This window comes from uncultured Gimesia sp. (genome assembly GCF_963972345.1).
Lineage (GTDB): Bacteria > Planctomycetota > Planctomycetia > Planctomycetales > Planctomycetaceae > Gimesia.
In genome coordinates, this window is sequence record NZ_CAXAVM010000020.1 from 1 (window position 1) to 54,044 (window position 54,044).

46 protein-coding genes are annotated in these 54,044 nt (G+C 51.3%); 28 read left to right on the plus strand and 18 right to left on the minus strand.

The annotated features are described in order from the left end of the window. Positions 1-514 precede the first annotated feature (514 nt). A complete protein-coding gene (gene aroE, locus AACZ40_RS05305) occupies positions 515-1,372 on the minus strand; it encodes a shikimate dehydrogenase (protein WP_291173709.1) in 858 nt (285 codons plus the stop codon). A 236-nt stretch (positions 1,373-1,608) separates the two neighbouring features. Between aroE and AACZ40_RS05310 the strand changes: the two genes are divergently transcribed. After that, positions 1,609-2,808: a tetratricopeptide repeat protein gene (locus AACZ40_RS05310; RefSeq protein WP_291173712.1), complete on the plus strand. Its 1,200-nt coding sequence runs from the start codon at positions 1,609-1,611 to the stop codon at positions 2,806-2,808. 21 nt (positions 2,809-2,829) lie between these two features. Here AACZ40_RS05310 and metF read toward each other — a convergent pair whose 3' ends face one another. Beyond that, positions 2,830-3,723, minus strand: a complete 894-nt coding sequence (metF, locus tag AACZ40_RS05315; protein ID WP_291173715.1) for a methylenetetrahydrofolate reductase [NAD(P)H] — start codon at positions 3,721-3,723, stop codon at positions 2,830-2,832. Between the two features lie 552 nt (positions 3,724-4,275). On the opposite strand from metF, the gene ahcY reads away from it, so the two are divergent. The 3 genes from ahcY (at position 4,276) to AACZ40_RS05330 (ending at position 6,820) form a co-directional block, all read left to right on the plus strand. After that, positions 4,276-5,607, plus strand: a complete 1,332-nt coding sequence (ahcY, locus tag AACZ40_RS05320; RefSeq protein ID WP_291173718.1) for an adenosylhomocysteinase — start codon at positions 4,276-4,278, stop codon at positions 5,605-5,607. 194 nt (positions 5,608-5,801) lie between these two features. Further along, positions 5,802-6,509: a TIM barrel protein gene (locus tag AACZ40_RS05325; protein ID WP_339673533.1), complete on the plus strand. Its 708-nt coding sequence runs from the start codon at positions 5,802-5,804 to the stop codon at positions 6,507-6,509. Positions 6,510-6,517: 8 nt separating this feature from the next. After that, complete coding sequence (locus tag AACZ40_RS05330; protein ID WP_339673535.1) at positions 6,518-6,820, plus strand: hypothetical protein; 303 nt, start codon at positions 6,518-6,520, stop codon at positions 6,818-6,820. Positions 6,821-6,904: 84 nt separating this feature from the next. Here AACZ40_RS05330 and AACZ40_RS05335 read toward each other — a convergent pair whose 3' ends face one another. The 3 genes from AACZ40_RS05335 to AACZ40_RS05345 form a co-directional block, all read right to left on the minus strand. Further along, positions 6,905-7,951: a fatty acid desaturase gene (locus AACZ40_RS05335; protein ID WP_291173725.1), complete on the minus strand. Its 1,047-nt coding sequence runs from the start codon at positions 7,949-7,951 to the stop codon at positions 6,905-6,907. Positions 7,952-8,271: 320 nt separating this feature from the next. Beyond that, entirely contained in the window at positions 8,272-9,753 is a 1,482-nt protein-coding gene (locus AACZ40_RS05340; protein ID WP_291173728.1) for a sulfatase-like hydrolase/transferase, read from the minus strand. A gap of 125 nt (positions 9,754-9,878) precedes the next feature. Beyond that, positions 9,879-10,112: a SlyX family protein gene (locus AACZ40_RS05345; protein WP_291173731.1), complete on the minus strand. Its 234-nt coding sequence runs from the start codon at positions 10,110-10,112 to the stop codon at positions 9,879-9,881. 117 nt (positions 10,113-10,229) lie between these two features. Between AACZ40_RS05345 and AACZ40_RS05350 the strand changes: the two genes are divergently transcribed. Next, positions 10,230-11,753: an alpha/beta hydrolase-fold protein gene (locus AACZ40_RS05350; protein ID WP_291173735.1), complete on the plus strand. Its 1,524-nt coding sequence runs from the start codon at positions 10,230-10,232 to the stop codon at positions 11,751-11,753. A 26-nt stretch (positions 11,754-11,779) separates the two neighbouring features. Here the strand turns inward: AACZ40_RS05350 and AACZ40_RS05355 are convergent, their stop codons facing one another. The 7 genes from AACZ40_RS05355 to AACZ40_RS05385 all read right to left on the minus strand — a co-directional run bounded on the left by AACZ40_RS05355 (position 11,780) and on the right by AACZ40_RS05385 (position 21,005). Next, positions 11,780-12,820, minus strand: coding sequence for a ThiF family adenylyltransferase (locus AACZ40_RS05355; RefSeq protein ID WP_291173739.1), 1,041 nt, complete (start codon positions 12,818-12,820; stop codon positions 11,780-11,782). A 174-nt stretch (positions 12,821-12,994) separates the two neighbouring features. Further along, the gene (locus tag AACZ40_RS05360) at positions 12,995-14,164 is read right to left on the minus strand and encodes a hypothetical protein (protein ID WP_291173741.1); all 1,170 of its coding nucleotides are present in this window, start codon (positions 14,162-14,164) and stop codon (positions 12,995-12,997) included. A gap of 277 nt (positions 14,165-14,441) precedes the next feature. Next, positions 14,442-15,158: an FKBP-type peptidyl-prolyl cis-trans isomerase gene (locus tag AACZ40_RS05365; protein ID WP_291173744.1), complete on the minus strand. Its 717-nt coding sequence runs from the start codon at positions 15,156-15,158 to the stop codon at positions 14,442-14,444. 257 nt (positions 15,159-15,415) lie between these two features. Next, entirely contained in the window at positions 15,416-16,648 is a 1,233-nt protein-coding gene (locus AACZ40_RS05370; protein WP_291173747.1) for an LL-diaminopimelate aminotransferase, read from the minus strand. Between the two features lie 246 nt (positions 16,649-16,894). Beyond that, positions 16,895-18,229 carry a hypothetical protein gene (locus AACZ40_RS05375; protein ID WP_291173751.1) on the minus strand — a complete coding sequence of 445 codons (1,335 nt, stop codon included), beginning with the start codon at positions 18,227-18,229 and terminating at the stop codon, positions 16,895-16,897. Positions 18,230-18,325: 96 nt separating this feature from the next. Beyond that, entirely contained in the window at positions 18,326-19,402 is a 1,077-nt protein-coding gene (locus AACZ40_RS05380; protein WP_291173753.1) for a hypothetical protein, read from the minus strand. 379 nt (positions 19,403-19,781) lie between these two features. Continuing rightward, positions 19,782-21,005, minus strand: a complete 1,224-nt coding sequence (locus AACZ40_RS05385; RefSeq protein WP_291173756.1) for a protein-L-isoaspartate(D-aspartate) O-methyltransferase — start codon at positions 21,003-21,005, stop codon at positions 19,782-19,784. A 232-nt stretch (positions 21,006-21,237) separates the two neighbouring features. Here AACZ40_RS05385 and AACZ40_RS05390 point away from each other — a divergent pair, with 232 nt between their 5' ends. The 18 genes from AACZ40_RS05390 (at position 21,238) to AACZ40_RS05475 (ending at position 41,551) form a co-directional block, all read left to right on the plus strand. Further along, positions 21,238-22,032: a HEAT repeat domain-containing protein gene (locus AACZ40_RS05390; RefSeq protein ID WP_291173759.1), complete on the plus strand. Its 795-nt coding sequence runs from the start codon at positions 21,238-21,240 to the stop codon at positions 22,030-22,032. Positions 22,033-22,473: 441 nt separating this feature from the next. Beyond that, positions 22,474-23,073, plus strand: a complete 600-nt coding sequence (locus AACZ40_RS05395) for a prepilin-type N-terminal cleavage/methylation domain-containing protein (protein ID WP_291173761.1) — start codon at positions 22,474-22,476, stop codon at positions 23,071-23,073. Further along, positions 23,054-23,983, plus strand: coding sequence for a prepilin-type N-terminal cleavage/methylation domain-containing protein (locus AACZ40_RS05400; protein ID WP_291173763.1), 930 nt, complete (start codon positions 23,054-23,056; stop codon positions 23,981-23,983). Before AACZ40_RS05395 ends, AACZ40_RS05400 begins: the two co-directional genes overlap by 20 nt. After that, entirely contained in the window at positions 23,967-25,934 is a 1,968-nt protein-coding gene (locus AACZ40_RS05405; protein ID WP_291173765.1) for a hypothetical protein, read from the plus strand. The genes AACZ40_RS05400 and AACZ40_RS05405 overlap by 17 nt, the downstream gene beginning before the upstream one ends. Before the next feature lie 18 nt (positions 25,935-25,952). Next, the gene (locus AACZ40_RS05410; protein WP_291173768.1) at positions 25,953-26,579 is read left to right on the plus strand and encodes a GspH/FimT family pseudopilin; all 627 of its coding nucleotides are present in this window, start codon (positions 25,953-25,955) and stop codon (positions 26,577-26,579) included. Beyond that, complete coding sequence (gene pilM / locus AACZ40_RS05415) at positions 26,560-27,687, plus strand: pilus assembly protein PilM (RefSeq protein WP_291173771.1); 1,128 nt, start codon at positions 26,560-26,562, stop codon at positions 27,685-27,687. The genes AACZ40_RS05410 and pilM overlap by 20 nt, the downstream gene beginning before the upstream one ends. A gap of 47 nt (positions 27,688-27,734) precedes the next feature. Beyond that, complete coding sequence (locus AACZ40_RS05420) at positions 27,735-28,520, plus strand: PilN domain-containing protein (protein ID WP_339673545.1); 786 nt, start codon at positions 27,735-27,737, stop codon at positions 28,518-28,520. Continuing rightward, positions 28,513-29,121, plus strand: a complete 609-nt coding sequence (pilO, locus tag AACZ40_RS05425) for a type 4a pilus biogenesis protein PilO (protein ID WP_291173776.1) — start codon at positions 28,513-28,515, stop codon at positions 29,119-29,121. Before AACZ40_RS05420 ends, pilO begins: the two co-directional genes overlap by 8 nt. A gap of 108 nt (positions 29,122-29,229) precedes the next feature. Further along, on the plus strand, positions 29,230-29,886 hold the full coding sequence (locus AACZ40_RS05430; RefSeq protein WP_291173779.1) for a hypothetical protein: 657 nt from the start codon (positions 29,230-29,232) through the stop codon (positions 29,884-29,886). 59 nt (positions 29,887-29,945) lie between these two features. Continuing rightward, positions 29,946-32,318: a secretin and TonB N-terminal domain-containing protein gene (locus AACZ40_RS05435; RefSeq protein ID WP_291173782.1), complete on the plus strand. Its 2,373-nt coding sequence runs from the start codon at positions 29,946-29,948 to the stop codon at positions 32,316-32,318. A 2-nt stretch (positions 32,319-32,320) separates the two neighbouring features. Next, positions 32,321-33,400: a tetratricopeptide repeat protein gene (locus tag AACZ40_RS05440; RefSeq protein WP_291173785.1), complete on the plus strand. Its 1,080-nt coding sequence runs from the start codon at positions 32,321-32,323 to the stop codon at positions 33,398-33,400. A 210-nt stretch (positions 33,401-33,610) separates the two neighbouring features. Then, on the plus strand, positions 33,611-35,077 hold the full coding sequence (locus AACZ40_RS05445; protein ID WP_291173787.1) for a HAMP domain-containing sensor histidine kinase: 1,467 nt from the start codon (positions 33,611-33,613) through the stop codon (positions 35,075-35,077). Between the two features lie 58 nt (positions 35,078-35,135). Continuing rightward, a complete protein-coding gene (locus AACZ40_RS05450; protein WP_291173789.1) occupies positions 35,136-35,525 on the plus strand; it encodes a response regulator in 390 nt (129 codons plus the stop codon). 38 nt (positions 35,526-35,563) lie between these two features. After that, positions 35,564-37,075 carry a sensor domain-containing diguanylate cyclase gene (locus AACZ40_RS05455; protein WP_291173792.1) on the plus strand — a complete coding sequence of 504 codons (1,512 nt, stop codon included), beginning with the start codon at positions 35,564-35,566 and terminating at the stop codon, positions 37,073-37,075. Positions 37,076-37,085: 10 nt separating this feature from the next. After that, a complete protein-coding gene (locus AACZ40_RS05460; RefSeq protein WP_291173795.1) occupies positions 37,086-37,421 on the plus strand; it encodes an STAS domain-containing protein in 336 nt (111 codons plus the stop codon). Between the two features lie 19 nt (positions 37,422-37,440). Then, positions 37,441-39,189 carry a GspE/PulE family protein gene (locus AACZ40_RS05465; protein ID WP_291173798.1) on the plus strand — a complete coding sequence of 583 codons (1,749 nt, stop codon included), beginning with the start codon at positions 37,441-37,443 and terminating at the stop codon, positions 39,187-39,189. A 58-nt stretch (positions 39,190-39,247) separates the two neighbouring features. Continuing rightward, positions 39,248-40,318, plus strand: coding sequence for a PilT/PilU family type 4a pilus ATPase (locus tag AACZ40_RS05470; protein ID WP_291173801.1), 1,071 nt, complete (start codon positions 39,248-39,250; stop codon positions 40,316-40,318). A gap of 27 nt (positions 40,319-40,345) precedes the next feature. Next, a complete protein-coding gene (locus tag AACZ40_RS05475; RefSeq protein ID WP_291173804.1) occupies positions 40,346-41,551 on the plus strand; it encodes a type II secretion system F family protein in 1,206 nt (401 codons plus the stop codon). Between the two features lie 33 nt (positions 41,552-41,584). Here the strand turns inward: AACZ40_RS05475 and AACZ40_RS05480 are convergent, their stop codons facing one another. Then, positions 41,585-42,916, minus strand: a complete 1,332-nt coding sequence (locus tag AACZ40_RS05480) for an AI-2E family transporter (protein ID WP_291173808.1) — start codon at positions 42,914-42,916, stop codon at positions 41,585-41,587. A gap of 275 nt (positions 42,917-43,191) precedes the next feature. On the opposite strand from AACZ40_RS05480, the gene AACZ40_RS05485 reads away from it, so the two are divergent. The 5 genes from AACZ40_RS05485 to AACZ40_RS05505 all read left to right on the plus strand — a co-directional run bounded on the left by AACZ40_RS05485 (position 43,192) and on the right by AACZ40_RS05505 (position 49,460). Then, positions 43,192-43,767, plus strand: a complete 576-nt coding sequence (locus AACZ40_RS05485; RefSeq protein WP_291173811.1) for a hypothetical protein — start codon at positions 43,192-43,194, stop codon at positions 43,765-43,767. A gap of 40 nt (positions 43,768-43,807) precedes the next feature. Further along, the gene (locus tag AACZ40_RS05490) at positions 43,808-44,845 is read left to right on the plus strand and encodes a DnaA/Hda family protein (RefSeq protein ID WP_291173813.1); all 1,038 of its coding nucleotides are present in this window, start codon (positions 43,808-43,810) and stop codon (positions 44,843-44,845) included. 524 nt (positions 44,846-45,369) lie between these two features. Then, positions 45,370-46,500 carry a DNA polymerase III subunit beta gene (gene dnaN, locus AACZ40_RS05495; protein ID WP_291173816.1) on the plus strand — a complete coding sequence of 377 codons (1,131 nt, stop codon included), beginning with the start codon at positions 45,370-45,372 and terminating at the stop codon, positions 46,498-46,500. A 3-nt stretch (positions 46,501-46,503) separates the two neighbouring features. Next, positions 46,504-46,848, plus strand: a complete 345-nt coding sequence (locus AACZ40_RS05500) for a DUF721 domain-containing protein (protein WP_291173819.1) — start codon at positions 46,504-46,506, stop codon at positions 46,846-46,848. Positions 46,849-46,958: 110 nt separating this feature from the next. Further along, on the plus strand, positions 46,959-49,460 hold the full coding sequence (locus AACZ40_RS05505; RefSeq protein WP_291173823.1) for a DNA gyrase subunit B: 2,502 nt from the start codon (positions 46,959-46,961) through the stop codon (positions 49,458-49,460). 54 nt (positions 49,461-49,514) lie between these two features. On the opposite strand, the gene hpt is transcribed toward AACZ40_RS05505, so the two are convergent. The 5 genes from hpt to AACZ40_RS05530 all read right to left on the minus strand — a co-directional run. Further along, positions 49,515-50,036 (minus strand): hypoxanthine phosphoribosyltransferase, encoded by a 522-nt coding sequence (hpt, locus tag AACZ40_RS05510; RefSeq protein ID WP_291173826.1) that lies wholly within the window; start codon positions 50,034-50,036, stop codon positions 49,515-49,517. Positions 50,037-50,048: 12 nt separating this feature from the next. Continuing rightward, a complete protein-coding gene (locus tag AACZ40_RS05515; RefSeq protein ID WP_291173829.1) occupies positions 50,049-51,122 on the minus strand; it encodes a tRNA pseudouridine(13) synthase TruD in 1,074 nt (357 codons plus the stop codon). Between the two features lie 82 nt (positions 51,123-51,204). Continuing rightward, positions 51,205-52,881 (minus strand): hypothetical protein, encoded by a 1,677-nt coding sequence (locus tag AACZ40_RS05520; RefSeq protein ID WP_291173832.1) that lies wholly within the window; start codon positions 52,879-52,881, stop codon positions 51,205-51,207. A 140-nt stretch (positions 52,882-53,021) separates the two neighbouring features. After that, on the minus strand, positions 53,022-53,639 hold the full coding sequence (locus tag AACZ40_RS05525) for an LUD domain-containing protein (RefSeq protein ID WP_291173833.1): 618 nt from the start codon (positions 53,637-53,639) through the stop codon (positions 53,022-53,024). After that, positions 53,626-54,044 (minus strand): lactate utilisation protein LutB domain-containing protein (locus tag AACZ40_RS05530; protein ID WP_339673556.1); only part of this gene is annotated, 419 nt, incomplete at its 5' end. The genes AACZ40_RS05525 and AACZ40_RS05530, both read right to left, overlap by 14 nt.

The window sequence follows — 54,044 nt, forward strand, 5'->3', positions numbered from 1 at the left end:
GGCAAAGCGGAGCGAGCAGGAGGTCGCAGCTGCCACATACCATCCAGAATAGGGATTCCTATACCCATTCGGCACGGCCGGACAAGCCGGTCCGTGGCACACGAAAACCTCTCTATTAGTTGCAATATCCCCTATCGGATCAGACGTGCGGGTGCCACCGTCGGCTTGCCCGACGGTGCTGCTACAAACCCCGAGAAACCTCCCGAAGCGGGTTGCCCCGAACCTGTTTTTGGTTCCTGGAACCTTTATTTTAATCAAGAAATATTTCAACTCAATTAATTTAGTGGGTGACACCGAATGAAATTCGGTGTTGTCAGAGACAACAAGAGGTTGCAGTGTAAACGTTGCCCGTTGATCGGTTTTGCCTTACTCTGCCTGGAGCAGGTAGGAAACACGGCTCTGTTTTGAGCGCGTGAGCTGTGACATCCTGCTCGCTGCGCTCGGCCCGAATTTTATTCGGGCTCACCCGAGGTTTCAGGAGATTCGTTCCGGTTAAAACTCTTGTGAGTTTGATTCACACACCGAACACTTCTTCCAGCGCAGCTCGCATCACTTTGGGATCGGGGTCCACGCCGGTCCAGAGTTGAAAGCCGATCACGCCCTGGTTGACCAGCATGCCCAGGCCGTCGAGTGTGGGGCAGCCGATTTTCGCCGCTTCGCGGAGCAGATGGGTCTCCGGGGGATTGGGGATCACGTCCGAGACGATCATGGTCGGTTTGAGTGAACTGAAATCGAGTGGGAAGACTGCGTCTACATCGGGATACAGGCCGATTGAGGTGGCGTTGATTACGACATCCACGTCATCAGCCAGTGTATAATCGCCGTCCCATAATTCGAAGCGGGTGCGCACTTCGGTTTTTTCATCGAGCAGCTTCACCAGCGCTGCGCCGCGCTCGGCACTGCGATTCACGATGGTGATTTCGGCTGCTCCCGCGAGCGCCGTCTCCACGCCAATCGCCCGGGCCGCGCCGCCGGCTCCGAACATGACGATGTTCTTGCCCTGCGGATCGGTCACTTCTTTTAATGACTGCACGAAGCCTTTGCCATCCGTATTCTCTCCCAGCAGATGATCGTCCTGGCGGACAATACAGTTGACGGCCCCCATCATCGCCGCGGCATCACTTATGCCATCCAGGTATTGGATGACCTCCACTTTATGGGGAATCGTCAGATTCGCGCCGCGGAAGCCCATCGCCCATAACCCTTCGACCGCCTGTTCCAGATTTTCAGGAGCAACCTCAATCGTCAGATACCGCCACTCCAGGCCACAATCTTTAAAAGCGGCCTCGATCATGCACTGGGTCGGGTTCTCTGCCACCGGCTGCCCGAAAACGCACGTCAGTTCCTGTTTGAAATTGAACGGCTTCGTCATGATGTTACAAGTTCCCCTGTTTTGTTGAGTATGAAATCGCTGGCGTTGAACCACGGTGGGCTGATCAGAAAAGGCGCGACTCAGAGAATCCATCATACGCGGGCTCGTTTCAAGTCACAACTTTACCCAATCCCCGGATTCCCTGATTGCAGCGGGTCCGCATCCGGCGTAAACTGAAAACTTGAGTAGCGACTCTCTGAATGACCCCCTGAAACCTGTCTGAAAGATTTCGACGTTTGAAAAAGCGATTGTTCATAACGCTGGCAGTGCTTCTGATTCTGTTGCCTGCCTGCCTCTATTTTTTCGTGGGCTGGAATGTGCGATCGAATGCGCAGGTCGCCCTCAGTCGTGCGCAGCGGTTTCTGGCAGAAGGAAAGCCGGATGCTGCCCTTGAAGAAATCAGCTGGCTGCGCTGGTTCGAACCCGAACAGCGCCGCGCACAACTTCTGGCCGGGGAATGCTATTTCGTGAAGCGGGATTATCCGGCGGCCATCAATTTGCTTTCTCAGATACAGGAAACGTCTCCCGATTACCGCAGGGCCTCGTTTGCGCTGGCGCGCAGCTATGAGAATATTGCCAGGCTGACTGAAGCCGAACGGGTTTTGAAAGCGCACCTGGCTGCCTTTCCCGACTCGCAGGAAGCGGTCACACAGCTGCAGTGGATTTACTTCAATCAGTTTCGTCTGCGGGAGCTGGAAGCACTGCTGGAGCGCAGCCTGGATACCTGTCCGAACCAGTTCCTGCTGCTGTATCATCTGCTGAATACCGAACATAAAAACCCGATCGCGCAGGAATCAATCAAACTGCTGAACCGCATCAACGAGAAAGTACCGGGGCAACCTTCGATCATGCGGGCCCTCGGTTACTGTCACTGGAAACTGGGAGAGATCGACCAGGCAAAAGCCTATCTCGTAGCGGCCCGACAGACGGAGCCTCAAAACCGGGAAACGCTGCTGGTCCTATTGGAATTTTATCTCGAGCTGGGAGAACAGGCAGCGGTCCAGCAGCTGCTGACCGATCTGAAGAACCAGCCAGAGGATTTCCAGGAACAGTTGCGGCACGATGATCGCTGGCTGTGGCTGCTCAGTCAGCAGGAGCAACAGCAGGGGAACACATCTGCCGCCCTGGAATTCATCCGGGAAGCTTCGCGTCTGCAGCCGGGAGAGATCCGGTATCTGCAGCAGGAAGCCATGCTCCTGCAGGCGCTGGGCAAAAAAGCGGAGGCGGCGGAGAAGTTTCAGCGCGCCAAACAGCTGGCTGCCAGTCATCGGGAGCTGTATAAAATTGTCTCCAGCGGTGCACTGGAATCGCCGGACGTACAACTGGCAGAGGAAATCGCCGGTCACCTGGAAATGCTGGGCCAGCAGAAACAGGCGGCTGCCTGGCGAAAGCTGGTGTTTCAGTTTCAGAGCCGATCACCAGTGCCCCGGCGTTGACGCCTGCCGTTCCGCTTCTGCCTACGTCGCAATTTTGTCCTGTGTTTCCGGAAAACCGAGTGCATCGAAAATCCGTTTGCAGGCCTGTGAACGATTCAGGACATAAAAGTGAATCCCGGGTACGCCCACTTCCATCAACTGTTCGCACTGGCGGATCGCATAGTTCACGCCAATCTCAAACTGGGCATCCAGATCATCCTGCACTGCTTCCAGTTGACCCACCAGGTCGGCGGGGAATTCGGAGCTGCACATCGACATGATCCGCTGAATACGGCGGTACTCGGTAATCGGCATAATTCCGGGGATGATCGGCCGATTGATGCCTGCCTGCTGACAGCGTTCGCGAAATTGATAAAAATGTTCATTGTTGAAAAACAGCTGCGTATAAATCGCATCTGCTCCGGCGTCGACTTTCCGTTTGAGGTTTGTCAGATCGAAGGCGGAGTCCGATGCCTCGGGGTGACATTCCGGATAGCCGGCAACGCCGATCCCCATGTCGGGAAAGTGCTGGCGAATCAGACTCACCAGCTCATTGGCATATTTCAGCCCCCCATCAGCGGGAACAAATGTTTCCTGGCCGGCCGGTGGGTCTCCCCGCAAAGCCATGATGTTGGTGATGCCTGCATCGACGGCGTTGTGCAGCCATTCTACCAGTTCCTCCCGGGTCGAATTCACACAGGTGAAGTGAGCGGTCGCCGTATTATGCAGCTGGTCCTGAATCAGCGCACAGAGTTCGATAGTCCGTTTACTGGTGGACCCTCCCGCGCCGTAAGTGCAGGATACAAAAGCGGGTTGATAGCGAACCAGCTCTTCCAGCGTTTTAAACAGCTCTGCATCTCCGCTTTCATTACGGGGAGGAAAGATTTCCACAGAGAGGCCAAAAGTTCCATCCTGGTATAATTCACTGATTCGCATTTTGTTTTCTTGTCTTCAGAGGGTTTAAATTCGCACGCCGGGTTCTAGAATAACTGAGACCCGGGCAAGCATAGTGTATAAATTATGTGTTTTGCAGGTCAACAAACCTGTATTTTCTATTGCCAGCCCGGTTCGTATTGCCTATCTTGCAGTCAGGGTAATCACCTTTGATTTCAGACTCCGACGAGGGCAGTTTATGCTTCCTGAATTACAGGAGGCAACAGCGATCTCCGGCTTTCCCTGACTCAGAGTTGAATGTCTTCAAATGGAAGACACCGTTGAGACAGAGAAGTAACTCTATTTCATTACATAATAGTCGATTATGCTGTTTCTGGTCAGTGTGATTTTTCTCCTCTCAAGTAAAACAGCTATAAAAAATGATTCAAGTTGCCAGTGCTTTGCCAAGCTGCAAATTGAGGTTCGGGAGTGTCGTTTACGTGCTCCGTTGTTGCACTCTCGTGATATTTATCGACCCAAAATTTAAAAATGACACTCCACTAGCTATTTGAATACAGATACTCCCCTTTTCTATTGAATCAACAAGGATTGCGAATGTCGACCGAAACCAACTCACTGCCGTACAAAGTAAAGGACTACAGCGCAGAAGAATTCCAGAAGCTCGCTGCCTGGGGTCGTAAGGAAATTGAACTGGCCGAAACAGAGATGCCCGGCCTGATGTCGTTCCGGAAAAAATATGGCAAAGATCAGCCTCTGAAAGGGGCTCGTATCGCCGGTTGTCTGCACATGACGATCCAGACGGCGGTCCTCATCGAAACATTGACCGCCCTGGGCGCAGAAGTTCGCTGGTCCAGCTGTAATATTTTCTCCACCCAGGATCACGCCGCTGCTGCAATCGCCGCGACCGGCGTACCCGTCTTCGCCTGGAAAGGCATGAATGACGAAGAGTTTGACTGGTGTATCGAGCAGACACTGTTCTGGCCCGATGGTCAGGGTCTGAATATGATTCTCGACGACGGTGGCGACCTGACCGTCATGGTTCACGAGAAGTATCCCGAACTACTGAAAGAAATCAAAGGTCTGACCGAAGAAACCACCACCGGCGTGCATCGCCTGCATCAGATGCACGAACAGGGAAAACTGGGCGTACCTGCGATTAACGTCAATGACTCTGTCACCAAGAGCAAATTCGACAACCTGTATGGCTGTCGCGAATCACTGGCTGATGGCATCAAGCGTGCTACCGACATCATGATCGCCGGTAAAATCGTTGTTGTCTGTGGTTATGGTGATGTGGGTAAAGGTTGTGCCGACGCCATGAAAGGCCTGGGAGCCCGTGTGCTGGTCACCGAAATCGACCCGATCTGTGCACTGCAGGCTGCGATGGAAGGTTTTGAAGTCACTACGATGGAAGACGCTGCCAGCCGCGGCGATATCTTCGTGACAGCCACCGGTTGCTGCGATGTCATCTGCGGCGAACACCTCGACAAGATGAAGAATGAAGCCATCATCTGCAACATCGGCCACTTCGATTCCGAAATTCAGGTTGCCTACCTGAAAAACCGTAAAGATATCGAAAAGATCGAAATCAAACCACAGGTCGACAAATTCGTCTATCCCGATGGCAAAGCGCTGATCGTGCTGGCCGAAGGCCGACTGGTCAACCTCGGTTGTGCAACCGGCCATCCTTCCTTCGTGATGTCCAACAGCTTCAGTAACCAGGTCATCGGCCAGATTGAACTCTGGAACGAATCGGACAAATACGAAATCGGCGTCTACATGCTGCCCAAGCATCTGGATGAAGAAGTCGCCCGTCTGCACCTCGACAAACTGGGTGTGAAACTGTCAAAACTGTCTGACAAGCAGGCGGAATACCTCGGGATTCCCGTCGAAGGTCCTTACAAACCAGAATACTATCGCTACTAAGAGCGAACGTACTCTGAAAACCGTATTTTGCAAAACCCTCCCGATCACGATTCTTCGTGGTCCGGAGGGTTTGTTTTTTGCGCCGGGGAAACTTTGATTGTTTCATCGCGGCGGAGTTTTTATAATCGCGGAACCTGACTGGCGTTATACCAGCTCCTGCAAAAACATTTCTTTGAACAGAGAAAGACTGCTTCATGACTCACACCACTTCACGCCGCGACTTTCTGAAACAGACATCTGCTTTGACCGCCGGGCTCGCCTTTTCCAGCTGGACCGGATCCGCGCTGGCGATGTCTTCGCTGAATCAGAGTCTGTTTAAAATCTCGCTGGCTCAATGGTCTCTGCATCGCGCACTGCGTGGCGGAAAGCTGGATAACCTCGACTTTGCGAAAGTCACCAAAGAAGAGTTTGGCATCGATGCGGTGGAATATGTGAACCAGTTCTTCAAAGATAAAGCCGAAGATGAAAAATACCTGGCGGAAATGAACAAGCGGGCTGCAGATGTCGGCGTGAAAAACGTCTTGATCATGATCGACGGAGAAGGGGCGCTCGGCGATCCTGATGCAAAGAAGCGGACCCAGGCGATTGAAAATCATCACAAGTGGGTGACCGCTGCCAAAACACTCGGCTGTCATTCAATTCGTGTGAATGCCCGCAGCAACGGGAGTTATGAAGAGCAGCAGAAACTGGCCGCCGATGGCCTGCGTCGACTCACCGAATATGCCACGCCGTACGGCATCAACGTACTGGTGGAGAATCATGGCGGCCTCTCGTCCAATGGTGCCTGGCTGGCGGGCGTGATGAAAATGGTCAACCTGCCCGAATGTGGAACGCTGCCGACTTCGGAAATTTCGTACTCGATCGCAAAACCGGCGAAGAATATGATCGTTACCAGGGCGTGAAGGAGCTGATGCCCTACGCCAAAGCCGTCAGTGCCAAAACTCATGATTTCAACAAAGAGGGAGAGGAAATCCATACCGACTACCGGAAGATGATGCAGATCGTCCTCGACGCCGGCTACCACGGATATGTGGGAATTGAATACGAGGGCAAGGAACTCGATGAATACGCGGGCATCAAAGCCAGCAAAAAGCTCTTGCTCAAAGTCCGTGAAGAACTGACTCCGGAAGAGACTGCCGATCCCTGCTGCCCTCAGGAAGGTTACTATGCTCCCCGACGTGGTCTGTTCCGTCGTCGTCTGTTTCGCAGATAAGTCGCGGACGGCATACTACCTGATCCAAAAAAAACGCCCCAGTGTCGGAGTGACAACTGGGGCGTTTTGTGTATCTCGCTTACGTTACGAAGCCCGATGGACCTTGGAGACATCGCGATCTGAAAGAATTTCTCGCGCGACGTCCGTTACAAAGTTATCTGCTCCCAGCCACTTTTCTTTTTTCGGAGCAGGGGCCCCGACATTCATTCCCACACCCGGATTCCATAAGGCGGGCAGGGTGTGTTTGATGGCTGACATATAGGTCGTGAAAACAGGATATTTCGTATCGGGATTGTCCGCCTGGTAATTATCCATCTTTTCCACAAGCTTATTATGTGCAATTTTGGGATGACGATGGTGAGGACCATGCACGAAAATATCAAAGTTAATGTAGGTACAGATGCGGGTAATCAGATTCGATCCGATCACGGTTCGGGTACCCAGCAGGGGATCATAACTCTGCATCCCCAGGTGTTCGGTATATTTACGGAAGGTCTGAATCACACTGGCGATCCAGTGAGGAATCACCCAGGCCATCAGGAATGGAACCCAGACGGAATACCAGGCAACGGCACCCAGAATACCTGCCCAGACGACCGCCATCACCGCGTATTCGATCCGCATCGTCTTCATCACTTTCGGGTTTTTGACCGGAGTCTTTCTGCTGAAGCAGAGGCGGCTGTAAACGAAGGGGGAAGTCACGAATCCAAGGGGAAGTTCCAGCCAGCAGAAAATGCGACGAAACGTCAGGGACGTTGTAGGGTCAGAGTAAGGCCATAATTCCCAGTCACCCGGTTTATTCAGATAAGCGTGATGTCGGATATGGGCTTCGCGGTAGGCAGTGTAAGACACGAACAGCATCGTACCGATCGCACGACCCAGCCAGATACTTACCCAGGGCTTACCACAAATACCCTGATGTGATGTTTCATGGAAACAACTCGACCAGCAGAACATGCTGTACGCGGCCACCAGCGTGCAGCCCACCACAAACGGCCAGGCTGTCGTAGGCCACTGCAGAGCCAGAGCCATGATGGCTGCGGAACCAAACAGGGAATGTAAAAAACGGGGAGTTGTCGACTTTGTTTCGAGATCAGAAATCTCTTTTGCGGTAAAAAGTGTCACCGACATGGCACGTACCTCCTGGTTGTGCTCAAACTTTCAAAACGGATCGTTAAAATACGTATCGGAAAGTTGAGTCCATACACCATCAAGTGAAATGCAACATTTGGCCCAGATCACATTGAGACTCGGTAGCATCTGTCTAAGCTACCCATTCTTCCCGACTCTTTAACCATAAGTCGGAAATGGAGGTGATGCATAATTGAAACATGCAACAACAGAGGCAATTTGCACAAAGAGGGCATCTTCTACAGAATATATCGATTATAGCAGTTACACAGACTAATCGCGAGCATTTTTTGTTCCTGTGGACAAAATGAACCGAAAAATTACTGCTTTTGAGAAGGGAGATAGAGGTAAGACTCGGGAAAGCGCTTTTTCGTCATCAAAATCGTCTTGGATTTGCCGCCATTCCAGATATCCCATTGAGGATCAGCATACCGGGAAAAAAACTGGTCCATGCGCTGTTTGAGTTTCTCTCTGGTCTGTTGGGAACCAGGCTGGTCGATCAGGTTACTGTGCTCCCGTGGATCAGCGACCAGATGATAGAGCTCATTCGGCGATTCGTGGTAGCGTTCGATGTACTTCCAGTCCTTTGTACGTATGGCACGTACATTTTCGAATTCATAAAAGACGACTTCCGTCCAGGGAATTTGTTCTCCTTTGAGAACCGGTGCAAAATTACGACCCGGCGTCGCGGGCCTGGCGGGAATTTGATCCTGGAGCCCCAGATAGTTCAGCAACGTGGGATACACATCATAATTGGCTACCATCATTTCCTGCCGTGCTCCGGAAACGATTTTTCCCGGCTGAGAAAAGATGAGGGGAATCGTCATCGTCCAGTCAAAGGCCGTCAGCGGACGTGTGTGATCGCCCATGCCCCAGTAGCCACTGTGGCCACCTGACAATCCCTGGTCTGCCGTGAAAATCACCAGCGTATTCTCACGCAGGCCCAGGTCTTTGAGCGTCTGCATAATCTGGCCCACGCCGTCATCCACTGCAGATACTTCGGCGGCGTACTTGCGAATAATACCAAGGTCGCCAATCCAGTCGCCGTAATTGAAATTCCAGGGCTGAGCCTTTTCCCGGGGGAACGAAGGAAAGGTCATTGTTTCGTATTCCGCTTTGAACCGGTTGCGGATCGGTTCTTTCATCGCCGAACCTAATCCGTAAGGGCCGTTATAAGCCAAGAACAGAAAGAACGGCTTCTCCTGATTCTGCTTAATAAACCTGATTCCATGTTGAGTCCAGAGATCGGTCAGGTACGTCGGTTCCTTACGAATTTTTTCGTCTTCAATCACTTCCTGATCATAAAAACCGGAGCTGCTTCCATGTGGCTTGGTAATCCAGTAGGAAAAGCCTTCCTGCGGATGCAGGTTATCTCCCAGATGCCATTTTCCCGACAATCCACAGACGTAACCAGCGTCGTGCAACACCTGGGGAAGGGACTGGAATTCTTCGAGGGTGTTAAAGGAATCGGGACCGGTCTGAATCCGGGGCCTGAGATAACAGTGCACCCCGTGCTGGCAGGGCATCAGACCAGTCAGAAATGTGGCCCTGGTGGGCGAACAGACGGCGTTATTCGCAAACGCGTTGGTAAACAGTGTTCCCTCTTTCGCCAGCTGATCGATGTGTGGCGTTTTGATGTCCTTGTTACCGTAACAGCCCAGAGTCCACTCGCCGTGGTTGTCTGTCATGATGATCACAACGTTGGGACGCGCCTGTTCTGCCGCCACTAGTAGATCTGTGAAACTGAAATTCAGTAACAGCATCAGACTAAAACAGCAGGCAACAGAATATAACCGGCACATGATGGCAATCCTCCAGGATATCAATCAAATAGAACAAGGTTGATATCAAGCATGAATCATCGCCATCCGCTTTTCAAGCGGTACTCTTCTCACAGCTGCGTTTTTAGTGAAAAACGGAACACAGTCTAATAATGCGGGGGTTTGTCCTGCACCGGATCCGGTCCCTCGTCTTCTGCTTCCAGAGCTCCCAGACGCGAGTCCAGACGTTTCAGAGTCTTGCTCAATGAATCCACGCTGGTATTCTGCTGCAGCACCGCTTCGTTCAACTGTTCAACATCGTGCTGGAGGTGCATCAATATTGATTCCACCTGAGTCAAACGTGCGACCAGTTCTTCCAGACAGGAAGCCTTCTCAGTCATGGTGAAAATCGCCTTTCAGGGAAGCTGCTTTTCCTATACAGTTTGAGAGTTAAAATACCACCTGGATTTTATTGCCTCGCGTTCGACTTTGAAACAACCTGACAGGTCCGATTCCCCATGAATCCACGATTTCGGTCTTCCCTGCTGTTACTCGCATGTACTTCCGTCATTTTCTGCGGGCAAACTCTCCCATCGGAGGCTGCGGAAAATCGCTTCCAGGTGCGTTTCCTGAAATCAATTCATCCGCAGCCTTTCACGGGCCGTGTTTATCTGATTTTCACCCGATCCGGTCGTGAGCCGCGGCTGGGCCCTTCGTGGTTTCAGCCGGAATCCTTCATTGCCCGTGATGTGACCAACTGGCAGCCAGGCGAAGTTCTCGACTTCCATCCCGAAACCGCGGATTTGCTCTCCTATCCGGATCCACTCGCGGAAATGAACCTGGCCGGGTATCGCGTACAGGCAGTCGCACGGTTTAACCCGACGGATCCCAAAATCGGTACGGCACCGGGCAATGGTTTCAGCCAGGTCATTCAGCTGACCGGCGCTTCCCCTGCACTCAATCCCCCACTCATCATTGATCAACTGGTACCGGAAAAACCGTTTACGGAAACAGCGTGGATCAAGTACTTCCGGATGCGCTCACCATTACTCTCCAAGTTTCATGGTCAGGATACAGGTTTCGAAGCCAGTGTGATTCTGCCACAAAGTTATTATCAGCAACCCAGGCGCACCTATCCGGTCATCTATTCCATTCCCGGCTTTGGCGGCGATCATCAGCGCAGCCTGCCACAGGCACCGATTGCCGAACAGAATGCAGGGGGCGTCGAATTTATCCGTGTGCATCTCAACCCGCAATGTCGCTGGGGACATCATGTCTTTGCCGATTCGGCCAACAATGGACCTGTAGGAAAAGCCTTCACCACGGAATTCTTACCCGAACTGGAAAAAGCATTTCGTGCCATTCCCCATTCGCGGGCCCGCTTTTTAACGGGACACTCTTCCGGGGGCTGGTCCTCTCTCTGGCTGCAGGTCACGTACCCCACCCTCTTTGGCGGCACCTGGAGTACTGCCCCTGATCCGGTTGACTTTCGCGACTTCCAGCAGATCAACATCTACGAACCGGGGAACAATGTCTATCGTGATAAAAACAACCAGCCCCGCCCGATTGCCCGCAGAGGAGGCCAGCCCATTCTCTGGTTTGAACCCTTCGCAAAAATGGAACAGGTGCTGGGGCCGGGCGGACAACTTCGTAGTTTTGAAGCAGTTTTCAGTCCTCGCGGAGCAGATGGTGAACCACTCAAACTCTATGATCGGGAAACCGGAGCGATCAACGCGCAAGTGGCAGAAGCCTGGCAAGCCTATGATATTCGTCTGATTCTGGAATCAAACTGGAAACAGCTGGCGCCGGAACTCGCGGGAAAAATTCATGTCTTTATGGGAGAGCAGGATACCTTCTACCTGAATGGCGCTACCCGGTTGCTCAAACAGGCTCTGGAACAACTCGATGCGGACGCTGTCGTGGAAATTCACCAGGGCAGAGACCATTCGAATCTGTTAACCCGTGATCTGATGCTGCGCATCCGCGCGGAAATGGTTCAGGCTTTTCTCAAGTATCAGGCGGAAATCCAGCCGGCAGAATAACATCGCTTCAGCGGAAGGAACTCCTTTTAACTGCCGATGTAGCGGGCATAGATGGTCTTGGCGACCGAGGGATCATCGGTGCCCTTGATGATGGCCCTGCCATCACGGAACAGGCTGATTTCGTAATCGGGGTTTTTCAGATTCAGCCGCAGCAGGTAAGGGTTCACATCCACGCTGCCCGAGTTCTGAAGTTTGACAGCCAGCTCTTCAAACACAATTTTCCCTTTGTCCGCAGGAGAAACCTGGACGGCATTGCGTCCGCAAAGTCGCGTGGTACGGGAACCCTGTTCTCCATTCAGCCAGATCCGTTCTCCCTGGTGGCAGGCTTTGCAGCCACTTTTCTCCCGCAGTTCGGCGACGCTCATCTGCCGTAACGTTCCTTCCCAGACATCCACCACCGTCAACACGGGTTTGATCTGCTCCACCTGACCGGAAAGCAGCTTGATGGCATCGACGGCTTCCAGCGAGGCAATCACATTGACGGTCGGACCCAGAATTCCTGCGGTATCACAGGTCTCGGTACTGCCTGGTTCAGGCGCAGAATCAATCAGGCACCGCAGACACGCCGTCTTGCCGGGCAGGATGGTCATTGTCTGGCCGGTACTGCCGATGCAGCCACAGTAAATCCAGGGAATGCCCAGCTCCAGCGAGACATCATTGATCAGGTAACGGACTTCAAAATTATCCGTTCCATCCAGCATCAGATCGACATTTTCTGCCAATCCCAGAATGTTGGTATGATCGATGTCCTCCACCACCGCTTCAATTTGTACTTCGCTGTTGATTTTTTTGAGCTTTTCAACAGCCGCGATTGCTTTGGGAAGTTTTGCGGCGACGTCGCTTTCATCAAACAGCACCTGTCGCTGCAGATTACTGATTTCGACGAAATCCCGGTCCACGATTTTCAGATGACCGACGCCCGCTCTGACCAGCGTTTCTGCCAGCACGGTCCCCAGCGCGCCACAACCACATAACAGCACACTGCTCTGCATTAATCGTGTCTGGCCTGCTTCACCGAGTTCTGAAAAAAGCACCTGTCGACTGTAACGTTCTAATTCGGGTTTCATTGCCTGTCTGTCCATCTGGTTCGTGTGAATCTGGTTCACCACTATTTTAGCAGGCCGACAGACGGAATACAGGTATCCGGACTCAGATCGAACAAGAACCCGTGCAGGCAGCAAAAAAGGCCTCGCCGCTCCCCGCAGCAAGACCTTTATCAGTTTCAGGAATCCCGTTCCGATTCAGTCCAGGCTGATTTCCTGCAGGACTGAGACAAACTGTGGCTTGATCAGCCGATGCGTCGTATCAGTCCAGCCTTCGGAACTGACTTTCAACGTGATCTTCGGCTTGATCCAGGTCGCCACCTGGCTTGTTTTGACAAAGGGCTTTTTCTGTTTCAATTGGGGCAGACGATTCTGCCATTCCAGTCGAATCTCTTCGGGAAGCTCGCTGCCTCGGATATAACCGGCATACACCAGCTGCTTATTGTAAGACGAAGCGATCAGTACGGCATCAATGGTTCCATTGGGCAATGCCGAGTAACCCACCAGCAGGCAATCAAATTCCATTCTCGGAGCGGTCACGGGTTCTGCTACAGGCTCGGGCTTAGGTTCTTCCTGGGGTGCCGCTACGGCGGCCGCAGCAGCAGCTTTGGCGGCGGCTGCTTTTTTCGCTGCTGCTGCTGACTTTTCTTCTTCCGTTCCCCCGGCGAAGTCATTTAACGCGTCTTCCATATTGTTCGCGCCATCTTCGCCCTCTGCAGATTTGGCCTGATCAACGACGGAAGCCAGCAGATTCACGTTTGCTGTTTTTTTGACGCCCCAGTCTTTGAACAGGGAATTAAATTCGAATCCGCCGACGATCGCGAATGCACCGACGACCAGGGTCAACCCCCAGACTGCCAGATCCAGTTTCCAGACCCCTTTGGGAAAACGGTGTATCGCGGGTCGCCAGATTTTGAACGGTGTCATCACGATACTCAGGATGCTGAAATCCGCCGAGCGGGAAACCGCATTTAAATAAGCGATAAAGTGACCAATTAAAAACATCATCAGACCGACGGTCGCCTGTGTGATCGTCCAGAGACAGAGCTGTCCCGGATCTTCGCAGTAGAAGCGTCCGCCGATACTCAAACCGATGGCAGCGATTGTCCCTGCTCCTGCCACCCAGCCCCAGGCGGGAATCAATTCCCAGATATTCTCAGGCTGTGGTGCTGGTTGCAAAGACTGCCCCTGCACATCGGATTGACCGACGCATTTCCCCAGCTTGGGGTAGTAACCGCATTGGGGACACCACGAAGAGAGTCCCCAGGGTTCAAAGGTGCCACATTCGGAGCAGGTCGGCTGCGTCTGTGACTGTGACTGCTGGAACTGTTGCAGAAGCTGGTCTGTATCTTGTCTTGTATCTGGCATGGCTCAATGACTTTTTGAAGCAGGCGGAGTATGGAGTACGTAGATCAGCACAATTTGTGCGCGACTCCGAACCTTAGCTTACAAAACATCACATCAACACATTTTGAATTCAATAAAACATGGCAGAGGAATGAAAAACTGCACACCCGACTCCAGACAATCCCTGCAACCCCTACAGGCAGACTGATAACGGAACGTAAAAAAATAAGCCGACGCACTTGAATGTACGTCGGCTTAATATTCGCATTGGATCGATCAATCAATCGACCGGGTCAGATCAGTTGACCTTGAGCAGTTCGATATCGAAGATCAGGACTTCGTTGGGTCCGATGTCCGGTCCTGAACCACGCTCTCCGTAGGCCAGATCGCTGGGAATAAACAGCTGCCATTTATCCCCTTCTTTCATCAGCTGCAGGGCTTCTGTCCAGCCACTGATGACACCACTGACGGGGAAAGTCGCTGGCTGATTTCGTTTGTAAGAGCTGTCGAATTCGGTGCCATCGATCAGAGTACCACGATAATGAGTGGTGACGCTGTCTTTTTCGGTGGGAGTTTTTCCCTTACCTGACTTGATGACCTTATACTGCAGACCGCTCTTGGTGGTCTTCACACCTTCTTTTTTGGCATTGGCTTCCAGAAACTTTTTGCCCTTGGTCACGTTTTCAGCCTGGGCCTTTTTCATCTTGGCTTCCTGCTGATCACGCAGTTCTTTCTGGAAGGCTAACAGAGTATCGCGGATTTCTTCCTCTGTCATCTGGGGTTTCTGCTTGGTCATCGCATCCACAATGCCCTTCGCCAGAATTTGAGGATCCAGTTCCAGCTGATCACGCATCAGGTTCTGTCCCAGGTTAAAGCCAATTCCGTAACTGACTTTCTGCTTCTGGTCTTTGAGCGCTGATTTACCGGAATCTGCTTTTTCGTTTTGTGCATTCGCGGAGGCAGAGAAACCCAGGAAAGCGACACTTAAACAGGCAGCGAGATGCCATTTAGACATAAGAAAAACCTTTCGGTGAACAATAAAAACAAGTTTAACGGGAGAGACCATACGAGTCGGCGAGATTCGGCTGGCTGAGTTCGCCCCCGAATTAGCGGGTGATGTATTGCATGGCGTCCTCTTGCGCAGAGGATCTTTGACAATATCAAAGTCTCGATTATATGAGAGTCTCAAGGGAAGTGTCTACAATAAAGCCCCCTTCTCCTTAAAAACAGGGGTTTCTCCTGCTGCTCTCCCGGTAAAACTCACCAGCGGGCTCAGCCGACCACTTTCTGAAAACGGGTGACCGCTTCGTTGATATTATCTCTGGTGTTGAAAGCACTTAACCGGAAATAGCCTTCCCCGGAAGCACCAAAACCACTGCCGGGAGTCCCCACCAGGTGCGCTTTCTGCAGCAGTTCGTCGAAAAATTGCCAGCTGGTTGATTCGCCGGGAGTTTTCAACCAGACATAGGGAGCATTCACGCCGCCATAGACAGAGATTCCCACCGATTCCAGACCCTCACGTAACAGGCGTGCATTTTCCAGGTAGAAGGAAATCAGCCCCTGGATCTGCTGTTTACCCTGTTCCGAATAAACGGCTTCTGCGCCTTTCTGGATGATATAGGAAACGCCGTTGAATTTCGTGCAATGACGGCGGTTCCAGAGTGGGTGAATTTCAGCCGGCTCTCCCTTGGAAGTGGTTCCCTTCAGTTGCTTTGGAACGACAGTGAAAGCACAACGGGTTCCGGTGAAACCGGCGTTTTTGCTGAAGCTGCGAAATTCGATTGCCACATCTTTCGCACCTTCGATTTCATAGATGGAGTGCGGAATCTCCGGATCCGTAATGAATGCTTCGTAAGCCGCATCAAACAGAATGATGGAACCATTGGCCCGGGCATAATCAACCCACTGCTTCAACGTTTCTTTTGTCGCCACGGTTCCCGTGGGATTATTGGGATAACACAGATAAATCAAATCGACCGGTGATTCGGGCAGGGGAGCCACAAAATTGTTTTCGGCTGTCACCGGGAGATAGGTCAGTCCCTCGTAGCGGCCACTTTCATCAGCTGCTCCTGTGCGACCTGTCATCACGTTCGTATCAACATAGACGGGATAAACCGGATCGGTCACGGCGACTTTGTTATTCGCTCCGAAGATATCCAGAATGTTTCCCGTATCACACTTGGAACCATCTGAGACAAAGATTTCGTCTGCTGAGATATCGACTCCCCGCGACTGGAAATCATTCCGGGCAATGGCTTCCCGCAGAAATCCATAGCCCTGCTCAGGGCCATAGCCGCGAAAGCTGCCTGCTTCACCCATCTCATCGACGGCGGCATGCATGGCCTCACGAATGGCTGTCGGCAGTGGCTCGGTCACATCTCCGATGCCCAGTTTGATGACGGGGGCCTGCGGGTTTTCTTCGCAGAATTTATTGACGCGACGTCCGATTTCCGGAAACAGGTAACCCGCTTTGAGCTTGAGATAGTGATCGTTAATAAAAGCCATTTCATGCCTCGAATCTTGATAAATGCTGAACTTAAGACGGTGTCCCGTTTTACTGTAGCGTCTCCAGGGTCATTTGGACCGAGTATCATCGAAAGTAAGACACTCTGGTTAAATGTGCTGCGCTCGAGTGGGAGTATGACAGCCTGGAATTCGTTTCCATTTCAGACAGCCGTTGTATTTTGAATCTTCACGAATTGCAACCGACGCACACGGGAGAGACCCCTTTTCATTAAAAAGGTTCTCCAGCTACTGCAGCGGAAACGGGCGGGGAGAGGCATTCAGCAGAAACTCCTCAGACAGATGCTCGATCTGGGATAAGCCGTTATATTCTCTGATTTTACGCTCACCTGACCAGCGGTCTGCGGCACTTTCATACCGCAGTCTGACTCGTGGTTCTGTTTCATTCTGAGGTTGCCCCTGATCGACTGCTTTGCCGACCGCGATTGCCACACCCAGTTGAAACCGGGCCTGCGGATACAGGGGTGCTCCCAGGTCGGCCAGTGACCAGCGTTCGACGCGCATACGACACCAGCGACTCAGTGGTTGCGGAGCATCCACATAAGGTTGCAGGTCAGGGGGGAGATCCCATTTTGCTTCTTCGTCAATTAGAAATACTACGCGATCATGATGGCTGGCGTATAAACCCCAACTGGGCCAGTGATCGAAATAACCCGTGGGTTCCAGCAGGGGAGCCAGCATTACCAGCCAGATCAGCGTCTGCACGGCTCGTTCCAGGCCGCGATCAGTCGGCGTTGACTGACGATCTTCAACCGGTCTGTCGACAGGCGCCACAGACTTCGGATTCTGAAACCAGGTATGAAACAGAATCAGATCCTGCAGGATGAAATACACGTTCCAGATGAGGACGCCCTGGTAATGATTCAACCCCAGGGGCCCGATGGCGAGCATCAGGGTCAGATGCATGCCGACGGCCGCCCACAGGGCAACTTGTCTTGTGCGGCGGAAGAACAGTCCGAATGTAATCAGGAATTCGCCAAGGGGAAATGAAGCCGCGATCCAGCTCAAAGTCTGTTTCGACCAGTAGGCAGTTGAGATACCGACCGCAGAGAACAGCCCCTCTGCCAGCTGTCGCCCTAAAGTCTGAACAAAGCTGGCATCACATTTGGAGAGTGCCGAATAAAAATAAATGCTGAGGACAAACAGACGAAATAAGGGAATCGCACGAGGCGGTTTAAGCACCGTCAGGATCAGCAGGCCCAGGGCAAACTGATAAGCCCAGGGCTGCAGACGATGTTGATCGAAGACGACTTCCAGCAGAAATGCCAGCAGCAACAGACAGCCACATACCATCTGATAGCGCGGGAAATATTCCCTCTCCGACTTCTTCAGCAGTGACGCGGCCGACAACACCAGGAGACTGACCAGGCTCAGACACATCAGGGCCAGTGAGAACCAGTCGACAGCCGACGGAATCTCACAGACCCAGGCAAAAAGCGGAACCTGTGGGAATAGCGTCTGCGGCGTCCAGAGTTTCCAGGTCAGGCTCAACAGTACCAGCGCGAACAGCGCCATGGTCAACTTGAGAATTCGCAGTTGTAATTTCAGCGGCTCGTGGAACATGGATTGAATCACCGTTTTTGATTCAGATTATACCGCACGTCCAGACGTTTCGCTGCGTACTGATCAATCAACTGTCCGGAATTGCGAAACTTCAGATCAATCCAGCTCTGTGAAGACGGTTCCCTGCGCCGCTTGATCTTCAGCAACCAGCTCGACTGCTGTACCGGGGGAATTTGCCGTTTTGCGCAGAACGGCCATCGCCACGACGGGATATTTACCGAAGGAACTGGCGGCAGAAGTAATCGTGCCAACTTCCTGAGGCGTTTCCTCACCAGCGACCACAACTTTTGTACCAGCAGGAGGAACCCAGGATCCTTCCAGCCCGATCGAGCGAATTTCTTTATTGACGTGTCCTAAAGAGTCGATCCGCGCAATCGGTTCCTGACCGAGATAGCAGCCTTTTTTAAATGAAATCGCCTGTGCATTCCGGCCGGCTTCCTGGGCCAGATTTTCATCGGACAGATCAACGCCATAGATGGGATACTGTGATTCGATCCGGAGTGCATCGAATGCATCATGGCCAGCGGGTACAGCGCCTGCTTCAATCAGGCTGTTCCAGAAATCTGTGATTTTGACATACTGCAGACAGCAGAGATACCCCGGTTGATCAAACCAGTCGACGCGACGCACCGTCAGTCGGGCATCACTGTTGGGCACTCTTAATTGTTGAAACACTTCCAGCGAATCCACGTCGAGATCAAGCTGTTTGAGAATGTCTGTCGCACGCGGCCCTGTCAGATACAGGCTGCCATACTCCTGCGTCCGAACCAAGAGATGGGCGTCTTCCATGATAATATAACGGTCCAGATGTTGAGTAATTTCTTCACTCTGACCGGGTGCCGTATCAATCCAGATCGAATCTCCATGATGAAACGCATTGATCTGCCCCAGGATGCGGCTCTGGACATTTGTCACAAAGGCTTCACATCCCTGATCTGGCTGCAGACCTTTAATATCATTCGTACAAAAATTGTGCAGAAATTTCAGTCGGTCAACACCTGTTAACTCGATCTGCTCTCGATCACTCAAATCAAAGACTGCCGCGGATTCCCGCGCTGCTCGATATTCTTTTTCACGAGAACCGAAATGAGAGGCACGTGGATATAAGTCTTCCGGATGATCAAACACGGCACCGGAAGATTGCTGGTGAACTTGAAACTGACGTAAAGACATTCGTTTTCCAAATGGATCGCTAAATAAGGTAGGGTGTTGGATTTCTCAGCAAAGGCAGGATGATCACATTCCCATAAAAGACATCTTCACTAATAAAATAAGAACGATATTAGTGTACCCGGAGAAAGAAATACTCCCCCCTTTATAAGGTGACTTCATTAGTGATTACAACTTGATTGAAATCAAAAAAAAGCATTTTGTATTCTTACACGTGAGAGATGTGAATTATAACACTATTTTAGAATAAGCGAGTAATTTTCCAAGGTCTGAAAGATGAACTTTCAACAAGATTCGGGGGCTTAAAGAAAATCCTCGGGCTTATGGAAAGTCACTTTCACGATAACCCGCCTCCCCGCACCATTTTTTCAACCAGTTAAAATCAGTTGACCTTTTCAATCTTCAGATCATCCACGTTGAGAATACCTGTTCCGCCATTCAACCCCAGTTGAATGACGGCTTCCCGTGTCTGGGGAGGCACGGTAATGGTTTTCTTTTCCTGGTGCCAGCCACGACTGCCGATCCAGGGCCCCAGATAGGCCTGACCGATATTGCGGCGGATGTCATCATAAAAATGAATGATAAAGCCCGGTTTCTGAAAGGACTGTTTTCCCTGGGCCGTGTTCAGATAACTCAGCTTCAGACTGATTTCCAATGAATCCACATGCGATCCATCAATGGCCATTCCCTGCAGGATCTGTGAAAGCCGTTCGGGAGTCTCGTTTTCGAATTTCAGATAGGAAGTTCCTTCCGGTGCCTGCGAGGTCATCCGGCTTACCCTGCGCTGATAATGCCAGTTATCCACTTTCTGATCGTTGTTGGCATCCACTTCAAAGCCACCATTAATGATTTCCGGCTTGAGCGGATCCGGTTTGACTTCCCGTTTCTCTTCTGAGCGACCTGTCATGGGAACAAAGAGTGTGGGAATCAGACGTTTGTGTTTGAGCTTGCCCTGTTCTTTCTGGAACAGGTGGAAGACCTGCTGATAACGTTCCCCCAGGGGAATCAACAGCATCCCGCCTTCTTTCAACTGATCGATTAAAGGTTGAGGAACTTTTTCCGGCGAACAGGTCACAATGATTTTGTCAAACGGCGCTTGTTCCGGCCAGCCCAGATAGCCGTCACCAATTCGAGTGTGCACATTGTCGTAATCCAGTTTTTTCAAACGAGTGGCGGCCTGCTTCCCCAGTCCTTCCACGATCTCGATGGTATAAACGTCTTTCACCAGCGCCGAAAGTACGGCTGCCTGATATCCACTGCCGGTTCCAATCTCCAGCACTTTGTCATCTGGTTGCGGATCGATGGTTTCCGTCATATAAGCGACGACATAAGGTGGCGAAATGGTCTGCTTATAGCCAATCGGTAATGCCAGATCCTGATAGGCCAGGTGTTTCAGGTTGGGACTGACAAACTCATGCCGGGGAACCTGCCGCATCGAGGAGAGGACGCGAGGATTCTTGATCCCTTCTCCCTCGATATAACGGGTCACCATGTCATTGCGCTGATTTCGAAAATAAGCACTGCCTTGTGAAAAAGCCGTGGCAGGAGTCACAATAAATGAGGAACCGGCGATCACGCACGCGGTCAGAAATAAAAGCTGCCTCATGAGAAACCTCGATGCAGTCTGTGATGGAATAATGGATCGATTTGAACAGGAATCAACAGGAATTATAGCACTTTGAGGGGACTTACGTTAATGGCGATTTCCGGTTATCAATCCGGTTTCAGCAGATTGGAGCCGGATTCTTCAATTCCTATCCCCATAGATCGATGAATACGCTATGATCCGGGTCTAACAGGATTTAGGAAAATTATTTCAGCGGATGGATTCCAGTCAGATGCAAGAGTTTCGTATTGTATTCGCCATGAGCCTGGTATTGTGTGTCTTTTCTCTGGAGGGCTGTGGTGACTCCACTCCTGCTGAGAGTCCACCACCGGTCCCGGCTGAAAATAAGCAACCGGAATCGCAGCCTGAAAAAACCGTGCAGACGGAGCAGGCGACCGTTGAGCCCGTCGATCCCCAGGCAGAAGTCAAAGCCGTTTTTGAAACACTGTTATCGATTCGCGCGGAACCGGACCCTGATGAATGGATGCAGGCTGATAAAAAGCTGAGCGCATTTGGCAAGTCAGCCGTCCCGACGTTAAAAGAAGTCATGTCTCATCCCGACCCGGGTGCCCGGGAACTTGCCAGCATGTATCTGGCCAGCCTGGGGCCGGAAGCCAAAGAAGCGGCTCCCGTTCTCGAGACAGCGCTGCAGGATCAATCACCGTTTACGCAGGTCAACGCGGCTTCCACACTCACGCATTTTCCAGAATATCGCGAGAAGGCCATTCCCGTATTAATCAGTCTGGCAGAACACCCCGACTCGAATACGCGGCTCACCGCCATTTATGCGCTGGGTAATCTGGATTCCCAGTCAGCTGAGCAGTTGAACGCCATCAAAGCGGCCCTCAATGATTCTGACACGGATGTTCAATTAGCGGCGATCAAAGTACTCGGCCAGATGGGGGAACCTGCCAGACAATCTCTCACGGAATTGCAGACGCTCATCGATGATACCGATACGAGTGAGACTCTGCGCGAAGCGGCGCTCTCTTCAAAATCTCAAATCGAGCAGAGTCAGAAAAAATAATTCGCTCCTGCCAGCGTCGCGGGACTGCTCTTTCAGCCTGCCGGTAAGGCTCATTCCATTCAGGCTATAACGATATTGCCGATTGAGAGACCGTTCTCACTGCACGCGCATTCCGAAATATATCGGAGAACCGCAATTTCCCAAGTTCTTGCCCAATTCTGTTTGACTAACAAATTGCGTGAACTACTTTTACTGGCAGAGAGGGGCAACTGACCCGCTCAACGAACACAAACAACGATTTCCTCCGCTTCTTTTTGGAGCGAGGATCTACAGCGCGGCAAGGAAAGCTGGGAGCTTTGAGGGGACCTTGCCGCGCTTTTTTTGTCTTGAAACCATCTGACTTGATGGTGCTGGAACTCAGATCACGTGTGATGCTTCTGATTCCGTCAATCGCATGATAACAGATCAGCACCCTCAAGCGGTATTATTTTGGAAGAGCTCATGGCAACCAGAAAACGATGGTTGCAGCGATCCCGCCGCACCGGATTTACTCTGCTTGAATCTCTGGTCTCTGTGACGATCACAGCGATTGCCGGGACCGCTCTGTTCTCAGCCATTGGCGCTTCGCTGGGCACCAGTTATTCGGCCATGAATCACAATATCGCAACCGGTCTCGCTGACCAGATGCTGGACGAACTTGCTGCGGTCCGATTTCCGGTTACCAGTGATACCAGGCCCGGGTTTCAAAGTTCCCGCGAATACTTTGATGATCTTGATGACTATGACAACTGGTCCTCAACACCGCCCGAAAACAAACAGGGATATTCGCTGGGCAGGGAACCACTCACGATTCTGGAAAGATACCCGATCTCCCGTCCCGCCATGCTGAGTCCTGATTCCGATTTCCTGAACCGGCTGACCCGCGAAGTTACCGTAGAACGAATCCAACCCGCCAGCGATGGGAGCTGGGAAGTAACTCAGACCCACACCAGTTATCGCCGGGTCACTGTCACCATCAAACTGGTTATGAATGCAAACTCACCAGCGCAGGTAATAACGGAGGCAACAAGAATATTCAGTTATGTTCCACTTTCACCCTGATCACCTGAAGGCTGCATCGCCTGTGTTTTCAGAGGTTCTGTTTGACAAAAAACAGACCGGCGTACGTTGCTGCGCGGTACGAAAAGGGAACTGCCGTCGGGCGTTCACGCTTGTCGAACTGTTGATGTCCATGGCGATCTCTTCCATGCTGATCGTCGCGCTGGCCGGCATTGTCACCGCGACGCAGTCCGCCTGGCAGCATACACGGGGCATCGAAGATTCACAGTCGCAGATCAATGCGACCTTTGATCGCATCAAACTGATGATCTCACAGGCAGGCGTTTATCATATCAGCGGACAACCTCCCCGCGCGGGACTGGCAGTCGTCACCAACTCCTGGAACAGCATTGATATTCCCAACACACTTGTAGTCTGGTCCGGGGGGCGTCAAGGCGGACTCAGCGCGCAGGGAACGATTACCCGGCTGCCTCAACTGAGTGAGATCCTGATCTATACCGTCGACCCGGCTGATGCACATAACCTGATTGAAATCGCATTTCCAGATGCAAATACCACGATCGACTTCAACAGCGCCTCCTTCAATAACACAATCCGTTCTGCCATCAATTCGAGCCAGGCGGAATCAGCGCTGCTGAGCAATCGGGTCAAATGCAGCCAGTATCTCCTCTCCGGAACACCCTGGGGACCTGCCGTTGGCAATGTTTTTTTCAGCCTGGTCAAAACCCCCAGCGATTCCAGTCTGGGCAGCGTCTCTCCGGGAACAGCGGCCTGGATGAATCTTGCCTGGCCACAGGGAACCGCCAGCGCCAGCAGTGGCCTGCGCCAGGTAACCGTGAACTGTGAGGTGCAGTTCGAAACAGCAGAACAGACAGACCTGAATGAAGTCAACTCCACTTCCGCCCTGCCATTTTTTGCATCGGGTACGAGGTACTATGCATACACGCCATAAAGCAGCACGTCTACCAAGCAGGAAGGCGATTGATCAAAATCAATGCCGGCGGTCGGTTGCTGTGCGCGCTTCGCGCGCGGGGATCTCGCTGATCCTGGTGATGTTTGCTTTAAGTATGTCGCTGGTGTTGACCTACTCATTTATCCAGACCCAAAGCGTACTCATCCAGATCAGCGAGAACAGCTCCAGACAGGATCTCGCCAGAAATGCAGCCCGGGCTGGTATCAGGGATGCTTTAAACCGATTGAATTCACTGGCATGGACTGGCGTGAACGATCAGTATCAGCGCGAGTTTCTGTCTGACTCTGATGGAGACTGCACGTACTCGATTTCCTTCGAAACGATCGGCGGATCCATCGGCTCCGTGCTGGAACTCAATGTCCACTCGCTGGGCGCCTGGACTTCAGCCACGAACAGCAACATGCGATCGGAATATCAGATCACCGCAAAAATGCGGCTGGTTCCCAGGCTGACAGGTCGCTCGATTCTGCCTGGCGATTCAGCAACCGCCACGGACCAGATCACAAATCCTGGTGATTACGACCAGATCCGACTATACGCGCTGTTTGCCGAAACCGGCAGCAGTTCACTCATTCTGGATCCCTGCGATCGCATTGATGGCAACATCTGGCTGTATGACAACCTGGTCCTCTACAATGACCCTGCCTGGAGTTCATCTGTCAGGGAGGAATTTCTGGAAGACGTGGGAAATCGGTTTGTAACATTTCCGGCAGGTTCGTCTAACCTCTCAGAAACCACCATTTCTTACCCGCATCCGATTGCAGGATCCGTGACCTATTATGATTACCCTTCCAGCTCAAGCCGAAGTGATTTATCGGACTTGAAACTGCACTGGTCGACATCCAGTAACCGTCTGCGGATTCCCAGTACCAATTTTTCTGCATACTCCAGCTATCGCCTGTATGAGGGAGGACCACTCTACCAGGCCGTTTCGCTGAATTCGTCTTTATATAATGTGACATTGAAGCCGACACCCGATAACCCGCTGGGCATTTTCTACCGGAGTGGCAGCCTCAATGTTTACGACAACGTCGTGATTCAGGGAACACTGGTCGCGACGTCAAAAATAACGTTCCATGGCAAAGGCATCCACGTTACCGCATTCAACTGGAAAGGCTCTGACGGCGGACCACTGGTGCACAGTGCCGATCTCTGGCCGAGACTGCCATCCGTGGTGGCAGGTAATGTGGAATTTATTCGTGAAACACAGACCACCCTCGAAGGAGCCGTCGTCTGTCAGGGTAACGTGGTCGGAGCCGGCGGTTCTGTGGATTACCCGAATGTCTCCAACATCACATACACGGGCACGGCCACCGCAGTTTCTGTGGAACAGCCTTCCAGCATCGTCACACTTCGGGAATACCGGCTACTCGATCTGATCTCGGCGAATGGAAAATATGCGATCTGGCTGGAAACCACGGGAACCGGACAAACCGGCGCGACCGGATCCTGGTATCCGATCACCGGAGTCGACAATGCACGCCAGCAGGTGACCGTGCGCGGCGAGATCGATATCGCCTCACCCACCGGCTATCAGATCAAACGACACAAGCAGGAATTGACACAGATTCGTGGTCCCATTTGCGCTGAAACATTCGATTTTAATCGACTCGATGAATGGGTGCTTTCCAGTTCGTCCTGGTATGACCGTAAAAACAGGTGGGATTATGAAAACGACCTGCGACGTTATTTTGGTTACTCCGAACTCGGATTCAGTGAGTGGCTGGAGAGCCCTTACAACTTTCCCGGCTGGGGGTCGTACTACCAGACCTACGGGCTCAACCTGGAACCGACACTGCATATCCAGCATTTGAAAGATCAGGCCTATCGCTGGGAACCACCGTTATTTCAACCATTTGATGGCAGTAATACAAACCCGGAGTTGTCCGGCTATCGCTGGTCACTGATCGACTGGAAAGAAACTCAATAATTCTGTTAGTGAAATCTGATGCAACACTTTAATCGAAATCATCGGCGGAGCGGCTGGTATTCCTGGAAACGCAGGAGACCCACGGCAAACCTGCGCGCCAACAGAGATGGTTTCACCCTGGTCGAACTGATGATTGTCGTGCTGCTGCTTTCCATTCTGGCAACCGTGTCTCTGATCGCAACTGACAGCAGCGGTTCGCTGGCCCTTGATGCCACCGCACGCATGCTGGCAGCCGATTTGCACCTGGCCCGGAATCATGCCATCAAATTCAACACCGAATACACGGTCGAATTCGATCTGAACGCACAAACTTATGAAATAAAGCACACCGGATCGGGAGATTTACCAGTTCCCAAAAACAACCTGGCCGGATCTGCCGCCGATTCTGACCGCTACCTCAAACAGATCCAGATCGATTCCCTGAATCTGCCCGGGCAGGCGGTGCTCAGACAAATTAACTTGAAAACATCCACTTCCGCGGTCACCGATCTGACCTTCGGCCCGATGGGCGGGACAGGTCCTGTTCGCAATGAAGATACCGTTCTGATGCTAACCACACAAAAAAATGGAAATACGTTTTATATTCTGATCACCGTTTCCTGGGTTACAGGCCAGGCATGGGTTGATGAGATTCAGACTTTATAACACCGACGAGACATTCCCTGAACACGAAACAGAAATCATGATCTCCATTAAACAATCAAAATACAGCCCCATCGGTTTACAGCTGGGACCGAATTCCGCAACCCTCGTGCAACTGACCGGACCGCGCAATAATCGCGTCGTGCATGCGATTGCGCAGGAACAGTTTGACTTCGACGATAAACTGACACTCGACGAACGTGATGCGAAAACCGCGGCCGAACTCCGCCGCATTCTTTCTGATCACCATTTTAAAGGTCGTCGGGTCATCAGCTGTCTGGGATCACAGGAACTGTTCATCCAGAATATTCGATTACCACAGCTGCCGGCAGAAGAACTCACCAAAGTCGTTGCCTGGGAAGCAGATGAAAGACTGCCTTATCCGGTGGCCGACGCGGAAATACGTCATCTGCCCGCAGGTCAGGTCAAACTGGAAGCCAATACGAAACAGGAAGTGATCCTTATGGCCTGCCACAATGGAATCCTGGAGCGTCATCTGAATCTGTTGGAGCAGGCCGGCTTAAACGCGGTTGCCATTGATGTGGAACCTTCGGCCACGCTGCGATGTTTTCATGATGGTGCCCGGGGAGCACATTCCAACTCTGCCAACTGCTACCTGAATTTTGGCGAAGCGGCCACTACGGTTATTTTTGCAGATCAGCAGAATATGCTGTTTCTGAAATATATCATGCAGGGCAGTAATCACCTCGATCGCGCTGTTGCTGATAACCTGGATCTGCCTCTCTCGGAAGCAATTCGCATGCGAAATATTGTCACCAATTCCACTTCGCTGGATGCCAGTGATGAATTACACCGCTCTGTGATTGATTCCATTCGCTCGCTGCTGGAATCGATCAGCACCGAAATTGAAAACTGTCTGCGGTACTACAAAGTGACCTTCCGTGGAAAAAAGCTGAATCAGTTGATCGTCACAGGCAATGAATGCAGTCCCTGGCTGATCGACTTCCTTTCAGAACGATTGAATACCGATTGCGAAATGGGCAATCCCTTTGAAAGCCTGAAACGCTGGCCCACTTCCACATCCATTCTGGAACGACCCGGCAGATGGACCACAGCCTTAGGCCTGGCCATGAAAGAGAAAACCATTTAGAGACCAAAGCAGAACAATACAACAGACATCCAGATTAAATCACTCGGATGCGACATCCCACCATCCGAAAAGAACCCGTTAAGGGCGAGAATATGATACCCGAAATCGATTTTTTACCAGCCAGTTATCGCGAGGTCAGAAGGCGGCATCGAAACCGCATCTGGCGCAGAACGATTGTCATGGTCTTTCTGACTCTGGTCACCTTGAGTACCGTGCGCCAGCGCGAAATTCAACATCAGCTTCAGACGAAAAAAGAAGCTTTGGAAAAACGTGCGCAGTTGATGAATGAACAACTCGAAGATCCAACTCAAATCATGCAGCAGATTCAACAGGCGGAAATTCGCGCAGACCTGCTGGCGGGCCTGCTACTCGACGAATCACCGGCACAGGTGCTGAATATGATCAGTCACGCCTTACCCGAATACGTTTCGCTGAACGAATTCCAGTTCACATTTGAAAAAACCATCGTCAAAGTAGAGGCACGCCCTAAAAAAAGCCCCTCGCAAAAAGAGGAAACCGAACTGCCGGAACTGGTCGACCTGAAACAGCTGCAGACGCTGCACACCCGGCAAAACCTGGTGGTCACTCTGCAGGGAATTTCACCCGATCACCTCTCTATCTCTCGCTACATGTCAAACCTGGATCAGATGGGCGTCTTCAGGGAAATCGACCTGGTTCAATCGAATGAAACCCTGTTCGAAGGACAACCCCTGCGGGTGTTTCGACTCCGAATCGTTGTGAATGCTCCTGGCATGTATGTACCTCAAATTGATTCGCATTATACCGCCGGGCTCGATCGCTGGATCACGGCAGGAGGCTTATTCCATGAATGATAAATTACGTCGTGACAGCTTAGTCACCATCATCGGGCTTTCCATCGTTGTCGCTCTGTTTACTTTTGTCGTTTATTTACCCGGCTTGAAAAGTAAGCAGCAGTTGAACCAGGAAATCGAAACGTATCATCAGAAAATTTCTGCCATTCCAGACAAAGTGAAACAACTGGAGGATTTGCATACGCAACTGGATCAGCGTATCGCCTTTATCGATCGGCTCCGTCAGAGAATTCCCGCCGGTAAAGACTCACATCAGGTTCTGCAACGTATCGCATTGCTGGCAAAAACGGCTTCGCTCACCGTCTCAGAACTGAATCCAGGCGAGCTGGAAGAACATGCCACGTATTTCAGGCAACCCTTTCAATTAAGTATCACGGGTTCCTATTCGGGGCTCCTGCAGTTTTTGAACGATCTGGACAAGGAACAGCGCCTGTTTACCATCAACCAGGTCTCTGTCACTCAGCAAGACGGGGGTTCTGCGGGACTTATCAAGGGAAACATCAACCTGTCGGTTTACGCATTACACGAAAATCAGAGGGATTATTCTGATTTTTCCGAAAATAGGGTTAGTAAGACGTTTCTTTCGGCCGATAAGAGATAAGGGTGCACTCTGATTCAAGTTGCTCTCAGACTGTTCCTCGTGAAAAAACAGTTTAGACCAGTTGATGTAACTTGTGGTCTTTCCGGGATTTAAAGTGGTGATTCACGCGTGAAAACTTTCAGTGAACAACTTATACACGATTTAAAAGTGAGCTGGCAGAAGACGCTTGTATTGAGTCTGCTGCTGGTGGTGGGGATGTATTTCTGGATCCCTCCGCTTTATCGTGCCATTCGAGGGAGCTCGAGTGCGGCAGTTGCTTCAGCCAAAACAGCCGCGAAAGAAATTCCTCCGCGCCCTCCCGTGAAAACAGAAATGAGTTTTGCCCAGAGCGAAACGGTAGAGGATGCACGTCATTCCTGGGAGAAATTTGATTCGTTAATGCAGACGGATCCGCTCGTACAGTCGGTTCAGATGGGAGCGATTCAGAAAAATCCGTTTGAGGTCAACCGCGATCAGTTTTCGCCTCCCATTCTGTTTGCTGAAGAATCCACGGGACCCCTTGAGGATGCAGAGAAAAACAAACCGGAACCAGCGCCGGTACTGCCCGAAGATCTGGTATTGAAAACCACGATCATCGGAAAGACTCGTAGAGCCGCAATTATCAATAATAAATTGTACTACGAAGGCAAATCCTTTGAGCATAACGAGTCGACTTACATTCTGGAGCAGGTCGCTGCACGAAATGTAATTTTGAGCCAGGGTACTTACAGGTTTGAATTAAAAATTCAAAATGACCCTTCCGCCTTTATTAAATATGAACAATAACAGTTCGCATCACTGGCTGCTTTAGACTGATTCGAACGATCATGGATGATGGTCGAAACATGAACAGACAATTTTTTCTACCGGCTTTCTGGGCGACTTTAACAGGGCTGTCACTGCTGCTGATTGCTGCCATGACAAATGTCACAACGCCTCAGTCTCTGTTTATTGCGCCGCAACACTCTGTAAATTCACCACAGAATGTTTCTGAGAACAGGCCCACTGACCCGCCATCGACAGCCGTTTCCGTCCAGCCTGAAACCACCATTACGACAGTCTCTCCCAGTCCTGCTGTACCCAAGCAGAGTCTCACTCAAACTGCAGAATCACACCCACACGTCGAACCGGCAGTCCTGCCGGCGAAAACAGAAACCAGGACTGTTTCGCTTACAAAACAACCTGAAAAACAACCCGCGCGTTCACGACTGCTGGTCGAACCCGGTATCGAAATTTCCTCGATCCCGGACAGCAGTCTCGCAGCGCGCTCCATCAAATTCAACATCGCCAGCGATGACGAACTGGCTGACGCGCGACCGGCTCCCTCAAAAATGGAACTCCGTCTGGCCAGTCTGACAAAGCAGGTCGATCGGCTGACCAACCTGCAGCTGCAGTCACAACAGCAGTCCAACATGGAACTGGCTCAGAATACGGATCGCCTCGAAGAGGCTACGAAACTGCTGCAACAGATGCAGCAGATGAATCAGCTGCGGGATCTGGAACGTAAACTGGACGGCATGCAAAGCAAAGATCCGGGCGCTCCCGCAGAAAAGAAAGCGGAAACGCCCGTCATCGAAGCTCCTGCAGCAGAACCTGCCGACTCGACTAAGAAAAAACCGCTGCTGAAAATCAGCCCCAATCATGATCAAGGCGAAACATTCTCACTTCAGATTCAGGATGCCGAAATCATGCAGGTCCTGGATATGCTGGGAGAACTTTCCGGAATGAATATCCTGACCGGGCAGGGCGTTACAGGCACGATTTCAGCCAACCTGAAAAATGTCACCCCGGCTCAGGCGCTGGATGCCATTCTGCGTTCTCGTGATTTAGCCTTTGAAAAAGAGGGAGAATTCGTATATGTGATGACCCAGGCACAGCTGGAGCAGAAAAAGAAATCCAGCCGCAAAGTCGTCACCAAGCTTTACAGCCCCTTTTATATCAGTGCGAAAGAATTACAGAATCTGATCACGCCGATCCTGACGGAAAATATCGGCATCGTTTCATTGACGTCGCCCAGTGAGGTCGGCATCGCACCGGATCCCACCAGCGCAGGTGGCGACTCCTATGCCCAGACAGACTCGATTCTTGTACGCGATTATCCGGAAATTCTGGAAGAGGTCGATCGTCTGCTGGAAAAGATGGATATTCCTCCGATGCAGGTGGTGATCGAAGCGATGATTCTCAGCGTCACCCTGAACGACGATATGAAATTCGGCGTGAATTTTGCCATGCTGGGCGACAGCAACAAAAGTCTGCTCGTCGATGGAAACGGAAATACGCTCAATAATTCCAGCGGGTTTCCCGGCTCGGGTTCTACGTCAATCGTACCACCTACCGGACAGTTTATTGCTGATCTGGCAGGCCTGAAATACGGCTTCCTGCACGGAGATATCAGCGGTTTTATTGAAGCGCTGGAGGATGTGACGGAGACCAATCTGATCGCGTCACCACAACTGCGGGCATTAAATAAACAGAAAGCCGAGCTGATTATTGGTGACCGTACGAGTTATTCCACAGTCACCCAAAACGGGAACACATCCATTCAGAACGTCAACTTTCTGGACTCGGGGATTGTATTAAACCTGCGGCCATTTATTACTCCCGATGGTCAGATCCGCATGGAAGTGCACCCGGAACGCAGCTCTGCCAGGATCAACCCCAGTACCAATCTACCTGACCTGCAAACTACCGAGGTCACAACCAACGTTATGGTCCGCGATGGACATACCGTTGTCATCGGCGGCCTGATCGAGGAACGTGTCTCAAACACTCGGAACCAGGTTCCGTTCCTTGGCGCAATTCCTGTCATCGGCAATGCGTTTCGGCATCAGCGTGAAATCAACACTCGCAACGAATTAATCGTGTTAATCACACCGCGAATCGTTCGAGAAGAACCCGCGCGGATCGAAGGGGAAATACTGGAACACGAAGGAGCCGAACGCCTCGATAACTTCAAGGAGAGCTTCCTGCCCATCAATCAGGTACGCATCGTGCAGTCACACATTGACCGGGCAAAGAAATACCTGCGAATCGGGAATCTGCCCAAAGCAAAAGAACAGATCAAAATTGCCGTTCGTCTCGACAAAAACAATATCGAAGCCATTCAGCTGAAAAACTACATCGAACAGGCGTTGATCAATCGAAATCGGGAAATGCTCGGGTTACCGCCCGTCTCTGGTCCGGAAGTTCATGCTCCCACTCTGGAAGGAGCCCCCTGAGCATGGTTCGACGTCACTGCAGGCTCTCCCAATATCTTGGAATGATCTGCTGCACAGCGGGGCTGTTGTGTTGTGGCTGTCAGAACGTGCCGGTCTCCAGTCTGGAATTTCTGCCGGAAGTGGGTTCTATCCAGAAAGCGGCAGAACCGCTGGACCAGGAACCTGTTCAAAGCCAGTCCGCTTCGCCTTACAACAGGCAGGCAAACAATCTCGTACAGCAGGCGCTCGAACAATATTCGCAGGGAGAACTGAAACGCGCCAAAGTGCTGCTGGCCTCGGCGCGGGAAATCGATCCCGGACATATCGGCACCTTTGAAATCGAAGCCCAGCTTTCATATGACATGGGAGACCGTGACCAGTTCCTGCAGTCGTTGCGGTCCATTCGGGCAGCCAGTCCTCATGATTCTGAAAAGCAGAGTGCCATCGGAACCTTGTTCTTTCAGGCGGGGCAGACCCAGGAAGGGATCGCCTGTCTGAATCGTGCGATCGAATTAAAACCGCATGACGAAAACTATGCCCTCAAACTGGCCGCCTTTTATGAACAGGCAGGCAGGACGGAGGAAGCTCAAAAAGTCCTGTTGAAAGCACTCCACACGACTCCCGGAAGTCGCCGCTTACCGATTGCCCTGGGGCGGATCTGTGAAGCCAGTCAGCAGTGGAAACAGGCCTGCGTCTATTACACCATGGTCGTCAATCATTTCCCCGACAACCATGTCTGGCGAAAACAGAAGGCACGTTGCCTGTATTATTCGGGTAACTTCACAGCAGCTTTCGATGAGTTCTCCACCTGCCAGAAAAAAGATCCCGAATCGTTGTCACTGGCAGAAATGATTGCGTTTGGCGACGCTGCTTTGCAGATTGGCAACCTGGAAAAAGCACAAACGCTGTTTGATGAAATTTCAGAGAAACATCAGCACCAGTTAATCCATGTAGAAATATTACGCGGATTATGCGCAATAAACCGGGGCCAGAGTACCAGCGCAAAAGACATTATCGCTACAGCCCGTAAAAAATGGCCGACCGACGAGACCCTGCTGGAAGTCGCTGCTTTAATTCCGACAGACCAGCCCTCTGTTCGGTAACCTCGCTATGTGACCGCATTTACACATATTCATGTGCCAATCACATTCTCGATTCCGAAATTGGACAATCGGCAGATTGTAACCTAGATTTAAAAAGTGAGTTACCTCCCTGATGCGCGTGTTGCTATCGGGGAAGTACAACTCGTCTCGGAACTTTTAATGTGAAACACGTTTTTCAGTAGAATCCATTCGACTGAGAAAGAACCGGCTATGAATCTTTCTGGCAAATACTGGTTTCTGATACTGCTCCTGCTGACAGTGAGTTGTGTAGACAACCTGCTGGTCATCAGCCAGACGGTCAACCCGGGCTCTGCTCTGGTAATCGCCTTAACCGCTTCACTGGCGTGCTGGGCCTGGTTGATAAAATGCATCAAAAACGATCAGCAGCAGATCACTGCCTGTCTCAGAAATCCTGATCTCAAGCGCCCCGATTTTCAGCGCAAGAACTTCTATGGAAAAGTTTTCGCAGAAGCGATCCGCAAAATGGAAGACTCCGATTCGGAGTTGACCTCGACCAATCAGGTCAAAACCATGCTCAAAGCCCGGGTGAATTCCCTGCTGAAAAAAGAAGCACTGGTCGAATCGGTCCTCGATAACCTGGAAACCGGCGTTCTGATCTTCGACGCGAAACACGAACTGGAATTTACCAATCAGGCTGCCAGCGCTTTTCTGCTCACCGGAACCGACCAGGACTACGCGAGTTGTGACTCCAGTCTCTCGCTGGGCAAACCCGTCGTTGAAAAAACAGTCATTCCGGCACTGGCAAAACTGCTGGCAAAAACCATCGAACGAAAAGAAGCGACATTTCGCAGACGTACTGAATTCGAATTTACCAGCAACGGTGTCTCTACCCAGTACCGTGCTGTTGCGACAAATCTGAGCGATGAAAATCAGGTCAGCCTGGGAACCGTGGTTGTGGTCGAAAACATCGGCGAAGAAACGGATGAGAAAACACAACATGCAGAATTCGTCTCTTCTGTCGCGCACGAACTGAAAACCCCGATGTCGGGAATCAAAGCTTACATTGAAATGCTGCTCGACGGCGATTGTGAACCGGAGGAAGCAGCAGAGCTTTACGGTTTCATTAACGATCAGATCGATCGCTTGACGCGCCTGGTCAACAGCATGCTGAATCTGGCGCGCATTGAGAGTGGCGTGGTCGAAATTAAAAGACACGACCACGAGTTGAACGACATTCTGAAAACAGCCTCCGATGTGATTTCGCCAACCGCTACGGAAAAGGAGATCAAGTTTACCACCGAATTAAGTGATATGTACCTGCCCGTTCATGTGGACAAAGACATGCTGGGCCAGGCGATTATCAACCTGTTATCGAATGCGGTAAAATATACGCCCCATGGTCATGAAGTGCGACTGCGGAGCCGGATGGAAGATACTTCCGCCGTGATTGAAGTCCGCGATACCGGAATGGGGATTCCGGAGAATTCGCTGCCTCATATCTTCGATCGCTTCTACCGGGTTCCGGAAAATAACCGCTCAGCTGCGGGTACGGGCCTGGGACTGGCACTGGTTCACTTTATCGTGACCAATGTGCACAACGGTTCGATTTCGGTTCAATCCCGGGTCAACGAAGGCACCTGTTTTACTGTGACGATCCCCCTGGGACACAACGAACAGAAACGGAAAAAACAACTGATCCCACCTGTCAATGCCTGAGTAGAATACGCAATTCACATTTCCGCATAAAAAAAGCTGTGAGAAAAGGAGTGAGAAAATGAATCACCTGATTTATATTTGTGATGATGATTCACACATCGTTCGTGCCATCAGCATGAAACTGAGAAAAGCAGGTTTTGATGTGGAATGTTTTCCCGATGGTTTCGCCTGCTGGGAAAAATCCCAGGAACAGGCACCTCACATGATAATCACAGACCTGCAGATGCCTCGCATGAACGGTCTGGAACTGTGTGAGAAAATTCGTCAGTTAGAAACAACCCGATTGATACCAATCACTTTATTGACAGGCAAAGGCTTTGAATTCGACCATGATGAATACATGCAGACCCTGAAAATTACGAACGTAATGGTAAAACCGTTCAGCCCTAAAAAACTGCTGACACAGGTTCAGGAATCACTCAATCTGACCAACGATGTAATTGGTTAAGTCGCTCAAAAAAACATCATTTCCGAAACTCTTATTCCATGCGAAACTATTATACTGCCATCCAGTTCTGGTCATATTCGCTGCTGGTAGTCTGCCTGTGTCCGCTCGCCGTATTCCTCGGTTCCTACATGGCCTGGCCGCTGGGAGTAGCGCCGCTCCTGCTGCTCGCACCACCCACGGTCCTCGCTGCAGTCTCCTCTCCACGGATCTGCTACTGGACGATTACTGCGCTTTCCGTCGGTTCCTGCTTTGCAGAAGTCTTCTTCCGGACGGATATCGTCAAGGGGAATAACAGCTACTCTCTGAGCATGCTGAGCGCTGCCGTTCTGATTGGCCTCGTCTTACTGATCGATCTGTATATGGGTGTCTTAAAAAGAAAACTCTCCCAGATTTACCAGCAGAACGATGAACTGGTTCGTCAACTGTACCAAACCCAGAAAGAAGCGTCCGCAAATCATCTGAACTCGGAAAACGCCGATGAGAAAAAACCGACACAAACTGCAGAATCCAAAGATTCACCCGCCGGCGAACTGGGCGTTAACTATCCGCTACTCCTGCTCACACTGCAGGACATCGGTCGACGTATCTCCACAAATCAATCCAATGAATCCCTGATTCCCACGGTCATCAGTACTGCCAAAGCGTCACTGCAGTGTGAATACTGCCAGGTCTATCTGTGGGACAGTAAATCACGGTCTCTGAAAAATGCGTTGCCTGCCCGTGCCCGGGATCAGCTGAATTATCGTCCCGTTCCTCACAGCGGCGTGGCTGCCTGGGTGATTGAACATCGCCAGATTGTCATGCGGAACGACGCCGAACAGGACTATCGACTCAGACGGATCCTGGAAGAAGATCCGAACATGCCCGATGCCATCGCCCCCCTGACCGTCGGCTCTGATCTGATTGGTCTGCTGGTGATTGATAAAGTGGATGTGGAATCCCCCACCATCGGTCGGCTCCTGTATATTCTTTCCAATATCTATGCACTGGGCATCAAGAATTCCCAGTTGTTTAAACGGATTGAAGAAATGGCCAGCCGCGATGGTCTGACCGGTCTGTTCAACCATGCCACCTTCCAGGAAAAACTGCAAGATCTGGTCAAACAGGCGGATGCCCAGTCAAGTCAGCTCAGTATCATCATGAGCGACATCGACCATTTCAAATCATTCAACGACACTTACGGTCACCAGGCTGGCGACTTTGTATTGAAAGAAGTCGCGCGGATCTGGCAGACCGTCATGCCGGAAAAAACCATTCTCGCCCGCTATGGCGGAGAAGAATTCATCGGCGTCCTGGTGGATCATGAATATTCCCAGGCTCTGCAGATCGCTGAAGATCTGCGCGAAACACTGGAAAACTGTCCGATCCTGTTTGAAGGTCAGCAGTTGCAGGTTACTGCCAGTTTCGGTGTCACCGAATTCAGACATCCGGCAACGACCACGAACGAACTGGTACGGATTGCCGATGAAAATTTATACAAAGCCAAAGAGGGTGGACGAAATCAGGTCATCGGACTCGATCCGAATTCCGCCCGGAAACCCGGTATTTAGATATTAAATCATGCAGATTACAACAGAAATCTTTGGACATGTAATGGTGGCTCATACACCAGACGAACTGACGGATGACACATCCACAGAATTCGTCAACGCGCTGACTGCCGCCATTGATGAGCAACATTATCAGATCGTGCTGCAGATGGATCGCAGCGAAGTCCTGGACAGCGCCGGCCTGGAAGCCCTGCTGGACATTCAGGACCTGGCCCGGGAACAGGGGGGGAACCTCAAGATCAGTGGCCTGGAAGATCCGGGCAAGAAAATTCTGGAAATCACACGGCTGGATCAGAGAATCGATCTGTTCGATTCCGTGATCGACGCCGTCTCCAGTTTTCAATAGAAATTTTGATTAGTTAATTATGAATACCAACTCACTGCTCCAACCGAAAATGCGACTCGGTGATCTGCTCGTCTACAAAGAGTATATCACTCTGGAACAGCTGGAGTCCGCGCTGCACGAGCAGTCACAGGGAGATGGCAGCCAGCTGCTGGGCGAACTGCTGGTCAATAAAGAATATTGTACCGAAGAACAGATTCTGGAATGCCTGGCGCTGGAATATCGGATTCCCTATGTGCAGCTCGACAGCCGCATGTTCGATTCGAAAGTCTTCGATGTTCTGCCCCGCGATTTTGTCGAAAAACATACCGTGCTTCCGCTGTTCAAAGTCAGAAATGTTCTGACCGTCGCTGTTGCGGAGCCGACGAACGTCTTCCTGGTGGATCAACTTCGAGATCTGACCAAAACGGAAATTCAAATCGTTGCGGCAAGTGCCCGCGAGATTCGGAAGATGGTGCAAACCTACATGCCGAATACGAATGTCTTCGTCATCGATGACATTATCGACGATGCGAATGGCACGAATGTCGAGCTGATCGAAGAATCGATCGACGACATCGGCTTTGACGCCGAGTTTGCCGGCCAGAGCCCGATTATCAAACTGGTGAATTACATCATCTACAACGCTGTTCGCGAAGGCGCCAGCGATATTCATATTGAGCCGACCGAACAGCAGTTGCGGGTCCGTTATCGTGTGGATGGCGTGCTGCAGCAGGCGCTGGAACCGCCGGTGCATTTAGCTCCCGCGGTGTCTTCCCGTATCAAAATTATGGCCAGCCTCGACATCAGTGAACGCCGACTTCCCCAGGATGGTCGAATTCACGTCCTGATGGAAGGTCGCCCGATCGACCTGCGTGTCAGTACGTTGCCGATGCCGACCGGCGAAAAAGTGGTGATCCGAATTCTGGATAACCGCAGCGTGAATATTTCACTGGAACAGCTGGGGTTCAGTTCCGAAGTTCTGGAACATTTTACCGAACAGCTCGACAAGCCTAATGGAATTATTCTGGTGACCGGACCCACGGGTAGTGGTAAGAGTACTACACTTTATGCGGCTTTGAATGCCGTCAGTTCGATTGAAAAGAATGTGTGTACGGTCGAAGATCCGATCGAGTACCAGCTCCCGATGATCAATCAGTTTCAGGTCAATGAAAAAATCGGGTTGTCATTTGCTTCGATTCTGCGAAGTCTGCTGCGACAGGATCCCGACGTGATCATGGTCGGCGAAATTCGCGATCAGGAAACCGGCAAAATTGCCATTCAGGCGGCCCTCACAGGCCACCTCGTCTTCAGTACGCTGCACACCAATGACGCCATTTCCGCCGTGACCCGACTGATTAATATGGGCGTTGATGATTACCTCATCGGAGCCGCGTTAAATATGGCGCTGGCCCAGCGATTATGTCGCAAATTATGCCCGAAATGCAAAACACCCTATGAACTGCCTAAAGCCATGCAGCTGGCTGTGGAACGCATCGGCCTGGATGTGGATGAATTTTATCGAGGGAAAGGCTGTAAACGCTGTCGAAATACCGGTTTTTCCGGCCGAATCGGCGTCCATGAAATTCTGACCATCGACGATCCACTGCGGGAAATCATCACCACGAATCCCACCGTGTCCGCAGTCAAGGAATATGCACAGAATCAAGGCATGATTCCGCTACGCTACGATGCACTGCGAAAAGCAAAAGAAGGACTGACCACCATCGAGGAAGCCCTCAAAGTCAGCGATGAAGGCTGGATTCCCCGCAAGTCCGCACTCAAACATTAAACACCGTTTTAATAGCGCGGTGTGAAAAGATAACGAATCTCGAGAAAGAGACTCTTCCATGGAAATGAATGATCTGTTACATGCTGCCGTTGACAGCAATGCGTCTGATATTCTGCTCGCCATTGATGCTGCGCCCATGTTTCGCATTGATGGAGAACTGAGAAAAACTGCGCTTGAGCCCCTCGATCCCGTTACGATCAGCGACCTGTGTGACCAGGTTCTCAATGAACAGCAGAAAGAAATACTCGAACGACAGAAAGATGTCGATTTTGCCATTACCATCCCGCGACTGGGACGTTTCCGGTTCAACATCCATGTCCAGCGAGGTACTTATGCCGCCGCCATTCGCCGGTTTTCAAATGAAGTCTGTACCCTGAGCAGCCTGGATTTACCCCCCGTGGTGGAAGAACTGACACGCTTGAAAACAGGCTTGATCCTGGTGACCGGGCAGACGGGCTCCGGTAAATCGACGACGCTGGCTGCAATGGTCGAAGCCATTAATCAACGGGATGCCAAGCACATTATTACACTGGAAGATCCGATCGAATATCAGTTTCAGCATGGACGATCGCTGATCGAACAGCGCGAAATTGGCGAAGACTGCCCCGGTTTTGCCTCCGGACTGAAGCACGTGCTCCGCCAGGATCCGGATGTCATTCTGATCGGCGAATTGCGGGATCTGGATACGATCCGCGTCGCATTGCAGGCAGCGGAAACCGGGCACCTGGTCCTGTCATCGCTCCATGTTTCCAGCGCTGCGGGAGTCGTGGATCGTCTGGTGGAAGTGTTTCCTCCCGAAGAACAGTCCCAGGTCCGCAGCCATCTTGCCGAGACCCTGCGGGGTGTTATCACACAAAAACTGCTGCCTGCAGCAGGAACAACGGGCCGCGTCCCCGCTCTTGAAATCATGCTTATGAACCGGGCCGTGCAGACCAGCATCAGGGAATCCACTTCGCATCTGATTCCCGGGATCATTTCGACGAGCCGGCGGATGGGAATGCAGACAATGGAACAGGCGCTGAAAGAACTATTACTGAATGGAAAAGTCGATCCGGACATCATTGATGAGCATCTTCAGGAGTTAAAAGGAGAAGCACCGAAAGAATATTCCCAGGGATTACTCGCGTAATCAGGACCCACAAACAAAGGCACCCTCATGCAGTTTACCTACACAGCACGCAACACAAGTGGCCAGAACCAGACCGGTGAGCTGGTTGCTGAATCCCGCGAAGAAGCCGTCGCAAAATTGCGACAGGAAGGCTTATACCTGCTTGCGCTGGATGAATCCGATGCCAGTTCCGCAAATACGACCAGCATCGCGCGGAAAAAAAGGGTCCCGCGTAAGGAAATCATCTATTTCACCAACCAGCTGGCCATCATGGTCGACGCCGGCGTGCCTGTGGCGACTGCCCTGGAAGGAATTTCAAAACAGATCGAAAACCCTGTGCTGGCAGAGATTTTAGCGCATATTCAGAAGAGTGTGGAATCGGGCAGTGACCTGTCGGCTGCCCTGGCCGATTTTCCCAGGCAGTTTGATCGCACTTATGTGAACCTGATCAAAGCCAGCGAAGCCAGTGGAACGATGCCACAAATGCTGAACCGGATCGCCGCCCAGGCAGAAGAAGAACAGGAAACGATCCAGCAGGTCAAAGGCGCCCTGATTTATCCCGCTATCATGCTGGTGATGTGTGTGGGCGTCTGTATTTTTCTGCTGACCTACGTCTTTCCCAAACTGATGCCGATGTTTGCTTCGCGCGGCGCCGCGATTCCGGGTCCGACCAAAGCCATGATTATGGTTTCCACGGCAATGACGACATACTGGTATCTGATCATCCTGTTTCTGGCTGCCTTGGCAGGTGCCTTCTGTTACGTACGAAATCAGGCCTGGGGGAAATCCGCTTTCGACTGGATCTTAATCCGCCTGCCTGTCTTTGGTTCCATGCTGAAGAAGCTGGCCATCAGCCGCAGTATTCGTACGCTGGCGACCACAGTCAATGCCGGGGTTCCCATGCTGGAAGCCATTGAACTCAGTTCCGGTGTGACCGATAACGTGCATTTTAAACAGAGCTGGATGGAAATCAGCGAACTCGTCACAACAGGTAAACAGATTCATGAGGCACTGGAAGGAAAAACGCTGTTTCCTCCGACAATGCAACAAATGATTGCTTCCGGTGAATCCACGGGGCGCCTGGGTATGGTGCTGAATAAATTAAGTGATTACTTCGATCGCGAAGTCAAAATTGCAATTAAATCTGCCACTACACTGATCGAACCGATCATGGTGGTCTGTATGGGTTCCATCATCGGCTTTATTGCACTTTCGATGCTGCTGCCGATCTTCACTTTGAGCACCAGCCACTAAATTACATTTGCAGCACCGAACACCGCCAGCTGCTTAACGACGACGTTTCTTTTTCTTACCGGGAGGCGTTTTATCTGGCTCCGACGCTGGTTTGCTCTCTGTGTTCTGAGTCGTATTTGCCTCTTCCGCAGAAGCCTCACTGTCTGAGGTTTCTGACGGTTTCTCGTCCGTTGGCCCGGTTTCAGCTGTTGGTGAATTCTCTTCTAAGGTTTCCATCAGTCCCTGCGCCTGGAACTTCTCCTGGGAGAAGGCTTTCAGTTCCGTATTAAAGATCTGGATGAGAGCATGCAGACAGGATGCCACAATCGGGCCGATAAACACACCCCACAGCCCCATTACCTGCAGTCCACCCAGCACACTGACGAAGGCCAGCAGTGGATGCAGTTTGGCGTCGCTCTGCAGCACATAAGTTCGAATAATATTATCCATCGTGCCGACCACCAGGGTGCCGATCAAAATCAGAAACACGGCAGATCCCCAGTGTCCCTGGTACATCAGCCATACAGCGCAAGGCATCCAGATCAGCCAGGAACCCAGTAAGGGCACCATGGATGTGATGGTTGCCAGGATCAGAAAGATGATAAAGTGATCAAAGCCCACAATGGACAAGGCAATCGCGGTCGTCAGTCCCTGACCGATGGCCGCCAGAAAGGTCGCAATGACCACCGCACGCACCACTTTTTGAAATTGATCAATAAGCTTCCTCTGGTAATCCACGTGCACGGGAATCAGCGACTGGGTTGATTCAATCAGCAAATAGCCATCCGCCAGGAAATAATAGAGGGCGATGATAAACATGATCCAGGCTACCAGTGCCGAGAAGAGGGTTCCCAGCAGACCGACCGTGGAAGCCGCGACACCCAGGGAACGCTTGGCAACGGGTACCAGTGTGGCCTGCAGATTCTTACGGATGAAATCTTCTGAAATCTGGGGCTCACCGGACTTGCCTTTCGTCACCAGTGAATCCATATCGTATTCCAGATACTCGTGCGACCAGTCCACAATCTGCTGAAATTTATCGTTACTGATTTCGACTTTTTCGCGAATCTTTCGAACGGCCTTATTCCAGTTTGCTTCGTCGAGGGTATCGACAACGGTCGTAAACAGCTGCAGCGATCCCAGAAAGATTCCCACGCATAAGGGAATCAGAATGGCGGAAACAAGGATGGTCGTCGTCAACCCGGCTGCAAATCTGACATGCCCGTTGGTACGCCTGATAAAGTAATTCATCAAAGGCTGACTGATCATGGCAACCACTGCTGCCAGGAACAGAGGCAGAATGAAAGGCATGATGACTTTAAAGAACATGATTCCCAGAGCGAGAATCAGGCAGAAGATGACGCAAAGCGATACGAGCCGTACCATGAACCAGTTCCATATTTTTGATTTTATCGATAAAGCGGCACGACCGATACGATGATCGGACTCTATGGTATTTAACAACTTACAGCAATTTTCACAGAAAAGATAGGGAAAATTCCGGCTGGACTGGCTCGTTCATTTCTGAGCTCAGGTCAAATATTTTCATATCCAGATCACAATTTTTCAGGTGGATTCGCTACAATACAGTTTGCTACTCACCTTCAGGAATGACTTGCATCGGGATCAGTCTATCTGTCTCGGCAGAACCGGAGTCTGGTATGAAACGTTATATAATCTCTCTCCTGTCAGCAAACCGTGTCGGAATCATGGCTGCTGTGACTACAGCAATGGACGAACTGGGTGCCAATCTGCATGAAGCCAGCATCGCAGTCATCCAGAACTTCTTCTCCATTGTGATCGCCGCAGATTTTCCGGAACAACGGGATCCGACTCTCATCCAGGAGCACATCGAAGGCATCTGCAATGCCTTTAATGTCGATGTTTCCGTCAAGGATCCGGATGTCGAAGTCCCCTCGATTCTTTCACCGGGGGAAAGTATAAAATATCTGGTCGCGATTACGGGAGAAAACCATGCGGGGATTCTCCGAAAAATTTCTTCCCAACTCGGCCAGGATGGAATCGATATTCTGGACCTCTCGGCCACCAGTTCTGAAGACGGACAAACGTTTGACATGATGATTAAAATCGCCGTGCCCAAAACTCTGGATGTGCTGGAAATGCAAAGTATGATGGAACTGATTTGCAGTAACCTGGGCGTCTCGGTTGATTTTATCAGCGAATCGGATTCCGCCATTATCAGCTCACAAAGCCAGACGCGGATGTTCAAGCTGTAAGCCTCCGGAACAGGATATTTCTGACGAAGAAGTCTCCAGGATGATGTCGAAATCCTCAAAAACTCAGCAAGCTGCGAACGAACGTCCTTTTCGGATCTTCACCGAATACCAGTATGCGTTTACGGCTGTTTCGCAATTATTCCAGACGACAGGCATGCCCGATCCCCCACTGGTCTATATTTACGGGCCTTCGGGTTGTGGAAAATCGGCCCTGATCAAGTCGCTGATTCCAGACTATCTCAATCTCCATCCGGACGCGGAATGGAACAGCATGACGGCCAGCGAATTCGCGGCAAAATACGCAGTTGCCTCAAAAAACAAGCGAATTGCCGCGTTTCAGGAGAAACTCCGTGATCTGCAGCTGCTGATACTGGAAGATATCCACAGCCTGGAAAACCGGATGCATACACAGGGAGAACTGCTCTCGACGCTGGATACGATTCTCAAACAGGGAGGGGCCGCCATTTTCACTTCCCTCAAACCACCGGGCGAACTGGTTCATTTTCATAAGAAGCTAATCAATCGATTTCATGGTGGCGTCTGTGCGGGAATTTCTCCCCTGAAATATCAGAGCAGGCTGGAACTGTTAAAATTCTGGGCCGATTTCGAACAGATTCCCATCAAAGAAAAAGAACTCTCCCTGATCGCACATCAGAAAGACAGCTCACCACGAGAGCTGTCTGCGATCCTCAATCAGCTTTATACCGTCAGTCGAATTCAGCAGAAGCGAATTGATGCCCGCTTTGTACAGGAATTTCTGAATGGGAATCTCGATCCACCGCGAACCAGTACCGCCAAAATAACCCGTGTCGTCTGCAGGGAATTTAAAACCAGCCTGGCTCAAATCCGCTCTGCCAACCGGTCTCAGCAGATTGTTCTGCCTCGACAATGTGCCATGTTTCTCTCCCGGGAATTGACCGGTGAATCTTTAGCAAATATCGCAAATTATTTTAATCGCAAGAACCACAGCACGGTTATTCATGCCTGTCGTCAAATTCAGAACGATCTCGAAAAATCGCCCGGATTACGCCAGCAGATTTCTCGCATCAAGCAACAACTTGGGGTATACCCTTTATAGCGGACAGGAAATTCAACCAGAGAAATCGGATCAGCGAACCTGTTCCAGCGGTTTCTGACGCGCTGGTTTGTTGATAATCTGTTGAAACTCTGATGTCGCACGTCGACTTCTTTTTCGTTTCTGAACAGCGCTGATCCTGACTTTTCAAAGTCCTCCACTTTCTGATCAGCCAGTCTGCTTCTCACCAAGATCCTCTCAACAGGTTCTCGACAGAAATTTTCTGTTGCAACCTCACCTTAAACTAATACTCTTTATGCATTTACAGCTACAGATCTCTGTTTTTGCACAATTTTTCTGCCCCTCTGATAATACTACTGCTAAATAAAAATCTTTTAGATTAAAACTCCCCTGAAAATCAACGTTGTTGTGTAGATTCGGGACCTCTGATTGATTGTGAAAGTCATCGAAATCACATAAAATATCAGCAGCATTCAATAGCAGATTTCAGACAGCCAGAATGAGTTCCCATCGATGTCCGCGGCTGCCGTCAAATTCCACGCATTTTTACAAAAGTTGATTCAAACATGAAGCTCAGTTGTTCTCGATCTACCCTGTTATCCGGCTTTCAGATTATTGGAAGCGTCATCAGTTCCCGCACACCGAAAGAAGTTCTGAAGTGTGCCAAACTGGAAGCAGCAGACGGAAAAGCAACTCTGAGCGGGACTGACCTGGAAGTCAGCATCCGTTTTGATTTCGAAGAAGTCGAGGTCATGGTGCCCGGGCAGGTTCTGCTCTCCGTGCATGAACTGGTTTCGATCCTGCGGGAAGCCCACACCGATTCCGTGGAAATCGAACTCAAGAAAGACGAGGAATCTGAACAGGACTACATTCTGATTCAGGCCGGTAAGAGTGAGTTTCGTCTGTCCGTGCACGATCCTGCCGAATTTCCCGCCGTGGAAACCTTCAACGAATCGAACTTCTTCGAAATTCCGATGCAGTCATTTCGTGAAATGATCCGCCGCACCGTGTTTGCCACCGATCCGGAAAGCACTCGCTATGCATTAGGCGGGGTTCTGTTTGATGTGGAAGGCGATAAATTGACCCTGGCCGCCACCGATGGTCGCCGACTGGCCATGGTCGAGTCAGCGTGCAGTTACCAGGGTTCCGAAGCCTATGAAAATAACCGGCCTGTGATTCCCGCCAAGGCGATGTCACTGATCGAAAAGAGTCTCACAGGCGATGAAGGAAACATCCAGATCGCCATCCGGGCCAATGATGTGATTGTGAAAAGTGGCCGTTCCACCATTTTCGGCAGACTCGTCGAAGGCCGCTTCCCGAAATACCGCGATGTCATTCCTCCCGAACCGACTCATAACATCGACCTGGAAGTCGGCACATTCTTCGGAGCAGTCCGCCAGGCACAGATTGTGACCGACGTGGAAACACGGGGCGTGGATTTCATTTTCTCCAGCGGCCTGTTGACTTTGAAAAGTGTGGCTGCCTCCGTCGGGGAATCCAAAGTGGAAATCCCGATTCCCTTTGAGGGGGAAGACATTGTGATCACCTTTGACGTGCGTTACCTGGCCGACTTCCTCAAGACACTCGACTCAGCCGCCCATATCAGGCTGCAGCTGATTGATTCCGACAGCGCCGCAGTTCTGAAAACAGACGACGGTTACACCTACGTCATCATGCCTCTCTCGCAAGCACGGTAATACATGTCCCGAAAGTACGAATTCAAACAGAGTCGTGCCGTGCCTGCTCCGGTGCCTGTTTCACAGGTACTTTCTGAGCTGATCGCATTAAAAGGCCTGTCACGTGTCCAGGGAGATCAACGACTGACAAACGCCTGGAAACAGGCAGCTGGTGAAAAAATCGCAGGTCAGACAACGGTGATGGGAATTAAAAACAGGGTTGTTCAGGTCGGTGTGGAAAATTCGGCCCTGTTGAATGAACTGAATTCATTTCATAAGAAATCATTACTGACGAAATTACAGCAGGAGTACGGAAAACAGGATGTCCGCGATATGAAATTTCGCTTGAAATCCAAGACAAACAAGTAGCTCAAACAGATTAAAAAATGGAATGTGAAATTACTGTTTGAGACTGGTCTAAGATCAGACAACGTTTCGCAGCAGCGAAACAGAAAAACAATTCACGGGAGTGATAAAGCGTGAGTGATCAAGAAGAGAGTCAGACAGATATGAAAAAAACGGGATACGATGAATCCAACATTCGTGCCCTGGAAGGCGTCGAAGGGATTCGCACCCGACCTGCCATGTATATCGGGGATACAACGCTCCGGGGTCTGCACCATCTGGTCTATGAAGTCGTAGATAATTCGATCGATGAATGTGTGAACAACTATGCTTCGGTCATCAACGTCAAAATCAACGCGGATGGCAGTGTCACCTGTAGCGATGACGGTCGCGGGATTCCCGTGGGCGTGATGCCGGACATGAATAACCGGCCTGCCCTGGAAGTCGTTTTGACAGAGATCCATGCCGGCGGAAAATTCGATCGCGAAGGAGGCTACAAAACGGGAACCGGCGGTCTGCACGGCGTCGGGATTACTGCGGTCAATGCGTTGAGCGAATGGCTGGAAGCCGAAGTCCGACGTGAGGGACATGTCTGGACCATGGAATTCCACCAGGGGCTGTTGAAGACGCCGTTGAAAAAACTCGGTAAGACTGACAAAAGCGGGACAAAAATTACCTTCAAGCCTGATGGAACGATTTTCCCGGATATCAAATTTGTCTACGACACGCTGACCAAGCGACTCCAGGAACTCGCCTTCCTGAATGCCGGCGTGCGGATTCGCATTGTTGATGAGCGTACCGGCCAGACAGATGAATTTCATTACGAAGAAGGACTCGTCGAGTTCGTGCGGCACCTGAACCGTACCGAGACGGTACTCTACGAAGAAATCATTCACATCCAGGGGGAAATCGACGGGGCGCAGGTCGATATTTCGGTGCAGCACAACGATGGTTCCACTGAAAATGTACGCTGTTTTGCCAACAACATTTTCAACATTGAAGGCGGAACACATTTCTCGGGTTTCCGCGGCGCATTAACCCGTACGATCAATGCCTACGGTAAAAAAGCCAATCTCTTTAAAGACTTCACACCCAGCGGCGACGATTTCCGCGAAGGCCTGACGGCAGTGATTACTGTACGCGTTCCCGATCCCCAGTTTGAAGGTCAGACCAAAACCAAACTGGGTAACAGCGAAGTCGAAGGCATTGTGCAGACCGTCGTGAATGAAAAGCTGACCAAGTTTTTCGAAGAGAATCCGGGCGTCGCGAAAAAGATTTCGCTCAAAGGTCTGTTGGCGGCGGAAGCCCGCGAAGCAGCCAAAAAAGCCCGCGAAATGGTTCGCCGTAAAGGAGCACTCACCACGGGGGGGCTGCCCGAAAAACTGCGCGACTGCCGGAGCCGCGAACTCGACATCACCGAACTCTACCTGGTCGAAGGGGATTCTGCCGGCGGCTCGGCAGACACCGGACGCGATTCCAATATCCAGGCGATTCTGCCACTGCGTGGTAAAATCCTGAATGTGGAAAAAGCACAGCTGGTCAAAGTTCTGGACAACGCGGAAATTGCCAACATCTTCAAAGCAGTCGGCGTTCCACCGGGAGCCGCCTTTGATGACGTTACCAAACGCCGTTATGGCAAGATCATCCTGATGACCGATGCCGACGTCGACGGCAGCCACATTCGCACGCTGCTGCTGACCTTCTTCTTCCGTCACATGCGGGAACTGGTTAACAATGGTTGTGTGTATGTCGCACAACCTCCCCTGTATCGAGTGACCCAGGGTAAAAAAATCCGTTACGTGCAGACGCAGGAAGAAATGATGACCGAGCTGGTTGAGCTGGCTCTCTCGGATTCCAATCTGCAGCATGAAGACGGGACCATTTTTGAAGGTGAAATGCTGGAAAAACTCGTCGATCTGGTTTCTGCTCTGGAAGAACCACTGGGAACACTGGATCGTCGCGGCATTGACTTGAAGTTCCTCGCATCAAATTTTGCAACTGAAGAAGGTTTGCTGCCGCAATATCGCATCTTCCTTGGCAAACAGCAGTTCTGGTTTATTTCACAGGAAGAGAAGGAACAGTTCCTGAAAGAAGAAGAAGACAAGCGCGGCGATGAACTGCAGATCGCCGATGATAATGGTGCTGCAGAAACAGCAACCGCTGAAGACAGCGAAGAAGAAGAGGATGAATTCGCCAAAGCAGGTGCCCTGCAGGTAACCGATCTGCATGAAATTCGCACGATCAATGACATGCTGCAGAAGCTGAAAGGCTACGGGATTCACCTGAAAGATTTCTACTCACCTGGAAACCGGAACGGCGAACCCATCTATCCGTTTTGCATCAACAGCGGCAGCCATGCCGTCAAACTCAGCAACCTCCGCCAGCTGCTTCCCTCTCTGCGAGACATCGGCGAAAAAGGTTTGAAGCTGACCCGCTTCAAAGGGCTGGGCGAAATGAACTCGGAAGAACTCTGGGATACCAGCATGGATCCGGAAAAACGGGTTCTGCTGCAGGTGGGGATGCAGGATGCTGCCGCCGCTGATGAAATCTTCCGCGTGCTGATGGGCGACGTCGTAGAGCCCCGCCGCGAATTCATCGAGAAACATGCACTCGATGTAAAAAATCTGGATGTGTAATCAATCATAAATCTGTAGAACGCATACGGACAATATGCGTTCTACAGATTCGATTTACACGAGATCCGAGCCTTCCAGGGAAGCAATGAAGGGCAGATGACGGTATTCGTTGTTGAAGTCCAGCCCGTAACCGACCACGAAATGATCGGGAATTTTAAAGCAGTGATAGTCGGGTTTCAGTTCCACTTTGGCTGCTTCTTCTTTCCAGAGCAGGACCGCTGATTTGAGAGAGCGGGGATTCTGTTCCTGAATTTGAGCCAGGACCGTCTGCATCGTTTTGCCGGTATCAAAGATATCGTCTACCAGCAGAACATCACGGTCTGTTAAATCGGGCAGATAATCCAGGTTCACCTGCAATTCTCCCGGCGTGGTTGATTTGCCGCGATAACTGGATGCCTGTAACACGCCGACCTGGTGGGGTACATCAATGGCCCGGATCAGATCAGCCAGCAGTACCAGGCTGCCTGCCAGAATCCCAATGATGGTCAGCGGACGTTTCTGATATTCCTGGGCAAGCTGGCGTCCCAGTTCAATCACGCGCGAGTTAATCTGTTCCTGGTCAATCAGAACTTTCACAACAGCTTCCTTTCATAACGAGTCGCCTGGTGACATGACGGCTGTCTCGTTTTTCATAAATTCCCTGAGCAGCATGGTCGCATACACGCCGGAAGGCAGCGTAAAATCAAATTGGATACCGTCTGCCGCCTGACTGATTTTAAGATCTTCAGGCCAGATCAGGAATGGTCGGCGGGCCCCCGGCGTCAGTTTTTTGAAACGCGAAAAGAAAGCGGGTTCCAGGGAGAACTCCTGCAGAATCGCGGTCTCGGCTTCCAGAACCTGGTCGGTGGGCTGTTTCATTTTGGGTCCGAAAATCGGGCCGGTGATCACGGTTTCCCGCTGATCGAACCGTTGTTGCTCCGCAGAAACATCTTCAACGACGAACAGTCCCCCCGATTCACAAACCTGCATCACATCACCCTGTTGTACGGTATGCAGACTTTGATCGGTGACCCGTTGAGACAAAGCCTGGTTAAACAACTGAGACTGCGCCGCCGACAAAGCCAGCCGCTTGAGCGATTTGTTCCGAAAGTATTTGGCGGAAACCTTTTCATTTTTTAACAGCTTCATTCCCATGCGCAGCGTTTCATTGTCGCGACCCATCCGCTGTGAACCGTAATAGTTGGGAAAGCCGGTCTCTTTGATTCTCTCGAGGATCGCATTAGCACGGGCAAACGCATTCTCAGTGGTCTCTTTCAATAAAAGTGTGAAACGATTCCCTTTGAGATGCCCCGTTTTCAGTTTCCGTTCGTGCCGCGTTGCCTGCAGAATGCGAATCCCCTCAAAGGCAAACCCATCCAGCAGAGGTTCACAGTCGGCGGGAACAGAAACCATCTGCCGCGTGATGGCGCAGCGGTCTTTCAGTCCGGCGACGCCAATCTCCCGGGAATCGACTCTCAACTGCTCTGACAGAACCTTTACCAGAAACTGTGCCGAGACATCCCGTTTTTCCACCCACAGAAACAGGTGATCGCCTTCCCCCGAAGGAGCATAGACCGGGATCTCTTCCACAATAAAGTCTTCCGGCGTCTGCTTTAATTCGCCACCGGTTCCCGGCAAACCTTCTGTCAGATAAGGCAGTACTTCAGTTTCTGGTTCAGGCATGGCGGGGATAAAGTTCTAGCGCCTGTTCCAGCATCACGGAGCGTCTCTGATCGGAAGACGGGACAGTCAAACGGAAAACAGGCTACTTTCGATTGGCAATGGCTAAGGAAATCAGCCTGATGAATCCTTCACCGAATTCCAGATTCAGGCTGGCTTGATCGGCTGTGATTTTAGGATAAATGGTCATCTGATCGCCACCGGAAGCGAAGGCCACTTTCGCAGATTCAACAAAATCGGGGTCTTTCGCATTCTCTTTTGCCAGGGGAATCAGTGATGCCAGTTTGAGCGACAGCAGGAAACTGGTACCCGGTTGTCGGTCTTGAGCATGATTTTTGCCCGCCGAAATGGATTTTTTCAGCAATGCCAGACTCTCGGTTTCACCCATGGCTACCCAGCATTCGTCCTGACTGCAGCCAATATAAATGACCGGGTTTTGACCAAACAGCTTCCTGGTATCTTCCTTGATATCCCTGGGAGTGATTTTATGAATGGCGATGCCTTCCACTTCCGCGATATTTGCTTCCATGCCTTCTGTTTCATCAGCCTGACTGGTCAGTTCGAAAAACTCCTGCAGGCCCTGTTGAAACTGCGCTCCATTTGAAAGTTGCAACGCGCCCAGTAAAGCGACTTTCTTCTCACCCACCTGATGCAGCTGAAGGTGTCCATCCAGTTTACCAGAGCGAACTGTTGCTTTGACTGAATCCAGAATCTTGGCTACCGGCCCGGGATGGGCGTCATCGCCCAGCAGAACAGGTGGAACGTTTCGGGATGATTTTTCAATCAGATCCAGAATCAGCTTTTGCTCTACCTCTTTTCTGAGCGGGAGTACCGTATATCCCAGGAATGCGGCAGAGTCAGCCGGCAGGTAAGAATACTCGCTGGAAGTGTGTGCCAGCTGCTCAAATTCTTTTCGCAATGGGGTATCTGGTTGTGCTGTGACACCCAGATGCAGTTGAATGTTCTTTTTCTCTTTCGACAAAGCATAGCCGATGGTCAGTTGCGCGCCATCCTGGGCAACGCGCTCAAACTGCTTTAACATCAACAGGGTCGTCTCTTTGCGACCCTTGTATTTCAAATCGTCTTCGCCTGGTTTTTGGGGCAGTTGTTCATCCACGCGGGCGCTGGCCAGATCGACGGCCATCAGCCGCATCGGCTGGGGAACATTATTCAGAAACAGTGCGCCGGCAATGTCGTACTCTTTGGCAAGGGCGCTGGTGAACTCGTCCGGGTTGTAAAACTCTCTGTCCAACGCTTCACTCTTGATCTGCAGAAACGCGTAACCATGGGCCATCTTGATGTGCAGCGTGAATGTGGGCAGCGCCAGTGTGTAGCGGTCAGCCTGTCCTTCGACCGGGTTAATCAGGAAACCGACTTCGCCCAGAGTCTGCATCAGTTCATCCAGACTTTTGACGGGGATAAATCCCACGACTACGGGTTGCGGCGAGATTCCTTTCTCCAGAAATACGAATGCCCCCAGCGGCTTTGTTTTATCCAGGCCTTCCAGGTTGCGATACTGTGCCAGAAACCCTTTGATCATCGCCGGATATTCGGGTTTCTCGATGGTGGCAAAAATGTAATCAATGTCATCCAGAACACGCTCAATACTGGCGATCGTGGTGACGGCAATCGGTTTATTCCAGTCGATGTTTTCTTTGCGAGGTTCCCCCTCTGACTGAGCCAGAGCCAGTGAACCCAGCGAGAGAAAGCAGAATGTCAGCGTGAAACGTTTCAGGAAGGATTTGACGATTGCAGTTGCCACGGAGAACCTCCGGTAGGAAAAAACGGTTCTAAGAACAGATCAGATCGATGAAACACGATCTGGATACAGCTTAGTGTACCTGTTTGAAGCCGGGAAAGTTACAGAAAATCTGACAAAATCTGATCAGCGGATCAGTGATTTCAAAAGGCTTCTTCGACCAGGAAGACTGTCAGGGAACGGGCGCCATGGGCACCAATCACCAGGGACTGTTCAATATCAGCCGTTTTGGAAGGTCCCGACATGAAGGTGCCAAAGCTGTTTTCAGCGAATTCGAGTTTCTGATAGGCCTGATGCATGTTGTTTACAATATCGCTGGCGGGAACCAGCAGGGCGACATGCTGCGCCAGAAAATAGAGGGTCCGCGCCGGGCCGCCCTCATTGGTGATCCAGACGGCACCGTTTTCCGCCACGCCGAATTCACCGGGTAATATGGCAAAATCGATATTCTCAAAATCATGCGGGTCGGTGATATCGGGAATACTGACATTGGGTTGCCCACAACCGGCGATCTGCGAACAGACCTGGCTCGCTTCCTGATACGCGGTCAGTTCCGACAGTCGCTGATTGATTTCGTCCACATTTTTGACGCGGACACACAGTCCGCCAACCGAAGCCAGTGTTTCTGCGAACTGTTCCGCTGGATCTTCATAGCGAATCCACTGGGAAGCGAGTTCAATGGACTGCAGGTCAGGTAAATCGGTCGGGGGGACCGACTGACTGCGCAGTTGATTCAGGATGTCTTCTTTACTTGTCGTCATGATTCTGCTTCATCCACTCCCGGAAACTCTGCTTGGGTATGATGGGAAGTTCTCTCTGTTTACCCCAGTCGTTCATTCGATTATAGAGCATGAATCGAGGCAGATACGGTACGATCGAACGCGCCATTTTCCCCACGAAACGATACATTCGAGGAGCCTGCATCAGCCACGACATCATTTTCATGGAGATGCGTTTCGAGACCGGCAAAAAGCCTTTCACCCGAATTTCTTTTCGCCACGTCAACAGCTGATGATGCAAATCGATTTTCACCGGACAGACATCAGTGCAGGAACCACACAGACTGCAGGCGAAGGGCAGGGTGGCATTCGCTTTGGGATCTTTGGCAGGTCCCAGAATGGAACCGATGGGACCGGGCACCGTGTTGCTGTAGCTGTAACCGCCAC

Excerpts from the sequence above, each read along its gene's own strand:
- aroE (WP_291173709.1), bottom strand. The coding sequence starts at position 1,372 with ATGACGAAGCCGTTCAATTTCAAACAGGAACTGACGTGCGTTTTCGGG.
- metF (WP_291173715.1), bottom strand. The coding sequence starts at position 3,723 with ATGCGAATCAGTGAATTATACCAGGATGGAACTTTTGGCCTCTCTGTG.
- ahcY (WP_291173718.1), top strand. The coding sequence starts at position 4,276 with ATGTCGACCGAAACCAACTCACTGCCGTACAAAGTAAAGGACTACAGC.
- AACZ40_RS05325 (WP_339673533.1), top strand. The coding sequence starts at position 5,802 with ATGACTCACACCACTTCACGCCGCGACTTTCTGAAACAGACATCTGCT.
- AACZ40_RS05330 (WP_339673535.1), top strand. The coding sequence starts at position 6,518 with ATGCCCTACGCCAAAGCCGTCAGTGCCAAAACTCATGATTTCAACAAA.
- AACZ40_RS05335 (WP_291173725.1), bottom strand. The coding sequence starts at position 7,951 with ATGTCGGTGACACTTTTTACCGCAAAAGAGATTTCTGATCTCGAAACA.
- AACZ40_RS05340 (WP_291173728.1), bottom strand. The coding sequence starts at position 9,753 with ATGTGCCGGTTATATTCTGTTGCCTGCTGTTTTAGTCTGATGCTGTTA.
- AACZ40_RS05345 (WP_291173731.1), bottom strand. The coding sequence starts at position 10,112 with ATGACTGAGAAGGCTTCCTGTCTGGAAGAACTGGTCGCACGTTTGACT.
- AACZ40_RS05350 (WP_291173735.1), top strand. The coding sequence starts at position 10,230 with ATGAATCCACGATTTCGGTCTTCCCTGCTGTTACTCGCATGTACTTCC.
- AACZ40_RS05355 (WP_291173739.1), bottom strand. The coding sequence starts at position 12,820 with ATGAAACCCGAATTAGAACGTTACAGTCGACAGGTGCTTTTTTCAGAA.
- AACZ40_RS05360 (WP_291173741.1), bottom strand. The coding sequence starts at position 14,164 with ATGCCAGATACAAGACAAGATACAGACCAGCTTCTGCAACAGTTCCAG.
- AACZ40_RS05365 (WP_291173744.1), bottom strand. The coding sequence starts at position 15,158 with ATGTCTAAATGGCATCTCGCTGCCTGTTTAAGTGTCGCTTTCCTGGGT.
- AACZ40_RS05370 (WP_291173747.1), bottom strand. The coding sequence starts at position 16,648 with ATGGCTTTTATTAACGATCACTATCTCAAGCTCAAAGCGGGTTACCTG.
- AACZ40_RS05375 (WP_291173751.1), bottom strand. The coding sequence starts at position 18,229 with ATGTTCCACGAGCCGCTGAAATTACAACTGCGAATTCTCAAGTTGACC.
- AACZ40_RS05380 (WP_291173753.1), bottom strand. The coding sequence starts at position 19,402 with ATGTCTTTACGTCAGTTTCAAGTTCACCAGCAATCTTCCGGTGCCGTG.
- AACZ40_RS05385 (WP_291173756.1), bottom strand. The coding sequence starts at position 21,005 with ATGAGGCAGCTTTTATTTCTGACCGCGTGCGTGATCGCCGGTTCCTCA.
- AACZ40_RS05390 (WP_291173759.1), top strand. The coding sequence starts at position 21,238 with ATGCAAGAGTTTCGTATTGTATTCGCCATGAGCCTGGTATTGTGTGTC.
- AACZ40_RS05395 (WP_291173761.1), top strand. The coding sequence starts at position 22,474 with ATGGCAACCAGAAAACGATGGTTGCAGCGATCCCGCCGCACCGGATTT.
- AACZ40_RS05400 (WP_291173763.1), top strand. The coding sequence starts at position 23,054 with ATGTTCCACTTTCACCCTGATCACCTGAAGGCTGCATCGCCTGTGTTT.
- AACZ40_RS05405 (WP_291173765.1), top strand. The coding sequence starts at position 23,967 with ATGCATACACGCCATAAAGCAGCACGTCTACCAAGCAGGAAGGCGATT.
- AACZ40_RS05410 (WP_291173768.1), top strand. The coding sequence starts at position 25,953 with ATGCAACACTTTAATCGAAATCATCGGCGGAGCGGCTGGTATTCCTGG.
- pilM (WP_291173771.1), top strand. The coding sequence starts at position 26,560 with ATGAGATTCAGACTTTATAACACCGACGAGACATTCCCTGAACACGAA.
- AACZ40_RS05420 (WP_339673545.1), top strand. The coding sequence starts at position 27,735 with ATGCGACATCCCACCATCCGAAAAGAACCCGTTAAGGGCGAGAATATG.
- pilO (WP_291173776.1), top strand. The coding sequence starts at position 28,513 with ATGAATGATAAATTACGTCGTGACAGCTTAGTCACCATCATCGGGCTT.
- AACZ40_RS05435 (WP_291173782.1), top strand. The coding sequence starts at position 29,946 with ATGAACAGACAATTTTTTCTACCGGCTTTCTGGGCGACTTTAACAGGG.
- AACZ40_RS05440 (WP_291173785.1), top strand. The coding sequence starts at position 32,321 with ATGGTTCGACGTCACTGCAGGCTCTCCCAATATCTTGGAATGATCTGC.
- AACZ40_RS05445 (WP_291173787.1), top strand. The coding sequence starts at position 33,611 with ATGAATCTTTCTGGCAAATACTGGTTTCTGATACTGCTCCTGCTGACA.
- AACZ40_RS05450 (WP_291173789.1), top strand. The coding sequence starts at position 35,136 with ATGAATCACCTGATTTATATTTGTGATGATGATTCACACATCGTTCGT.
- AACZ40_RS05455 (WP_291173792.1), top strand. The coding sequence starts at position 35,564 with ATGCGAAACTATTATACTGCCATCCAGTTCTGGTCATATTCGCTGCTG.
- AACZ40_RS05460 (WP_291173795.1), top strand. The coding sequence starts at position 37,086 with ATGCAGATTACAACAGAAATCTTTGGACATGTAATGGTGGCTCATACA.
- AACZ40_RS05465 (WP_291173798.1), top strand. The coding sequence starts at position 37,441 with ATGAATACCAACTCACTGCTCCAACCGAAAATGCGACTCGGTGATCTG.
- AACZ40_RS05470 (WP_291173801.1), top strand. The coding sequence starts at position 39,248 with ATGGAAATGAATGATCTGTTACATGCTGCCGTTGACAGCAATGCGTCT.
- AACZ40_RS05475 (WP_291173804.1), top strand. The coding sequence starts at position 40,346 with ATGCAGTTTACCTACACAGCACGCAACACAAGTGGCCAGAACCAGACC.
- AACZ40_RS05480 (WP_291173808.1), bottom strand. The coding sequence starts at position 42,916 with ATGGTACGGCTCGTATCGCTTTGCGTCATCTTCTGCCTGATTCTCGCT.
- AACZ40_RS05485 (WP_291173811.1), top strand. The coding sequence starts at position 43,192 with ATGAAACGTTATATAATCTCTCTCCTGTCAGCAAACCGTGTCGGAATC.
- AACZ40_RS05490 (WP_291173813.1), top strand. The coding sequence starts at position 43,808 with ATGATGTCGAAATCCTCAAAAACTCAGCAAGCTGCGAACGAACGTCCT.
- dnaN (WP_291173816.1), top strand. The coding sequence starts at position 45,370 with ATGAAGCTCAGTTGTTCTCGATCTACCCTGTTATCCGGCTTTCAGATT.
- AACZ40_RS05500 (WP_291173819.1), top strand. The coding sequence starts at position 46,504 with ATGTCCCGAAAGTACGAATTCAAACAGAGTCGTGCCGTGCCTGCTCCG.
- AACZ40_RS05515 (WP_291173829.1), bottom strand. The coding sequence starts at position 51,122 with ATGCCTGAACCAGAAACTGAAGTACTGCCTTATCTGACAGAAGGTTTG.
- AACZ40_RS05525 (WP_291173833.1), bottom strand. The coding sequence starts at position 53,639 with ATGACGACAAGTAAAGAAGACATCCTGAATCAACTGCGCAGTCAGTCG.